At 62.7% G+C, this 57,126-nt stretch carries 50 protein-coding genes and 1 pseudogene (2 of these 51 running past the window's edge); 23 read left to right on the forward strand and 28 right to left on the reverse strand.

The genetic code is table 11. The annotated features are described in order from the left end of the window. The 3 genes from mscK to trxC form a co-directional block, all read left to right on the forward strand. Positions 1–3,042, forward strand: partial view of a mechanosensitive channel MscK gene (gene mscK / locus ACF8EF_RS21210; RefSeq protein ID WP_392460889.1) — the 3' portion only. It extends 267 nt beyond the left edge of the window; the window shows 3,042 of its 3,309 coding nt (coding positions 268–3,309); its start codon lies off the left edge, out of view; the stop codon is at positions 3,040–3,042. Between the two features lie 182 nt (positions 3,043–3,224). Then, positions 3,225–4,685 carry a protein adenylyltransferase SelO gene (selO, locus tag ACF8EF_RS21215; RefSeq protein ID WP_176684796.1) on the forward strand — a complete coding sequence of 487 codons (1,461 nt, stop codon included), beginning with the start codon at positions 3,225–3,227 and terminating at the stop codon, positions 4,683–4,685. 48 nt (positions 4,686–4,733) lie between these two features. Continuing rightward, entirely contained in the window at positions 4,734–5,168 is a 435-nt protein-coding gene (trxC, locus tag ACF8EF_RS21220; RefSeq protein WP_176684795.1) for a thioredoxin TrxC, read from the forward strand. On the opposite strand, the gene ACF8EF_RS21225 is transcribed toward trxC, so the two are convergent. Both ACF8EF_RS21225 and ACF8EF_RS21230 read right to left on the reverse strand, forming a co-directional pair. Further along, positions 5,165–5,938 carry a ParA family protein gene (locus tag ACF8EF_RS21225; RefSeq protein WP_176684794.1) on the reverse strand — a complete coding sequence of 258 codons (774 nt, stop codon included), beginning with the start codon at positions 5,936–5,938 and terminating at the stop codon, positions 5,165–5,167. The two genes, trxC and ACF8EF_RS21225, sit on opposite strands and share 4 nt — an antisense overlap. Positions 5,939–6,014: 76 nt before the next feature. Next, positions 6,015–6,914 (reverse strand): LysR family transcriptional regulator, encoded by a 900-nt coding sequence (locus ACF8EF_RS21230; RefSeq protein ID WP_176684793.1) that lies wholly within the window; start codon positions 6,912–6,914, stop codon positions 6,015–6,017. 165 nt (positions 6,915–7,079) lie between these two features. Here ACF8EF_RS21230 and ACF8EF_RS21235 point away from each other — a divergent pair, with 165 nt between their 5' ends. After that, positions 7,080–8,267: an MFS transporter gene (locus ACF8EF_RS21235; protein WP_245355316.1), complete on the forward strand. Its 1,188-nt coding sequence runs from the start codon at positions 7,080–7,082 to the stop codon at positions 8,265–8,267. 67 nt (positions 8,268–8,334) lie between these two features. Here ACF8EF_RS21235 and ACF8EF_RS21240 read toward each other — a convergent pair whose 3' ends face one another. The 11 genes from ACF8EF_RS21240 to pilM form a co-directional block, all read right to left on the reverse strand. Beyond that, positions 8,335–8,682 carry a YgiW/YdeI family stress tolerance OB fold protein gene (locus ACF8EF_RS21240; RefSeq protein WP_176684791.1) on the reverse strand — a complete coding sequence of 116 codons (348 nt, stop codon included), beginning with the start codon at positions 8,680–8,682 and terminating at the stop codon, positions 8,335–8,337. Between the two features lie 116 nt (positions 8,683–8,798). Further along, positions 8,799–9,863: a uroporphyrinogen decarboxylase gene (gene hemE, locus ACF8EF_RS21245; protein WP_014859121.1), complete on the reverse strand. Its 1,065-nt coding sequence runs from the start codon at positions 9,861–9,863 to the stop codon at positions 8,799–8,801. Positions 9,864–10,057: 194 nt separating this feature from the next. After that, positions 10,058–11,476 (reverse strand): FAD-dependent oxidoreductase, encoded by a 1,419-nt coding sequence (locus ACF8EF_RS21250; RefSeq protein ID WP_176684790.1) that lies wholly within the window; start codon positions 11,474–11,476, stop codon positions 10,058–10,060. A gap of 124 nt (positions 11,477–11,600) precedes the next feature. Beyond that, the gene (gene gltB / locus ACF8EF_RS21255) at positions 11,601–16,046 is read right to left on the reverse strand and encodes a glutamate synthase large subunit (protein WP_176684789.1); all 4,446 of its coding nucleotides are present in this window, start codon (positions 16,044–16,046) and stop codon (positions 11,601–11,603) included. 373 nt (positions 16,047–16,419) lie between these two features. After that, a complete protein-coding gene (locus ACF8EF_RS21260; RefSeq protein WP_392529342.1) occupies positions 16,420–17,994 on the reverse strand; it encodes an SPOR domain-containing protein in 1,575 nt (524 codons plus the stop codon). A gap of 15 nt (positions 17,995–18,009) precedes the next feature. Then, entirely contained in the window at positions 18,010–19,107 is a 1,098-nt protein-coding gene (aroB, locus tag ACF8EF_RS21265; protein WP_003249149.1) for a 3-dehydroquinate synthase, read from the reverse strand. Between the two features lie 96 nt (positions 19,108–19,203). Beyond that, a complete protein-coding gene (gene aroK, locus ACF8EF_RS21270) occupies positions 19,204–19,722 on the reverse strand; it encodes a shikimate kinase AroK (protein WP_176684787.1) in 519 nt (172 codons plus the stop codon). A gap of 4 nt (positions 19,723–19,726) precedes the next feature. Further along, on the reverse strand, positions 19,727–20,989 hold the full coding sequence (locus ACF8EF_RS21275) for a type IV pilus secretin PilQ (protein ID WP_176684786.1): 1,263 nt from the start codon (positions 20,987–20,989) through the stop codon (positions 19,727–19,729). Beyond that, entirely contained in the window at positions 20,913–21,914 is a 1,002-nt protein-coding gene (locus tag ACF8EF_RS21280) for a pilus assembly protein PilP (protein WP_176684828.1), read from the reverse strand. Before ACF8EF_RS21280 ends, ACF8EF_RS21275 begins: the two co-directional genes overlap by 77 nt. A gap of 11 nt (positions 21,915–21,925) precedes the next feature. After that, positions 21,926–22,462, reverse strand: a complete 537-nt coding sequence (locus ACF8EF_RS21285; RefSeq protein ID WP_176684785.1) for a PilN domain-containing protein — start codon at positions 22,460–22,462, stop codon at positions 21,926–21,928. Beyond that, complete coding sequence (gene pilM / locus ACF8EF_RS21290; RefSeq protein ID WP_209969431.1) at positions 22,459–23,340, reverse strand: type IV pilus biogenesis protein PilM; 882 nt, start codon at positions 23,338–23,340, stop codon at positions 22,459–22,461. Before pilM ends, ACF8EF_RS21285 begins: the two co-directional genes overlap by 4 nt. 206 nt (positions 23,341–23,546) lie before the next feature. Between pilM and ACF8EF_RS21295 the strand changes: the two genes are divergently transcribed. Next, positions 23,547–25,997, forward strand: a complete 2,451-nt coding sequence (locus tag ACF8EF_RS21295) for a penicillin-binding protein 1A (protein WP_370844389.1) — start codon at positions 23,547–23,549, stop codon at positions 25,995–25,997. A gap of 178 nt (positions 25,998–26,175) precedes the next feature. Here ACF8EF_RS21295 and ACF8EF_RS21300 read toward each other — a convergent pair whose 3' ends face one another. From ACF8EF_RS21300 to rpmE, 3 genes are all read right to left on the reverse strand, one after another. Further along, a complete protein-coding gene (locus tag ACF8EF_RS21300) occupies positions 26,176–27,444 on the reverse strand; it encodes a malic enzyme-like NAD(P)-binding protein (RefSeq protein WP_003249133.1) in 1,269 nt (422 codons plus the stop codon). Between the two features lie 178 nt (positions 27,445–27,622). Beyond that, the gene (locus tag ACF8EF_RS21305) at positions 27,623–28,444 is read right to left on the reverse strand and encodes a thermonuclease family protein (protein ID WP_176684781.1); all 822 of its coding nucleotides are present in this window, start codon (positions 28,442–28,444) and stop codon (positions 27,623–27,625) included. Between the two features lie 2 nt (positions 28,445–28,446). Further along, positions 28,447–28,662, reverse strand: coding sequence for a 50S ribosomal protein L31 (gene rpmE, locus ACF8EF_RS21310; protein ID WP_003249127.1), 216 nt, complete (start codon positions 28,660–28,662; stop codon positions 28,447–28,449). A 167-nt stretch (positions 28,663–28,829) separates the two neighbouring features. Here rpmE and ACF8EF_RS21315 point away from each other — a divergent pair, with 167 nt between their 5' ends. The 3 genes from ACF8EF_RS21315 to ACF8EF_RS21325 all read left to right on the forward strand — a co-directional run bounded on the left by ACF8EF_RS21315 (position 28,830) and on the right by ACF8EF_RS21325 (position 33,673). Continuing rightward, complete coding sequence (locus tag ACF8EF_RS21315; RefSeq protein ID WP_176684780.1) at positions 28,830–31,049, forward strand: primosomal protein N'; 2,220 nt, start codon at positions 28,830–28,832, stop codon at positions 31,047–31,049. 187 nt (positions 31,050–31,236) lie between these two features. Next, entirely contained in the window at positions 31,237–32,973 is a 1,737-nt protein-coding gene (gene argS / locus ACF8EF_RS21320; protein WP_176684779.1) for an arginine--tRNA ligase, read from the forward strand. 1 nt (position 32,974) lies between these two features. Further along, entirely contained in the window at positions 32,975–33,673 is a 699-nt protein-coding gene (locus ACF8EF_RS21325; protein WP_053870424.1) for an SPOR domain-containing protein, read from the forward strand. A gap of 92 nt (positions 33,674–33,765) precedes the next feature. Here ACF8EF_RS21325 and ACF8EF_RS21330 read toward each other — a convergent pair whose 3' ends face one another. Next, positions 33,766–34,185 (reverse strand): TM2 domain-containing protein, encoded by a 420-nt coding sequence (locus tag ACF8EF_RS21330; RefSeq protein ID WP_010955634.1) that lies wholly within the window; start codon positions 34,183–34,185, stop codon positions 33,766–33,768. 165 nt (positions 34,186–34,350) lie between these two features. Here ACF8EF_RS21330 and ACF8EF_RS21335 point away from each other — a divergent pair, with 165 nt between their 5' ends. After that, entirely contained in the window at positions 34,351–34,977 is a 627-nt protein-coding gene (locus ACF8EF_RS21335; protein ID WP_176684778.1) for a C40 family peptidase, read from the forward strand. A 130-nt stretch (positions 34,978–35,107) separates the two neighbouring features. Here the strand turns inward: ACF8EF_RS21335 and ACF8EF_RS21340 are convergent, their stop codons facing one another. Then, positions 35,108–36,103 (reverse strand): type IV pilus twitching motility protein PilT, encoded by a 996-nt coding sequence (locus ACF8EF_RS21340; protein WP_176684777.1) that lies wholly within the window; start codon positions 36,101–36,103, stop codon positions 35,108–35,110. A gap of 65 nt (positions 36,104–36,168) precedes the next feature. Between ACF8EF_RS21340 and ACF8EF_RS21345 the strand changes: the two genes are divergently transcribed. The 9 genes from ACF8EF_RS21345 (at position 36,169) to ACF8EF_RS21385 (ending at position 42,738) form a co-directional block, all read left to right on the forward strand. Next, complete coding sequence (locus tag ACF8EF_RS21345) at positions 36,169–36,855, forward strand: YggS family pyridoxal phosphate-dependent enzyme (protein ID WP_176684776.1); 687 nt, start codon at positions 36,169–36,171, stop codon at positions 36,853–36,855. Between the two features lie 38 nt (positions 36,856–36,893). After that, a complete protein-coding gene (gene proC / locus ACF8EF_RS21350; protein WP_004575483.1) occupies positions 36,894–37,712 on the forward strand; it encodes a pyrroline-5-carboxylate reductase in 819 nt (272 codons plus the stop codon). 10 nt (positions 37,713–37,722) lie between these two features. After that, positions 37,723–38,313 (forward strand): YggT family protein, encoded by a 591-nt coding sequence (locus tag ACF8EF_RS21355; RefSeq protein ID WP_012053960.1) that lies wholly within the window; start codon positions 37,723–37,725, stop codon positions 38,311–38,313. A 99-nt stretch (positions 38,314–38,412) separates the two neighbouring features. Next, positions 38,413–39,552, forward strand: a complete 1,140-nt coding sequence (locus ACF8EF_RS21360) for a homoserine O-acetyltransferase (RefSeq protein WP_339533676.1) — start codon at positions 38,413–38,415, stop codon at positions 39,550–39,552. A gap of 7 nt (positions 39,553–39,559) precedes the next feature. Then, complete coding sequence (metW, locus tag ACF8EF_RS21365) at positions 39,560–40,180, forward strand: methionine biosynthesis protein MetW (RefSeq protein ID WP_392460892.1); 621 nt, start codon at positions 39,560–39,562, stop codon at positions 40,178–40,180. A gap of 22 nt (positions 40,181–40,202) precedes the next feature. Next, positions 40,203–40,637 (forward strand): DUF4426 domain-containing protein, encoded by a 435-nt coding sequence (locus ACF8EF_RS21370; protein WP_021783663.1) that lies wholly within the window; start codon positions 40,203–40,205, stop codon positions 40,635–40,637. Beyond that, entirely contained in the window at positions 40,634–41,230 is a 597-nt protein-coding gene (gene rdgB, locus ACF8EF_RS21375) for an RdgB/HAM1 family non-canonical purine NTP pyrophosphatase (protein WP_176684773.1), read from the forward strand. Before ACF8EF_RS21370 ends, rdgB begins: the two co-directional genes overlap by 4 nt. Then, positions 41,227–42,402, forward strand: coding sequence for a radical SAM family heme chaperone HemW (gene hemW, locus ACF8EF_RS21380; RefSeq protein WP_176684772.1), 1,176 nt, complete (start codon positions 41,227–41,229; stop codon positions 42,400–42,402). Before rdgB ends, hemW begins: the two co-directional genes overlap by 4 nt. A 9-nt stretch (positions 42,403–42,411) precedes the next feature. Further along, the gene (locus ACF8EF_RS21385) at positions 42,412–42,738 is read left to right on the forward strand and encodes a DUF3392 domain-containing protein (RefSeq protein WP_003249095.1); all 327 of its coding nucleotides are present in this window, start codon (positions 42,412–42,414) and stop codon (positions 42,736–42,738) included. A gap of 589 nt (positions 42,739–43,327) precedes the next feature. Here the strand turns inward: ACF8EF_RS21385 and trmB are convergent. The 4 genes from trmB to ACF8EF_RS21405 all read right to left on the reverse strand — a co-directional run bounded on the left by trmB (position 43,328) and on the right by ACF8EF_RS21405 (position 45,601). Further along, on the reverse strand, positions 43,328–44,050 hold the full coding sequence (gene trmB, locus ACF8EF_RS21390) for a tRNA (guanosine(46)-N7)-methyltransferase TrmB (RefSeq protein ID WP_004575478.1): 723 nt from the start codon (positions 44,048–44,050) through the stop codon (positions 43,328–43,330). Between the two features lie 9 nt (positions 44,051–44,059). Then, a complete protein-coding gene (locus ACF8EF_RS21395) occupies positions 44,060–44,872 on the reverse strand; it encodes a thiazole synthase (RefSeq protein ID WP_003249091.1) in 813 nt (270 codons plus the stop codon). A 54-nt stretch (positions 44,873–44,926) separates the two neighbouring features. Beyond that, complete coding sequence (thiS, locus tag ACF8EF_RS21400) at positions 44,927–45,127, reverse strand: sulfur carrier protein ThiS (protein ID WP_003249090.1); 201 nt, start codon at positions 45,125–45,127, stop codon at positions 44,927–44,929. A gap of 102 nt (positions 45,128–45,229) precedes the next feature. Beyond that, positions 45,230–45,601, reverse strand: a complete 372-nt coding sequence (locus ACF8EF_RS21405) for a DUF423 domain-containing protein (protein ID WP_176684771.1) — start codon at positions 45,599–45,601, stop codon at positions 45,230–45,232. A 29-nt stretch (positions 45,602–45,630) separates the two neighbouring features. Here ACF8EF_RS21405 and mtgA point away from each other — a divergent pair. Next, positions 45,631–46,376 (forward strand): annotated as a pseudogene (mtgA, locus tag ACF8EF_RS21410) (monofunctional biosynthetic peptidoglycan transglycosylase). A gap of 384 nt (positions 46,377–46,760) precedes the next feature. On the opposite strand, the gene rpoH reads toward mtgA, so the two are convergent. The 4 genes from rpoH to ftsY all read right to left on the reverse strand — a co-directional run bounded on the left by rpoH (position 46,761) and on the right by ftsY (position 50,916). Continuing rightward, the gene (gene rpoH, locus ACF8EF_RS21415; RefSeq protein ID WP_003249083.1) at positions 46,761–47,615 is read right to left on the reverse strand and encodes an RNA polymerase sigma factor RpoH; all 855 of its coding nucleotides are present in this window, start codon (positions 47,613–47,615) and stop codon (positions 46,761–46,763) included. Positions 47,616–47,726: 111 nt separating this feature from the next. Further along, positions 47,727–48,752, reverse strand: a complete 1,026-nt coding sequence (gene ftsX, locus ACF8EF_RS21420) for a permease-like cell division protein FtsX (protein WP_021783657.1) — start codon at positions 48,750–48,752, stop codon at positions 47,727–47,729. After that, on the reverse strand, positions 48,749–49,420 hold the full coding sequence (gene ftsE, locus ACF8EF_RS21425) for a cell division ATP-binding protein FtsE (protein ID WP_176684769.1): 672 nt from the start codon (positions 49,418–49,420) through the stop codon (positions 48,749–48,751). Before ftsE ends, ftsX begins: the two co-directional genes overlap by 4 nt. 2 nt (positions 49,421–49,422) lie before the next feature. Continuing rightward, positions 49,423–50,916 carry a signal recognition particle-docking protein FtsY gene (gene ftsY / locus ACF8EF_RS21430; protein ID WP_392462451.1) on the reverse strand — a complete coding sequence of 498 codons (1,494 nt, stop codon included), beginning with the start codon at positions 50,914–50,916 and terminating at the stop codon, positions 49,423–49,425. A 231-nt stretch (positions 50,917–51,147) separates the two neighbouring features. Here ftsY and ACF8EF_RS21435 point away from each other — a divergent pair, with 231 nt between their 5' ends. The 4 genes from ACF8EF_RS21435 to ACF8EF_RS21450 all read left to right on the forward strand — a co-directional run bounded on the left by ACF8EF_RS21435 (position 51,148) and on the right by ACF8EF_RS21450 (position 55,722). Continuing rightward, positions 51,148–52,503 (forward strand): pitrilysin family protein, encoded by a 1,356-nt coding sequence (locus tag ACF8EF_RS21435; protein WP_176684767.1) that lies wholly within the window; start codon positions 51,148–51,150, stop codon positions 52,501–52,503. Continuing rightward, positions 52,496–53,986: a pitrilysin family protein gene (locus ACF8EF_RS21440; RefSeq protein ID WP_176684766.1), complete on the forward strand. Its 1,491-nt coding sequence runs from the start codon at positions 52,496–52,498 to the stop codon at positions 53,984–53,986. The genes ACF8EF_RS21435 and ACF8EF_RS21440 overlap by 8 nt, the downstream gene beginning before the upstream one ends. Next, positions 53,986–54,588 carry a 16S rRNA (guanine(966)-N(2))-methyltransferase RsmD gene (rsmD, locus tag ACF8EF_RS21445; protein ID WP_176684765.1) on the forward strand — a complete coding sequence of 201 codons (603 nt, stop codon included), beginning with the start codon at positions 53,986–53,988 and terminating at the stop codon, positions 54,586–54,588. The genes ACF8EF_RS21440 and rsmD overlap by 1 nt, the downstream gene beginning before the upstream one ends. A 141-nt stretch (positions 54,589–54,729) precedes the next feature. Next, complete coding sequence (locus ACF8EF_RS21450; protein ID WP_021783650.1) at positions 54,730–55,722, forward strand: hydrolase; 993 nt, start codon at positions 54,730–54,732, stop codon at positions 55,720–55,722. 51 nt (positions 55,723–55,773) lie between these two features. On the opposite strand, the gene ACF8EF_RS21455 is transcribed toward ACF8EF_RS21450, so the two are convergent. Both ACF8EF_RS21455 and ACF8EF_RS21460 read right to left on the reverse strand, forming a co-directional pair. Continuing rightward, positions 55,774–56,628 (reverse strand): sulfurtransferase, encoded by an 855-nt coding sequence (locus tag ACF8EF_RS21455; RefSeq protein WP_392462453.1) that lies wholly within the window; start codon positions 56,626–56,628, stop codon positions 55,774–55,776. Between the two features lie 35 nt (positions 56,629–56,663). Further along, positions 56,664–57,126: the 3' portion of a TetR/AcrR family transcriptional regulator gene (locus ACF8EF_RS21460; protein WP_176684761.1), read on the reverse strand. The gene runs 203 nt beyond the window's last position; 463 of the gene's 666 nt are visible here — the last part of the coding sequence; the start codon falls outside the window, past its right edge; it ends in the stop codon at positions 56,664–56,666.

Genomic DNA, 57,126 nt, shown 5'->3' on the forward strand with positions numbered 1-57,126 from the left:
GACAGCCAGAAGGAGTTGGCCAGGCTCAAGGAAACCAAGGCACAACCGGTGGCCCAGCGCTACGCCAACCTCACCGTGCCACAGCTTGAACAGATGCTCAGCGAACGCAACACGCAGCAGGGCGAACTGCAAAAGGCGCTGTCTGAAGCCAACAGCCTGATCATCAACTCGCAAACCCGCCCCGAACGCGCCCAGGCCGAGATCAGCAGCAGCCAGACCCGCAGCCAGCAGATCAACAACATCCTCAAAACCGGCAAGGACGGCGGCAAATCCATCAATGCCGACCAACGCAACCAGCTCAACGCCGAGCTGGCCTCGCTCAACGCGTTGACCCTGCTGCGCCGCCAGGAGCTGGCCGGCAACAGCGTGCTGCAAGACCTCGGCAATGCGCGTCATGACCTGCTGGTCGAGCGTGCTGCGCGCCTGGAGCAGGAAATCCAGGACCTGCAGACGCTGATCAACGACAAACGCCTGGCCCAGTCCCAGGAAGCCGTCACCCAGCAGTCGATCGAGGCTCAGAAGGCCGGCGGCAGCAGCCTGCTGGCCACTGAGAGCGCGATCAACCTCAAGCTTTCCGACTACCTGCTCAAAAGCACCGATCGCCTCAACGAATTGACCCAGCAGAACCTGCGCACCAAGCAGCAGCTCGACAGCCTGACCCAGGCCGACCAGGCGCTTGACGAGCAGATCAACGTGCTCAAGGGAAGCCTGCTACTGTCGAAGATCCTTTATAAGCAGAAACAGACCTTGCCGCACCTGAAGGTCGACCGCGACCTGGCCGACCAGATCGCCGACACCCGCCTGTACCAGTTCGAAGTCAACCAGCAACGCGAGCAGATGAGCAGCCCGGTCACCTACGTCGACAAGCTGCTGGCGGCGCAACCGCAGGAAGATGTGACCCCGCAGCTGCGCAAGGCCCTGCTGGATGTAGCCATCACCCGCAGCGACCTGCTGGAGCGGCTGAGCCGCGAACTGTCGGCGCTGCTCAACGAATCGATCACCCTGCAACTCAACCAGAAGCAGCTGCTGGGCACTGCGCAGAGCCTACGCACCACCCTCGACGAGCAAATGTTCTGGATCCCCAGCAACAAGCCGCTGGACTGGGACTGGCTGCAATACGTGCCAGAGCGCCTGGCCGACCAAGTCGCCAAACTGCCGTGGGGTTCCGGCCTGAAAGAGCTGGCCGATGGCCTGAGCCAGCGCCCGCTGCTGTTCCTGCCACTGCTACTGGTGATCGGTGCGCTGCTGTGGCGGCGCAAATACCTTTACCAACGGTTAGGCAAAGTGCACCAGGATATCGGCCACTTCCGCCGAGACAGCCAATGGCACACGCCCCAGGCAATCCTTATCAACATTCTGCTGGCGATGCCGGTCAGCCTTGGCCTGGCGCTGTGCAGCTATGCCCTGCAGATCGACGCCCGTGGGCAGAACGCCAACCTGGGCGCCGCACTCTGGCAGCTGGCCCAGGCCTGGCTGGTGTTCTACACCGCCTATCGCATCCTCGCTCCCGGTGGCGTGGCGGAAGTCCACTTCCGCTGGCACAAACCACAGGTCGAGTTCCTGCGCGGCTGGGTTCGCCGCTTGGGCACCGTGGTGCTGGCACTGGTCGGCGTGGTGGCGGTGGCCGAGCACCAGCCTTCGGCACTGGCAGACGACGTGTTGGGCATCGGCGTGGTACTGACCTGCTATGCGCTGATGGCCTGGCTACTCAGTCGCCTGCTGCTCAGCAGCCCGGCACACCGTGACACCTCGCTGTTCCGCAGGGCCGTGGGCGTAGCATTCACCGCCCTGCCCATCGCCCTGTTCGTCGCCGTGTGCTTCGGCTACTACTACACGGCACTGAAGCTTACCGACCGACTCATCTACACCCTGTACCTGCTGCTGTTCTGGTTGGTGATCGAAGCCGCCTTCGTGCGCGGCCTGTCGGTGGCTGCACGACGCCTGGCCTACCAGCGTGCGTTGACCAAGCGTGCAGCGGCCAAGGAAGGCCTGGATGGCGAAGTCATCACCGAAGAGCCAACACTGGATATCGAACAGGTCAACCAGCAGTCGCTGCGCCTGATCCGCCTGGCCCTGCTCGGCGGCTTCATCGCCGGCCTGTACTGGGTATGGGCCGACCTGATCTCGGTGTTCGCCTACCTCAACAACTTCGTCCTCTACGAATACACCAGCGGCACCGGCGCCGCCGCCAGCATGGTACCGATCAGCCTCGGCGACCTGCTCGGCGCACTGGTGATCGTCGGCATCACCTTCGCCCTGGCCGGCAACTTGCCAGGCCTGCTGGAAGTACTGGTGCTGTCACGCCTGAACCTCGCCCAAGGCAGTGCCTACGCCACTACTACGTTGCTGTCGTACACCATCGTCGGCATCGGCATCGTCAGTACCCTGTCGACCCTGGGGGTGAGCTGGGACAAGCTGCAATGGCTGGTGGCCGCGCTGTCAGTAGGCCTGGGCTTCGGCATGCAGGAAATCTTCGCCAACTTCATCTCCGGCATCATGATCCTGTTCGAGCGCCCGGTACGGATTGGCGACACCATCACCATCGGCAACCTGTCGGGCACGGTAAGCAAGATCCGCATCCGTGCCACCACCATCACCGACTTCGACCGCAAGGACATCATCGTCCCCAACAAGACCTTCATCACTGGCCAACTGATCAACTGGTCGCTGACCGATACGGTCACCCGGGTGACACTGAAGCTGGGCATCGACTATGGCTCAGACCTCGACCTGGTGCGTGACCTGCTGCTCAAGGGCGCGCATGAGAACCCACGCGTGCTCAAAGATCCGGAACCGATCGTGTACTTCCTCAACTTCGGCGAAAGCTCGCTGGACCACGAACTGCGCATGCACGTTCGTGACCTGGGCGACCGCAACCCGACGCTGGACGAGATCAACCGGTACATCAACCGCGAGTTCAAAGCCCACAACATCAAGATCTCGGTGCGCCAGGTAGAGGTATTCTTGATGGACGCGAAGGGCAGCAAGCAGCAATTGATTCCGATGGAACAGCCGAAATCGGATGGCACTGCTTCGGCCTGAATGGGCTCGAATACTTTATTGTGTGCAAAATTGCTGCGAGGGTTTCACCCTCGTTCGCGGGTGAACCCGCTCCTACACAGCGATCGCACTGCTTTCAGCTCTGCATATTCTTTGTAGGAGTGGTTTCACCCGCGAAGGGCCGCCAAGCGGCCCCATTGGCACCGATTCCAAGGAGCAGTCCCGTGAAAGCCCTCGACCAACTCACCTTCGACAACCGCTTCGCCCGTCTGGGCGATGCGTTCTCCACCCAGGTGCTGCCCGAACCCATTGCAGACCCGCGCCTGGTGGTAGCGAGCGAGTCGGCCATGGCCTTGCTCGACCTCGACCCCGCCCAGGCCGAACTGCCGGTGTTCGCCGAGCTGTTCAGCGGCCACAAGCTGTGGGAAGAGGCCGACCCTCGGGCGATGGTTTATTCCGGCCACCAGTTCGGCTCGTACAACCCACGTCTAGGCGACGGCCGTGGCCTGCTGCTGGCCGAAGTGCTCAACGACGCTGGCGAACACTGGGACCTGCACCTCAAGGGCGCCGGCCAGACCCCCTACTCCCGTATGGGTGATGGGCGCGCTGTGCTGCGCTCGTCGATCCGCGAGTTCCTCGCTTCCGAAGCCTTGCACGCCCTGGGCATCGCCACCAGCCGGGCGCTGTGCGTGATCGGTTCCAGCACCCCGGTGTGGCGCGAAACCCGTGAAAGCGCGGCCATGCTGACGCGTCTGGCGCAGAGCCATGTGCGTTTCGGCCATTTCGAGTACTTCTACTACACCAAGCAGCCCGAGCAGCAGCGCGTGTTGATCGACCACGTGCTCGAACAACACTATCCCGAATGCAGTGACGCCGAGCAGCCCTACCTGGCCATGTTCCGCACCATCGTCGAGCGCAATGCCGAACTGATCGCCCGCTGGCAGGCGTATGGCTTCTGCCACGGCGTGATGAACACCGACAACATGTCGATCCTCGGCATCACCTTCGACTTCGGCCCGTACGCGTTTCTGGACGACTTCGATGCCAACTTCATCTGCAACCACTCCGACGACCGTGGCCGCTACAGCTACGCCAACCAGGTGCCCATCGCCCACTGGAACCTCAGCGCGCTGGCCCAGGCACTGACCACCGTGATCGAAGTTGAGCCGCTGAAGGAAGCGTTGGGCCTGTTCCTGCCGCTGTACCAGGCCCATTACCTGGACCTGATGCGCCGGCGCCTGGGGCTGACCACGGCCGAAGATGACGACATGGGGCTGGTCGAGCGCCTGCTGCAGTGCATGCAACGCGGTGGCGTGGACTACAACCTGTTCTTCCGCAAACTGGGTGAGCAGCCGGTGGCTGAGGCACTGCAGGTAGTGCGTGATGACTTTATCGACCTGGCCGGTTTCGATGCCTGGGGCGCAGACTACCTGGCCCGCTGTGGGCGTGAACCCGGTAATGCCGAAGGCCGTCGTGAGCGGATGCATGCGGTGAATCCGCTGTACGTGCTGCGCAACTACCTGGCGCAGAACGCCATCGAAGCGGCCGAGGCGGGGGACTACAGTGAAGTTCGACGGCTGCACCAAGTCCTGGCCAGACCTTTTGAGGAGCAGCCCGGGATGCAGGCCTACGCCGAGCGACCGCCAGAGTGGGGCAAACACCTGGAAATCAGCTGCTCTTCCTGATTAGCACCGCTCCCACAAGGAAACCGTGAACCCAACACCGGAGATGAAATGACCGACCCACTGGTAATCCCCTGCCCCCACTGCAACGGCCTCAACCGCCTGCCCGCCGAGCGCCTGGGCGATGCGCCGAAATGCGGTCGCTGCAAAAAGGATGTGCTGTTGAGCACCCCCTTCGAACTGACTGAAGCCAGCTACGCCAGCCAGATCAAAGGCGACCTGCCGCTGCTGGTCGACATCTGGGCCGACTGGTGCGGCCCGTGCAAGTCATTCGCCCCCACCTTCGAAGAGACCGCTCGGCAACTTGCTGGCCGCTGCCGCCTGGCCAAGCTCGACAGCGAAGCCAACCGTAACCTCGCAGGGCAACTGGGCATACGCTCGATCCCCAGCCTGCTGCTGTTCAAGAACGGCCGCGAAATTAGCCGCCAAGCCGGGGCGTTTCCACTCCAGTCATTGCTGGAGTGGCTGCGTAGCCACGGGGTTTAAGCGTTCTCTTCAAGCAGCGAATGCAACTCGACAAACTGCTGAGTCAGCTTGTGCCGCGGTTCCAGGTGAATCAGCGGCAGGCTGGCGTGATGCGATTCGCGCATTTTCACCGAACTGCCCAAGTACACCGGCAGCACCGGCAACCCTTCGGCCAGCAGTTCGTCGAGCATCTGCTGTGGCAGGCTGGCACGTGACTGGAACTGGTTGACCACGATGCCTTCGACCATCAGGTCTTCGTTGTGGTCTTCCTTGAGGTCTTCGATCTCGGCCAACAGGCCATACAAGGCCTGGCGAGAGAAGCTGTCGCAGTCAAAGGGGATCAGCACGCGATCAGCAGCGATCAGCGCAGAAACTGCGTAGAAGTTCAGTGCCGGCGGGGTATCGATATAGATCCGCTCGTAATCCTCGTCCAGTGCGTCGAGCAGCTTACGCAGCTTGTTGATCTTGTGCTTGGCCTCCAGCTTCGGCTGCAGGTCGGCCAGCTCGGCAGTGGCGGTGACCACATGCAGGTTGTCGAACGGGGTTTCGTAGATATCGACCTTGTTCTTCTTGCTGAACGGCCCGCTGGAAAGGCTTTGCTTGAAGAAATCGGCAATGCCCATGGGGATGTCCTCGCCGGTCAGGCCGGTGAGGTATTGGGTCGAGTTCGCCTGGGCATCCAGGTCGATCAACAAGGTCCGGTAACCTTCATTGGCACTGACCGCCGCCAGGTTGCAGGCAATGCTCGACTTGCCTACGCCACCTTTTTGATTGAACACCACGCGCCGCATGCTTGACCTCCGTGTATCAACGAATGCCCGAGTATGTGGCGGCATGGGGGCAATGACCAGTGCCATTTGACCGGCATCACGCCTGACCGACCACCTGTCCTGTCAACAACTCGGTAAATGCCTTGGCCATCACCGAATGACCGCGCTCGCGCTGCACCAGCCACACCGCCGTCATCGCCTCTTCATCGAGCAAGGTACGGTACACCACCCCTTCTATGCGCATGCGCTGGAACGAAGCCGGCAACACCGACACCCCCAGCCCCGCCGAGACCAGACCGATGATGGTCATCGCTTCACCTGCCTCTTGCGCAAAATGGGGGCTGAAACCCGCATGCCGCGCCAGGCTCAGCAATTGTGCATGCAAACCGCTGCCATAACTGCGCGGGAAGAACACGAAGGGCTCAGGGGCCAACGCCGCCATGTAGACGCCTTGCTCAGTGCCTTCGGCCAGCGGATGCGAGGCATTGATCACCGCCACCAACGGTTCTCGGAACAACTCGGTGGCCACCAACCCCTCCGGCAGCGGCATCGGCCGCATCAACCCCACCTCGATGGACTCGTCGAATACCCCTTCGGCAACGTCACGGCTGCTCATTTCCTTGAGGTTCAGGTGCACCGCCGGAAAGCGCTGACGGAAGGCATGAATGGCCTTGGGGATTTTCGAGGTGAACGGGGCCGAGGAGGTGAAACCGATTTTCATCTCCCCCAGCTCGCCCAACTGCGCACGCCGGGCTACATCCGCAGCCTTCTCAACCTGCGCCAATACCTGGCGCGCTTCCTCGAGGAACAATCGACCGGCCTCGCTCAGTTCGACACGACGGTTGGTACGCTCGAACAGCCGGGCCCCTAGCTCCTGCTCCAGAGCCTGGATCTGCTGGCTCAAGGGCGGCTGGGAAATACCCAACTGCTGGGCGGCGCGGCCAAAGTGCAGCTCTTCGGCCACAGCAATGAAGTAACGCAGATGACGCAGTTCCATGATCCGCTCCAAATAAGTCGCCAGACGTCTCAAATAGGTCGAACAATATATTGGATCTAATCGTTAGGCAGCTATATGCTTTTTTCATTGCGCCAGAGGTACCCTCCCGTGAAAACTGCAGTAGCCCCCCTCCTCCTTGAGCCAAAGCCTGCCATCCTGAGCGAAATGTGGATCGAAAAAGGCACACCCGCCTTCATGAAAACCGTGCTGGCCTTGTTCAGCGGCGGGTTCGCCACCTTCGCCTTGCTGTACTGCGTACAGCCGATGATGCCTCTGCTATCCAGTGAGTTTGCCATCAACGCGGCACAGAGCAGCCTGGTGCTGTCGGTGTCCACCGCCATGCTGGCGTTCGGCCTGCTGATCACCGGCCCCATTTCTGACCGCATCGGACGCAAGCCCGTGATGGTGTTCGCGCTGGTCTGCGCCGCCCTGTCCACCTTGGCCAGCGCCGTAATGCCCAGCTGGGAGCTGGTACTGGCCACCCGCGCCTTGGTCGGCCTGTCGCTGAGCGGCCTGGCAGCAGTGGCGATGACCTACCTGAGCGAAGAGATCCACCCGCAGCACATTGGCCTGGCCATGGGCCTGTACATCGGCGGCAACGCGATTGGCGGCATGAGCGGGCGGCTCATCACGGGCGTATTGATCGACTTCGTCAGCTGGCACACGGCGATGCTGACCATTGGCGGCCTGGCCCTGGTGGCTGCGCTGGTGTTCTGGAAGGTGCTGCCGGAGTCACGCAATTTTCGCGCACAGACGATGAACCCGCGCAGCCTGCTGGACGGTTTTGTCATGCACTTCAAGGACGCCGGCCTGCCCTGGCTGTTCCTTGAAGCCTTTCTGCTGATGGGCGCCTTCGTCACCTTGTTCAACTACATCGGCTACCGCCTGCTGGCCGAGCCCTACCACATGAACCAGGCACTGGTCGGCTTGCTGTCGGTGGTCTACCTGTCAGGCATCTACAGTTCGGCACAGGTCGGCGCCCTGGCGGACAAACTGGGCCGGCGCAAGGTGTTCTGGGCCAGCATCGTGGTAATGGCGAGTGGCTTGCTGATGACACTGGCCAGTCCACTGGTGATGGTGATCGTGGGCATGCTGGTGTTCACCTTCGGCTTCTTTGGTGCGCACTCGGTGGCCAGCAGCTGGATCGGCCGCCGGGCGCTGAAGGCCAAGGGACAGGCGTCGTCGCTATACCTGTTCTGCTACTACGCCGGCTCCAGCGTGGCCGGTACGGCGGGCGGAGTGTTCTGGCACCAGTGGGGCTGGAACGGGATCGGGCTGTTCATTGGCAGCTTGCTGGCGGCGGCATTGCTGGTGGCGTTGCACTTGAGCAAGCTACCACCCAAAACGGTGTGATGCATTCGTGGGCACGCCCGCGCCCACAACCTGCGGGAGCGGGCGTGCCCACGAAGAGGCCATCAGATCAGTTGATGATCTCGACAATATCCACATCCACTTCCCGGCTCATCAGGTGCTTTTCCACCTCACCGGTCAGCTTCACCTTGGTCTTGTCGTTGAACGGCGTCGGCGGCAGGTCCTCATCGTCGATCTCGACAGTGATGGTGCCGGTGTTGTCCTTGAACTCGTACTTGTCGTCGTTGTTGATCTTCTTGGTCACGAACCCCTGCAGTACAACCGGGGTGTCATCGGCAGCGTCATTGGCGGCGGCAACAGTGGTTACCGACTGGGCGCCAGGGCCGGTGTAGCCAGCGGCAAATGCGCCAGTGCTGAACAAGGGAGCGAAGATGAGGGCGAGATAACGGATTTTCATGATAATCGGGTCCTGTTTCGGTTTCGATGGGACCAGATTAGAGACGATCGCTGAATTCAAACTTAACGTACAAAAAACCCGGCATCGAAGCCGGGTTTACTGTGCAGTGCATCAAGTCACTGGTGGTACTGCGCAGACAGTTCGTGCACGGCGTTGATGAATGCACCCGCATGTTCCGGGTCAACTTCCGGTGTGATGCCGTGGCCGAGGTTGAATACATGGCCGGTGCCGTGGCCATAACTGGCCAGGATGCGCGCCACCTCCTTGCGGATGGCCTCGGGCTTGGCGTACAACACGGTCGGGTCCATGTTGCCTTGCAAGGCTACTTTGTCACCCACGCGGCGACGGGCATCGCCGATCTCGCAGGTCCAGTCCAGGCCCAGCGCGTCGGCACCTGCGTCGGCGATGCTTTCCAGCCACAAGCCGCCATTCTTGGTGAACAGGATCACCGGCACCTTGCGCCCCTCGTGCTCGCGGATCAGACCGCTGACGATCTTGCGCATGTAGGCCAGTGAGAACTCCTGGTAGGCCGCCGCCGACAGGTTGCCGCCCCAGGTGTCGAAGATCTGCACGGCCTGGGCGCCGGCCAGGATCTGGCCGTTAAGGTAGCTGGTGACCGACTGGGCCAGCTTGTCCAGCAGCAGGTGCAGGGCTTGCGGGTTGTCGTAGGCCATGGCCTTGGTCTTGCGGAAGTCTTTCGACGAGCCGCCTTCGACCATGTAAGTGGCCAGGGTCCACGGGCTGCCGGAGAAGCCGATCAGCGGCACACGACCATTGAGTTCACGGCGAATGGTGCTGACCGCGTCCATCACGTAGCCAAGGTCTTTCTGTGGGTCCGGGACTGGCAGCGCTTCGATGTCGGCGGGGGTGCTGATGACCTTCTTGAAACGCGGGCCTTCGCCGGTTTCGAAGTACAGACCCAGGCCCATGGCATCGGGAATGGTGAGGATGTCCGAGAACAGGATCGCCGCGTCCAGCGGGTAGCGGTCCAGCGGCTGCAGGGTGACCTCGCAGGCGAACTGCGGGTTCATGCACAGGCTCATGAAGTCACCGGCCTTGGCGCGGCTGGCGCGGTACTCCGGCAGGTAGCGGCCGGCCTGGCGCATCATCCACACCGGGGTGACGTCTACGGGTTGCTTGAGCAGAGCACGCAGGAAACGATCGTTCTTCAGGGCAGTCATGTCGGCATCCGGAAAAATAGTGCGGGCATTTTCTCAGACACCAGCGCAAAAGGCACGGCCATGGCCATGTGTTTTGTCTATTGGATGCCACAGATCAAGCGTTTTTGTATACAAAAGCTTCGCGGGCATGCCCGCTCCCACAGGTTCTGCGCTTAAACCTGCGGGAGCGGGCATGCCCGCGAATAGGTCGCCAATCAGACTTCTAGGTAGTCGAGGATACCCTCGGCGGCCGTACGCCCTTCGAAGATCGCAGTCACCACCAGGTCCGAACCACGCACCATGTCGCCACCGGCGAACACTTTCGGGTTGCTGGTCTGGTGCTTGAACTGGCCCTTCTCCGGGGCAACCACACGGCCCTGGCTGTCCAGTTGAATACCATGCTGCTCAAACCACGGCGCGGGGCTCGGGCGGAAGCCGAAGGCGATCACCACGGCATCTGCCGGCAGGATCTCTTCGGAGCCCGGGATGGGCTCAGGGCTGCGGCGGCCACGGGCATCAGGCTCGCCCAGGCGGGTCTCGACCACTTTGACGCCTTCGACCCTGTCCTCACCCACAATGGCAATGGGCTGGCGGTTGTAGAGGAACTTCACGCCCTCTTCCTTGGCGTTCTTCACCTCTTTGCGCGAACCCGGCATGTTGGCTTCGTCACGACGATAAGCACAGGTCACCGCCTTGGCGCCCTGACGGATCGAGGTACGGTTGCAGTCCATCGCGGTGTCACCACCGCCCAGCACCACCACTTTCTTGCCCTGCATGTCGACGAAGTCTTCCGGCGACTTCTCGAAGCCCAGGTTGCGGTTGACGTTGGCGATCAGGAAGTCCAGTGCGTCATGCACGCCCGGCAGGTCTTCACCCGGGAAGCCACCCTTCATGTAGGTGTAGGTACCCATGCCCATGAACACTGCATCGTACTCGGCGAGCAGCTGTTCCATGGTCACGTCCTTGCCCACCTCGGTGTTCAGGCGGAACTCGATACCCATGCCGGTGAAGACTTCGCGGCGGTTGCTGAGCACGGTCTTTTCCAGCTTGAACTCGGGGATGCCAAAGGTCAGCAGGCCGCCGATTTCCGGGTTCTTGTCGAACACCACCGGGGTTACCCCAGCGCGCACCAGCACGTCGGCGCAGCCCAGGCCCGCCGGGCCGGCGCCGATGATGGCGACGCGTTTGCCGGTTGGCTTGACCTTGGACATGTCCGGACGCCAGCCCATGGCGAAGGCGGTGTCGGTGATGTACTTCTCCACCGAGCCGATGGTCACCGCGCCGAAGCCGTCGTTCAGGGTACAGGCCCCTTCGCACAGGCGGTCTTGCGGGCAAACACGGCCGCATACTTCCGGCAGGGTGTTGGTCTGGTGCGACAGCTCCGCCGCGGCCAGGATGTTGCCTTCGGAGACCAGCTTCAACCAGTTGGGGATGAAGTTGTGTACCGGGCACTTCCACTCGCAATACGGATTACCGCAGCCCAGGCAGCGGTGCGCCTGCTCTACGGACTGCTGCGGCTTGAACGGTTCGTAGATTTCCACGAACTCCTTCTTGCGCTGGCGCAGCAGCTTTTTTTTCGGGTCCTTTCGGCCCACTTCGATGAACTGGAAGTCGTTGTTCAGACGTTCAGCCATTTTTCAAAACCTCTTTACAGCAGCTGCAAGCTACAAGCTGCAAGCCGCAAGACGATCACTTAAGCCGGGCAAACCTCGAACTGCCATTTACTTGCAGCTCGGGGCTTGCCACTTGCAGCTGTTTTTACTGCGGGTTGGCACGGGTGCTGGACAGCAGTTGCTTCAGGTTGGCTGCCTTCGGCTTGACCAGCCAGAAGCGCCGCACGTAGTCGTCCAGGTTCTCCGAGAGCTCACGCCCCCACTCGCTGCCGGTCTCATCCACATACTCGGCAAGGACACGCGCCAGGTGGCTACGGTAGGCCTCCATCGCTTCGCCACTGATACGCTGGATTTCCACCAGCTCGTGGTTGAGCTTGTCGACGAAGCTATTGTCCATGTCGAGCACGTAGGCAAAGCCGCCAGTCATGCCAGAACCGAAGTTGTAACCGGTCTTGCCCAGAATGCAGACAAAGCCACCGGTCATGTATTCACAGCAGTGATCGCCAGTGCCCTCGACAACAGCATGGGCGCCGGAGTTACGAACAGCGAAGCGCTCGCCCGCAGTACCTGCGGCAAACAACTTGCCGCCAGTGGCACCGTACAGGCAGGTGTTGCCGACGATGGCGCTGTGCTGGGTTTCGAACGGGCTGCCGGCTGGCGGCACGATGGTGACCTTGCCACCGGTCATGCCTTTGCCGACGTAATCGTTGGCGTCGCCTTCCAGGTGCAGGTTCAGTCCACCGGCGTTCCACACGCCAAAGCTCTGGCCCGCAGTACCCTTGAAGCGGAAGGTGATCGGCGCCGCGGCCATGCCCTGGTTGCCGTGCAGACGGGCGATTTCGCCCGACACACGCGCACCAATGGAGCGGTCGCAGTTGCAGATGTCGAGGCTGAACTCGCCGCCCGCCTGGTCGCGGATGGCCGGCATGGCCATATCAACCATCTTCTCGGCCAACTCGCCCAGGTCGAACGGCGGGTTCTTGTCGACCTCGCAGAACTGCGGTTTGTCCGCCGGAATGTGCGAGCTGCCCAGCAGCGGCGACAGGTCCAGGTACTGCTGGCGTTCGGTGTCACCTGGCAGCACATCGAGCAGGTCGGTACGGCCGATCAGTTCACCAAGGCTGCGCACGCCCAGCTTGGCCAACCACTCGCGGGTTTCTTCGGCGACGAAGGTGAAGAAGTTGATCACCATGTCGACGGTGCCGATGTAGTGGTCCTTGCGCAGCTTGTCGTTCTGGGTGGCCACGCCGGTGGCGCAGTTGTTCAGGTGGCAGATGCGCAGGTACTTGCAGCCCAGGGCAATCATTGGCGCGGTACCAAAGCCGAAGCTTTCGGCACCGAGGATGGCCGCCTTGATCACGTCCAGGCCGGTTTTCAGGCCGCCGTCGGTCTGCACACGCACCTTGCCGCGCAGGTCGTTGCCGCGCAGGGTCTGGTGGGTTTCCGCCAGGCCCAGCTCCCAAGGGGCGCCGGCATACTTGATCGAGGTCAGCGGCGAAGCACCGGTACCACCGTCGTAACCGGAGATGGTAATCAGGTCTGCATAGGCCTTGGCCACACCAGCGGCGATGGTGCCCACGCCCGCTTCGGCTACCAGCTTGACCGATACCAGCGCCTGCGGGTTGACCTGTTTGAGGTCGTAGATTAGCTGGGCCAGATCTTCGATCGAGTAGATGTCGTGGTGTGGAGGTGGCGAGATCAGGGTCACGCCAGGCACCGCATAACGCAGCTTGGCGATCAGGCCGTTGACCTTTCCGCCCGGCAACTGGCCGCCCTCACCGGGCTTGGCGCCCTGGGCAACCTTGATCTGCAGCACTTCGGCGTTGACCAGGTACTCCGGAGTCACACCAAAACGGCCGGTGGCCACCTGCTTGATCTTCGAACTCTTGATGGTGCCATAGCGCGACGGGTCTTCGCCGCCTTCACCAGAGTTGGAGCGGGCGCCCAGGCGGTTCATGGCCTCGGCCAGCGCTTCGTGAGCTTCCGGCGACAGTGCACCCAGCGAGATCCCCGCCGAGTCAAAGCGCTTGAGAATCGCCTCCAGCGGCTCGATCTGCTCCAGCGCCAGCGGCTGGTCGGCCACCTTCACTTTGAGCAAGTCACGGATCATCGACACCGGGCGCTGGTCCACCAGCGTGGTGTATTCCTTGAACTTGGCGTAGTCGCCCTGCTGCACGGCCGCTTGCAGGGTGTTGACCACGTCCGGGTTGTAGGCGTGGTATTCGCCACCGTGGACGAACTTCAGCAGGCCACCTTGCTGGATCGGCTTGCGCGCGCTCCAGGCTTCGGCCGCCAGCAGCTTCTGGTCGTTTTCCAGGTCTTCGAAGCGCGCACCCTTGATGCGGCTGGACACGCCCTTGAAGCTCAGGCCTACCACTTCCTCGGCCAGGCCGATGGCTTCGAACAGCTGTGCACCGCGGTACGAGGCGATGGTGGAGATCCCCATCTTCGACAGGATCTTCAGCAGGCCCTTGGAAATACCCTTGCGGTAGTACTTGAACACTTCGTCCAGGTCGCCCAGCACTTCGCCGGTACGGATCAGGTCAGCCAGTACTTCATACGCCAGGTACGGGTAAACGGCCGAGGCACCGAAGCCCAGCAGCACGGCGAAGTGATGCGGATCACGGGCGGTAGCGGTTTCCACCAGGATGTTGCTGTCGCAACGCAGACCCTGTTCGGTCAGGCGGTGATGCACGGCACCAACGGCCAGCGACGCGTGCACCGGCAGCTTGCCCGGGGCGATATAACGGTCGCTCAGCACCAGCTGGGTCTTGCCCCCACGCACAGCTTCTTCGGCCTGGTCGGCAATGTTGCGGATGGCCGCTTCCAGGCCGACGCTCTGCTCATAGTTGAGGTCGATCAGCTGGCGGTCGAAGCCTTCGCGCTCCAGGTTCATCAGCGAACGCCACTTGGCAGGCGAGATGACCGGCGAGCTTAGGATTACCCGCGAAGCGTGCTCCGGGGACTCCTGGAAGATGTTGCGCTCGGCACCCAGGCAGATTTCCAGCGACATCACGATCGCTTCGCGCAGCGGGTCGATCGGCGGGTTGGTCACCTGAGCGAACTGCTGGCGGAAGAAGTCGTACGGCGAACGCACGCGCTGCGACAGCACGGCCATCGGCGTGTCGTCACCCATCGAACCAACGGCTTCCTGGCCCTGCTCACCCAACGGGCGCAGCACCTGGTCACGCTCTTCGAAGGTAACCTGGAACATCTTCATGTATTGCTTGAGCTGGTCAGCGTCGTAGCTGGCCACGCCCTGGTCGTCGGTCAGTGTCGCCTGGATACGCGTAGCGTGCTGACGCAACCAGCGCTTGTATGGGTGCCGCGACTTCAGGCGGTTGTCGATGGCGTCGGTGTCGAGAATCTGGCCGGTTTCGGTGTCCACGGCAAGGATCTGGCCCGGGCCGACACGGCCCTTGGCCAGCACTTCCTCAGGCTGATAGCCCCATACGCCGATTTCCGAGGCGATGGTGATGTAGCCATTGGTGGTGGTCACCCAGCGCGCCGGGCGCAGACCGTTACGGTCGAGCAGGCACACCGCGTGGCGGCCTTCGGTCATGACGATACCGGCCGGACCATCCCACGGCTCCATGTGCATGGAGTTGTATTCGTAGAAGGCGCGCAGGTCGGCGTCCATGGTCTCGACGTTCTGCCATGCTGGCGGTACCAGCATGCGCACGCCGCGGAACAGGTCGATGCCACCGGTAACCATCAGCTCCAGCATGTTGTCCATGCTCGACGAGTCGGAACCGACGCGGTTGACCAGCGGGCCGAGCTCTTCGAGGTCGGGGATCTGGTCGTTGGCGAACTTGGTGCGACGAGCCACGGCCCAGTTACGGTTGCCGGTGATGGTGTTGATCTCGCCGTTGTGGGCGAGGAAGCGGAACGGCTGCGCCAGCGGCCATTTCGGCAGGGTGTTGGTGGAGAAGCGCTGGTGGAACACGCAGATCGCGGTTTGCAGGCGCTCGTCACCCAGGTCTGGGTAAAACGCCGCGAGATCACGCGGCATCATCAGGCCTTTGTAGATGATGGTCTTGTGCGAGAAGCTGCAGATGTAGTGGTCGGCGTCATGGGCGTTGGCCACCGACGAACGACGACGGGCGCTAAACAGCTTGATGGCGAATTCCTGATCGCTCAGGCCTTCACCGCCAATGAACACCTGCTCGATCTGCGGCAGGCGCTCCAGGGCCAGGCGGCCGAGTACGCTGGTGTCGATCGGCACCTTGCGCCAGCCGACCAGTTTCAGGCCGGCGGCGAGGATCTCGCGGTCCATGTTGGCGCGGGCAGCTTCGGCTTTGACCGGGTCCTGGTTGAAGAACACCATGCCGACGGCGTACTGCTTGGGCAGCTCGACAGCGAAGTGCTCCTGGGCCACGGCTCGCAGGAACTGATCGGGCTTCTGCATGAGCAGACCGCAACCGTCACCGGTCTTGCCGTCGGCATTGATGCCGCCGCGGTGGGTCATGCACGTCAACGCCTGCATGGCAGTTTGCAGAAGGTGGTGGCTCGGCACGCCCGTCATATGGGCGATCAGGCCAAAACCACAGTTGTCCTTGAATTCTTCGGGATGGTACAGACCTGTTTTCATAGACACATTCTCACCAGGTTCACCTCTCAACGGAGGTAAATCTCTTTTTTAACAACCACTTACCATCCACGCCGATCAAACGCCAGCTTTTTTGCGGTGGCCATGGAAAACCATTGTTGCACAGCGACAGCGATGCCCACAAATTTTCATGTCTCAGCATTGAAAATTTATGTCGCAATTTTGAATGTTTTTGCGCCATTCGCCGTGATAGCGGCTTGACTCGAGTCTGAAGCGTTTCAGCCATGACTGCAACTAAAGGCTTGTGGCCGGCAGTCCGGGACAGAAAAGCCTGCCGCGCTCAGGCGCAGCAGGCTAGTCGAAAGCTAGAATTCGCTTAGCTACTGGGCGGCGGGGTGATGCCGCCCGGAAGGTATCAGCGGGCCGCGGCCAGCTCTTGTTGGACACTGGCGACGGTACGTGGCCAAGGTTTACCAGCCTGGACCTTCGCTGGCAAGTTCTTGATTGCCGCAACCGCTGCGTCACGGTTGGCGAAACTGCCGTAAGTCACGACGTACAGGGGCTTGCCCTGCAGGGTTTTCTTGAAGTAGCGATAGTCGCCACCCTGGGCCTTGACGTAAGCCTGGGCCGACGCTTCGGAGCTGGTTCCGAGGATCTGCACCACATAGTTGCCAGGCTTCTGCCCGGCATACCAGCCACCATTACCAGCGCTAGCGGCGGCTGGTTTTTCGGCAGCTTTGGGGGCCGGCTTGGCCACGGCGACCTGGGTCGGCACTGGTGCTGGCTTTACAGGTGCAACCGGCTTGACGGGCTGGGTTGCGATAGGCTTCGGCGCAGGCGCAACCGGCTGGGCAGGCGCCGGGCCAGCCGGCACACCTTGTGGCGGGGCGATGGTGGTCACGGTAGGTGGCGGGTTGCCAGGCTGCAGCGCGGTGTCGCCAGCCGGGCTTCCCTCTTCACCCTCGCCCATGCCTGCGGCTTGGGCCAGCGGTTCGCGCATCACCGGCTGCGACTGGCCAACCAGAGGCAGCGGCATTGGCTGGGAAGAGCCAGAGAACTCGATGGCAGCGCCCTGCTTGCCATCGCCCAGCGGCAACTGGGCTTGGGCGGCCGGCGCTTCGGCAGGGGCCTTGTCGCCTTTCTTGGGCATCAATACCGCGGCCGCAACGGCAACCACGACCACAGCGGACAACGCGAGTACATGTTTTGTAGGCATCTTGAACCCCATGGTTGGTCGCTTGGCCGTCGAGCGGCTGGCGATCATGGTTTCGATCAAAGTGTCACGGGCGACCTGATTGATGTTGCCAGGCCAGCCGTCGGAGTTTTCATGGATATCGGCGATCTGTTCACGGCTGAACACCTCGATGCCCCGGCCTGCCCCTTCCAGGCGCTGCTCCAGATACTCGCGGGTTTCTTCTTCACTGTAGGGCGCAAGCTCGATGATGTGGAACCGCTCTTCCTCGACATTGAGCTCGTCCAGCCCGGCAATCAGCGATGGCTCACCGAACAGAAACACGTGCGGACGCCCTTCAGGTACCCCCGCCGCCAATTCCAGCAACGCTTGGAGTGCAGACTCGTCGAGTTGTTCCGCATCGTCCACCAGCAAATACACTTCCTGCCCGGTCAGTGCCAGTTGCACCACCTTCGACAGGATCGCCTGCACCTCGGGCTGGGCGACACCCAACTCCTGCGCGACCTGCGCGAGCATACTGGAGGCATCGCTGGCGCTGCGGGCTGACACCACCACACTTTGCACAGCCTGCTTGTTGGTACTGGCCACCAGGGCCTGGCGCAGCAGCGACTTGCCGCTGCCCAATGGGCCACTGACCACCAGCATCAACTGGCTATAGCGCGCCAGGTGGTGCAGTTGGCCAAGCACGGGCTTGCGCTGGGCCGGGAAGAACTTGAAGCCAGGTACGCGGGGCGCGAACGGATCATGGCTCAACTGGTAATGGTCGAGAAAGGCCTCATCGGCATGCAAACTTGTCATTGCGCTGTCACAACCTCAAAGCTGGGCCACGATCGCGCGGTAATCCGCCGACAGCGTGGCCTGGAGAATCTCTTTCGAATAGTCGTCGGTCACCACGGCCTCGCCCATCTGGCGCAGCAGCACCAGACGCAAACGGCCGTCGAGCACCTTCTTGTCGACCGCCATGTGCTCCATGAAATGCGCCGGGGTCATTTCCTGTGGTGGCACCACCGGCAAACCTGCGTCCTGCAACAGGCGGATCCCACGATCGCGCTCAGCCTGATCGATCCAGCCAAGGCGCATGGACATTTCCAGAGCCATCACTGTGCCCGCCGCCACGGCTTCGCCGTGCAGCCACACGCCATAGCCCATATGGGTTTCGATAGCATGCCCAAAGGTATGCCCCAGGTTCAGCGTGGCCCGTACGCCAGACTCGCGCTCGTCGGCCCCCACCACTGCAGCCTTGGCCGCGCAAGAACGGCGGATGGCCTCGGTCAGGGCTGCCGAATCGAGGGCACGCAGTGCCTGCATATTGTCTTCGAGCCAGGCGAGGAACGGCTTGTCGCAAATCAGCCCGTACTTGATCACTTCAGCCAGGCCTGCAGACAGCTCGCGCGCTGGCAGGGTCTTGAGGCTGGTGGTATCGATCAGCACCGCATTGGGCTGATAGAAAGCACCGACCATGTTCTTGCCCAGCGGATGATTGATGCCGGTCTTGCCACCCACGGAAGAGTCGACCTGAGACAACAGGGTAGTCGGCACCTGGATGAAGTCGACGCCGCGCTGGTAGCAGGCGGCAGCGAAACCAGCCATGTCACCAATCACGCCCCCACCCAGAGCGACCACAGTCGTACGACGATCATGGCGGGCTGTCAGCAGGCCATCGAAGATCAGTTGCAATGTTTCCCAGTTCTTGTGGGCTTCACCATCGGGCAACACCACTGGCAGTACCGAGTAGGCACCGAGGGCCTTGCTCAGGCGTTCGAGATACAGCGGCGCGACGGTCTCGTTGGAAACGATGGCAACCTGCCGACCCGCGATGTGCGGTGCCAGCAGCTCGGGCTGGTCCAGCAGGCCTTCGCCAATGTAGATCGGGTAGCTACGCTCGCCCAGGTCGACCTTTAGTGTCTGCATGTATCCCCACAATGTACTTGGGCGCGGCGCCATCCGGCGACCTGCGCGGTAACGTTGAGCCTCGCCTCGGCGCTGGAAGCCGAGAATAGTCCCGGGTTAACGGGGCGGCAACTGCTGCAAGCGCTCGAGAATATCGATCACCACCATGCGTGGTGGCCGCTCGTCGGTTTCAACCACCAGGTCGGCGATCTCGCGGTAGAGCGGGTCACGGGTTTCCAGCAAGGTGCGCAAGGTCGCCTCGGGATTGGCCGTGCGCAGCAGCGGGCGATTGCGGTCGCGCGCAGTGCGACCGACTTGCTGCTCGACCGAAGCATGCAGGTAGATCACCCGGCCACCCTGATGCAGCGCCCGGCGGTTAGCCTCTCGCATCACCGCGCCACCGCCGGTGGCCAGAACCACACCGTCGAGCGCGCACAGCTCGGCGATCATCGCTTGCTCGCGATCACGGAAACCCGGCTCGCCTTCCTTGTCGAAAATCCACGGGATGTTTGCGCCGCATCGCAGTTCGATTTCCTTATCGGAATCCTTGAACAGCAGGCGCAGCTCTTTGGCCAACAGGCGTCCGATGGTGCTTTTACCAGCGCCCATGGGCCCCACAAGTATCAAATTTCGCACAGAATCAACGACTCACAGCAATCGCCTGGTCACTCATGATACGCGGAGTCAGGAAGACCAGCAGCTCGGATTTTTTCTCTTGTAATGCATCGCGTCGAAACAGCCGCCCAACATACGGCAGATCGCCGAAAAATGGCACCTTGTCGACTACATTGTTTTGCGAAGTCGAGTAGACGCCACCGATCACGATCGTTTCGCCGTCAGCCACACGAACCTTGGCATTGACCTCGTTCTTGCGGATCGGCGGTACGTTGTTCAAGGCATTGACGTAATCCGGCTCGTCCTTGGTCACCCTGACGGTCATGATCACCTTGTTGTCCGGAGTGATCTGTGGCGTTACTTCCAGCGACAGCGAGGCTTCGCGAAACGATACCGAGGTAGCGCCGCTTTGGCTCGTTTCCTGGTAAGGCACCTCGGTACCCTTGAGGATCCTCGCCGTTTCCTTGTCAGCCGTGACCACCTTGGGCTGCGAAATGATTTCGCCGTTGCCGCTTTTTTCCATGGCACTGAGTTCCAGGTCCAGCAACACGTCACCGCGCAACAAACCAAGACCGATACTGCTGCCGGCACGCTCCAGGCCGAGGTCGACGAACAGTTCCTTGCCAGGCCGCAGCTTCTCGCCGTACAGCGGCCCACCCCAGCGTACCCCCAGGCTTTTCTCGTAATCGACGTTAGCCTCGACGATACGCGCCTCGATCGCTACCTGGCGCACCGGCACATCCAACTGCGCCACCAACTGGCGCAACTCGGTCAGGCGCTCAGCGGGCAGATACACCACCAGCGTATTGGTGCGCTCATCGACACTCAGGCTACCCGTGGGGATGCCGTCACCCTCCAGACTTGTCTGCAGCAACTGCGCCAAATCGGCGGCCTTGGCGTGGTGAATGGGCAGCAGCTCCCGACGCAGTGGCTGCAGGTGCCCATCCAGCACCTGACTCACACGGGCGTCTGCTGATTGCGTGGCAAACTCGGCTGCAGGCGCCACCAACAGCACATTGCCCTCCTGACGCCGGGACAGGCCCTTGCTGCGCAGCACCAGATCAAGCGCCTGATCCCACGGCACATCCTGCAAACGCAAAGTGACACTGCCTTGTACTGCATCACTGGCGACCAGGTTGACGCCGGCGTAGTCAGCCAGCACCTGCAGCACTGCTCGCACCTCAACATCCTGGAAGTTCAGCGACAGGGGCTCACCCTGATAAGGCGTCGCCGAAGCCAACGGGATCGACAACAGGGTTGCCAGCAGGTATTTCATCCATGTTCTCATTCGGGTCCGAGGCCTCCTTGCCCAGGCGCTTGGCGAGGGTGATGAACGCTGTGCGCTCGTGCCATACCCCCGCCATGAACAGCCGCTCACGCACTTCGACCTGGCGTTGGTCTATATGCATCACTACCCCCTGATCGCGCCCTACCCGGTCACCCGGACGCACGCGATAAAGCTTGCCAGCCGCCATCAGCAGTGCCTCGCGCGCCGTCCCGCGCGCCAGGCTGCCGACCATTTCCAGCTGCGCCAACGGCACGCCGACCAGACCGGCGCTGGCCACTCGTGCCGCAGCGGGAGCAAACGGATCCACTTCAGGTGCAGCCATTGCGGCCCTTGCCGGCAGGTGCGCCAGCATTGCAGGTGCCTTCATGGGCGTAGCCGCGTGATAGGCATCAACCCGCAACTGCAGACGCAACAACCCAGGCTGGCGATCAACGGCTGCCAGACTCATGTCACTGCTGCGCAGAACCCGTGCCTGGCCTAACCAGTCGTCCAGCCACAACCGCAAGGCCGGATAACGCCCTACCACTTGCACCACCAGCGGTACCTTGCTGAACCCGGCCTGTTGTTCGCCCTCACCTACATCGAGGCGCTCGACAAGCAAGCCATGCGCATGCCCCGACACTGCCAGCCGCTCAAGCAGGTCGCTCATGCTCTCCCCGGCAGCCAGATACCAGTACGCCTCTTGCAACCGCTGCTCGACAAGCACCACTAAAGCCTTCAGCCGCTCCAGTTCTGCCAACTGCGATGCACTGGCTGCCTGCAGCTGGCTCAGCTCGACATGCCTGGCATCCTCACGCGCCTGCTGCTGTAACAGTGGGGGCAGGCGTATCGCGCAGCCGAGGCCGAACAGCACAACAGCTACCAGCACTGGCGCCAACCGTCGGAAGCGGCCTGAGCGCTCGACCACCGCCAGCCAAGCGAGCATCTGTGCTGCACTCACGACCAAAACGCCGCAACGCGAGCGGTCAGCAAAAACTCATCGCCGTCCGGCAGGCTCTTGATGCGCTTGAGTTCCAGATCGAGCAAAACGTTCGAGCGGTTCAAATCGCGCATGAACTGCGCAACCACAGCACCGGACGCAGCCACCCCAGTCATTTGCAAGCGGCCACTATCAAGGCTCAGGTCTAGTAGCTGCACACCTTCAGGCAGCGCCCCTTCAAGGTCGGCGAACACACCGGCCAATACATCCTGATGGGCACGCAGGCCTTCCAAAGCCACCGCACGGGCAAGTAACGCTTCATGCTGTGCACGTACCTCGACCAGCGGCTGCAACTGCTCACCCAGTACGCCAAGGGTCGCTTGGCGCTGGGTATTGGCCAACACCTGCTGCTGCCCGCGTTGGCGGGCCAGCTGATCGACCAGCATCACCGCGCACAAAGCCAACAGTGCGCCAGCAACCAGCTGGCCTCGAAAGCGCCGCAGCGCCGCCTGACGCTGCCGTTCGCGCCAGGGCAGAAGGTTCAGCCGCATCATGGGCGCAACCCTCCCATGGCCAAGGCGCAGGCCAGAAGCATCGACCCATCGACATGTTCAAGCCCTGCCAGCCCAGGCAGATACGTGCACGGCACATTCAGCCGGCTGCCAAGGCCTTGCAGCCAGCCCGGATTGATCGATGAGCTGCTGGCAACCCACAACCCCGCGGGCAGGCTCTGCCCGGCAAGCAAAGCCTGCAGGCGCTCTGGCCATTGCCCGCTCATGTCCGGGCCAGCCGTTTGCAGTTCAAAGCGCTGGTACGCCCTGCCCGGCTGCCAGTCATGAAGGGTCACGCTGCGGGCTTCGACACGCAGCAGTGCTGCTCCCTCAAGGCCGCCCCGTGGCAACATGCGGCACAAGGCAATGTTGTCGACCTCGACGGCTTCCAACTGCAAACCCGCCTCCTCGACGACGGCTTCGAGTGACGCCAGCGCACTCTGCCGACAGGCAGCAACCATCACCTCGGAACAATCTGGCTGGTCATGGGAAGCCCCCATGACCTGAAAGTCCAGGGCCAGGTCTTCCAGCGGGAACGGAAACAGCCGCTCTGCATCGGCTAGCAACTGCGCCTCCAACTGTGCCCCATCCTCCTCCACGGGCAGATGGCACAACTTGCAGATAACCTGACTCGCCGGCAGCGCCAGCGCCACCCGGCGTTGCCTGATGCCGCTGCGCCGATAAGCTCGCTGCAGCGCAGCCACCACCACTTCAGGCTTTGCGACCCAGTCATCGGCCAGCGGCGTCTGAAACAGCTCTTGTGCCGACCCCATCACACGGCAGCGCCGATTGCGCTGCTGCAGTTGCATTATCCGAACGGCGTCGGGCGTGATTTCCACCCCCACGAGTGAACCGGCATCCTTGCCGAAGCGTCCAAGCATGGCGACTCCTTTGCTGTCTGTTGCAGCTGCCAAGCGCAGCCACCTGTCGCAACCCCGCGGCAACACTGGGCCGGAGCTACTCATCGAGTCGACGGGTAGCCTGGCCGGTCACCCGGAGAGGCGAAAAATGCTTATAATGCCCAGCGTTTTTTGGTCCACCGGACCTGCGTGCAATCCACTCCCAACCTGGACACCGAAAAGCCTTGATACGTCTGCTGAAGTTCTTCTGGTGGTCTTCCGTCGCAGTCATCTGCGCGCTCGCACTCGGTGTGAGCGGTGCGTTTCTGTATCTTAGCCCCAGCCTGCCCTCGGTCGAGTCCCTCAGAAGCATCCAGTTGCAGATCCCCCTCAGGGTGTACAGCAGCGATGGCAAGCTGATTGCCGAATTCGGCGAAATGCGCCGCTCGCCGATCCGCTTCGCGGATATTCCCCCACAATTCATTCAGGCGCTGCTGTCAGCCGAGGACGACAATTTCCTCAACCATTACGGTGTCGACCCCGGCAGCCTGATGCGAGCCGCGACCCAACTGGTGAAAACCGGTCATATCCAGACCGGCGGTAGCACCATCACCATGCAGGTGGCGAAGAACTTCTTCCTCACCAGCGAGCGCAGCTTCTCACGCAAGACCAACGAAATCCTGCTGGCCCTGCAGATCGAGCGTGAGCTGACCAAGGACGAAATCCTTGAGCTGTACGTGAACAAGATCTACCTGGGCAACCGCGCCTACGGTATCGATGCAGCTGCACAGGTGTACTACGGCAAGTCCATCCGTGACGTGAGCCTGGCGCAGATGGCGATGATCGCGGGCCTGCCCAAGGCACCGTCACGCTTCAACCCGCTGGCCAACCCGGTGCGTGCCAAAGAGCGCCGCGACTGGATCCTCGGGCGCATGTACAAGCTGGGCAAGATCGACGAGGCCAGCTACCAGGCCGCCCTGGCCGAGCCGCTCAACGCCAGCTACCACGTGCCGACGCCTGAGGTGAATGCCCCGTACATCGCTGAAATGGCACGCGCGGAAATGGTCGGCCGCTACGGCAGCGACGCCTACACCGAAGGCTTCCGCGTCACGACCACCGTGCCTAGCGACATGCAGGAAATGGCCAACAAGGCCGTCCTCAAAGGGCTCTCCGATTACGACGAGCGCCACGGCTATCGTGGCCCTGAAGCACGTTTCCCGGGCCGCACCCCGGCAGCCTGGCTGAAGGAGCTGGGCAAGCAACGCACCCTTGGCGGCCTGGAGCCAGCCATTGTCACCCAGGTGGAACAAACCGGCCTCAAGGTGCTAACCCGTGACGGCCAAGAGGCGCAGGTTGCCTGGGACACCATGAAATGGGCGCGTCCGTTCATCAACAACAACGCCCAGGGCCGCGCACCGCAATCGCCGGCCGACGTGGCCCAGGTCGGTGACCTGGTGCGCCTGCAACGCCTCGAAGATGGCACGTTGAAGTTCAGCCAGGTACCCGCTGCGCAAAGCGCCCTGGTCACCCTCGACCCGAACAGCGGCGCCATCCGCGCCCTGGTTGGCGGTTTCTCGTTCGAGCAGAGCAACTACAACCGCGCCGTGCAGGCCAAGCGCCAACCGGGCTCAAGTTTCAAGCCATTCGTCTACAGCGCCGCGCTGGACAGCGGCTACACCGCTTCCAGCCTGGTCAACGATGCGCCGATCGTGTTCGTTGACGAGTCGGTGGATAAAGTGTGGCGACCGAAGAATGACAACAACACCTTCCTCGGCCCTATCCGCATGCGCGAGGCGCTGTACAAGTCGCGTAACCTGGTGTCGATCCGCCTGCTGCAAGCCATGGGCGTGGACCGCACCATCGACTACATCGCCAAGTTCGGCTTCAACAAACAGGACCTGCCGCGCAACCTGTCGCTGGCCCTGGGCACCGCTACCCTGACCCCGATGGAAATTGCCACCGGCTGGAGTACCTTTGCCAACGGTGGCTACAAGATCACCCCGTACCTGATCGACCGCATCGAAAGCCGCAGCGGCGAGACACTGTTCACCGCCAACCCGGCCCGCGTACCGCAAGGTGCCGAAGATCAGGCGGGCCTGGCCGCCCCCGAGCAGCCGATCAGCACTGCGGCTATGCCAGGCGAGGCACCTGCTGCCTTCAGCCAGATGGCCACGGCGCCGCAAGCGCCGGCAGTGGCCGAACAAATCATCGACGGGCGTACCACCTACATCCTCACCAGCATGCTGCAGGACGTGATCAAGCGCGGCACCGGCCGCCGGGCGCTGGCCCTGGGCCGCACCGACCTGGCGGGCAAGACGGGGACCACCAACGAATCCAAGGACGCCTGGTTCTCCGGTTACAACGCCGATTACGTGACTACCGTTTGGGTCGGCTTCGACCAGCCGGAAACCCTCGGCCGCCGCGAATATGGTGGGACTGCGGCACTGCCAATCTGGATGAGCTTCATGGGCGCGGCGCTCAAGGACAAGCCTGCGCATGCCCCGGCAGAGCCGGAAGGCATTCTCAGCTTGCGCGTCGACCCGGTCAGCGGTCGAGCCGCATCGCCGAGCACACCGAATGCCTACTTCGAGCTGTTCAAAGCCGAAGATTCACCGCCGTCGGTGGACGAACTGGGCAATGGCGTGGCACCGGGCAGCCCGCTTCCAGCCGATGAAGCGACGCCGATGGATCTGTTCTAAGGCAGGGCGCCTGACTCAGGTTTTGCGTGGGCGCGTGAATCGAGCGTCGCGCGGGCGGCGCTCGATCTGATAGGCGCCACAAGTGCCCTGACGAACACCCTGCAGCCCTGACACATTCCCAAGCCCCAATAAAAAGCCCCGGCTCATGCGAGCCGGGGCTTTTTAGTGTCGCAGGCAATCAGCCGTTGAACACTTCATCCACGCTGGTCAGCGGGTAATGCTTCGGATAAGGCAGGGTAGCCACGCCAGATTCGATGGCGGCCTTGGCCACAGCATCGGAAACGACGGTGATCAAGCGTGCATCCAGCGGCTTCGGAATGATGTACTCACGGCCGAACTCCAGGCCTTCAACGCCATAGGCCTCGCAAACTTCCTTCGGCACTGGCAGCTTGGCCAGGTCTTTCAGGGCGATTGCAGCAGCGATCTTCATTTCTTCGTTGATACGCTTGGCGCGAACGTCCAGAGCACCACGGAAGATGAACGGGAAGCCCAGCACGTTGTTGACCTGGTTCGGGTAGTCGGAACGACCGGTCGCCATGATCACGTCGTTGCGAGTGGCATGTGCCAGCTCTGGGGAGATTTCCGGGTCTGGGTTCGAGCAGGCGAACACGATCGGGTTGGCAGCCATCGACTTCAGGCCTTCCGGGCTCAGCAGGTTCGGGCCAGACAGGCCTACGAACACGTCGGCACCGTCAAGGGCGTCGGCCAGGGTGCGCTTGTCGGTCGCGTGGGCGAACTGCGCCTTGTACTGGTTCAGGTCGTCACGGCCAGCGTGGATCACGCCACTACGGTCGATCATGAAGATGTTCTCGACCTTCGCACCCATGCTTACCAGCAGTTTCATGCAGGAGATGGCAGCTGCGCCGGCGCCCAGGCAGACGATCTTGGCGTCTTCCAGTTTCTTGCCAGCGATTTCCAGGGCGTTGATCATGCCAGCGGCAGTCACGATGGCAGTACCGTGCTGGTCATCGTGGAACACCGGAATGTCACACTGTTCGATCAGGGTGCGTTCGATTTCAAAGCACTCAGGTGCCTTGATGTCTTCAAGGTTGATGCCACCGAAGGTGATCGAAATGCGGCGAACGGTGTCGATGAACGCTTGCGGGCTTTCCGACTCGACTTCGATGTCGAACACATCGATACCGGCGAAACGCTTGAACAGAACACCCTTGCCTTCCATGACCGGCTTGGAAGCCAGTGGGCCAAGGTCACCCAGACCGAGGATGGCAGTACCATCGGAAATCACCGCAACCAGGTTGCCTTTGCCGGTGTATTTGTAAGCCAGCTCTGGATCACGGCCAATTTCGCGCACCGGCTCTGCAACACCTGGGCTGTAGGCCAGGGCGAGATCACGGGCGGTGGCAGTGGGCTTGGAGAGTTCAACGCTCAGTTTCCCCGGACGAGGTTGAGCGTGATATTCGAGAGCGGCGGTTTTCAGGTCTGACATGGTGGGCATTCCGCTATTTACTGTTCTGACGGACCGCCGAGGATACGCAAAGAGCCGGGGAGCCACAAGACTGGCCGGTCACTTGTGTCAAGGCCTTTAGCCTACGACTTTACGCTACAACCCACGGGGGCATACGACCTACAGTGTGTACAATCCAGTAGCGAAATGTCTACATCTTTTAGCCTGAAGTACGCTCCAACATGCTCGGATCGGTCAATGGCAACACCCAGCGTCGCTGCTCGTGCTTGAGGCCACCCCTGCGGGAACGATCCAGCACCCAGCCGCGCGCTTCGACCTGGCGTCCCTTGAGGTTATCGAAGAAGCTGGCAGGGAAGTTGCGCTGCAGACGAGCGGGAACCTGCAGCACCATGGTACTGCCCAGAGTAAGCCAGACCCCGCCACGGTTTCGCTCGATGCCTTCGATACGACCACGTACAACAGCGAACCCTGACTGCCTGACGTCGCCTGCAGGCACCACGGGTGAACGCCGCCACAGGCCAGCGCCAGCCTGGCGCGCCACTTGTTCGGCAAGCTGCTGGCAGCCGCTGAAACGCACATTAGGGGCAATTGCCACGCGATAGCCCAAGCCCTCGCTAAGCAATTGTGCTTGCAGATTGTCGCCATTGCGGCTGTAGATGTGCGCCAGTGTGCGACCGTACTTGTCTTTGCCTTCAACACCAGGCACCAGCCCGACGCGATGGTCACTGGCCTTTACCAAGGCCTGCAATCGCCGCCTGGCAGCTTCGGCATAAGGCTCACTGCTACGTCCCTTGCGACCGATTTCCGGTGCATTGATGCCGATCAGCCGCACACTGCGGCCATCGACCAGACGCAAGGTGTCACCATCGACCACCTGTCGTACCGCTACCCATTGGGGTTTATCCGGCTGCGGGCAGAACGCCAGGACCGGGAAATGCCAGATAACGCCCACAAAAAAGGCGCCCACAAGGGGCGCCTTCTTCAGCAACAATGCGAAACCCGAAGGAATCGCCATGCGCATGATTACTTCTTGGCACCGAACATGCCGAAGCGATCGGCGAACTTCTGTACGCGACCACCGGTGTCCAGAACTTTCTGCTTACCGGTGTAGAACGGGTGGCACAGGTTGCAAACGTCGATCGACAGGACATTGCCCAGGGTCGAACGAGTTTCGAACTTGTTACCGCAGCTGCAGGTGACTGCAACTACTTCGTAGTTCGGGTGGATACCTTCTTTCATGGTCACTTCCTCGAGCTGCGTGCCGCCACCCAACACCAATTGTTGAATACCGCACGTAATTAGGCGGCGAATAATACCAGAGCACACCGTCAGCGCAAGATGTCGCTTGCACCGACCGTCGTCTGCTAGGCTCGCCAGTCCTTGTAACGCCCTCCGAGACTTTTCGCGTGTCCGACGTCATCCTGCGCCTTGCCCTGCCCTCTCCGCTGCGGCGCCTGTTCGACTACAAGGCACCGGCGAGCATGGCGCGCCTGACCTTGACCCCTGGCATGCGTATCCGCGTGCCCTTTGGCCGCCGCGAAATGATCGGTGTACTGATAGAAGTGTGCACGCAGAGCGAAGTGCCCGCCGACAAACTGAAGCCAGCCAGCGCCCTGCTCGACCCGGTGTCCCCCATCCCAGCGTCGCTGTTCAAGTTGTGCCTGTGGACCGCCCAGTACTACCAGCACAGCCTGGGCGATACCCTGAGCTGGGCGTTGCCCACGCTGCTGCGCCAGGGCGAAGCCGCCGAAATGCGCCAAGAGCGTTTCTGGCACATAGCCCCTGGCGCCCGCCTGGAAGACCCGCGCATTGCCCGCGCGCCGCGCCAGCGCGACGCCCTCAAGACCCTGGCCCAGCATCCGCACGGCGTGGCCCACAGCCTGCTGGCCAAACTCAACCTGAACAAGGACAGCCTCGACCTGCTGCTGGCCAAGGATCTGGTGCAGGTCGAGACGCGCCGCCACCTGCCGGCACTACGCCATGAGCACTGGCTGGCACAACCGGAACTGCCGCTCAACGAAGAACAACGCGATGCCTTCGACGCCGTATGCGAAGGCTTTGGCGGTTTCGGCGCGTTCTTGCTGGCCGGCGTCACCGGTAGTGGGAAGACCGAGGTCTACCTGCAACTGATCCGCGAAACCCTGGAAGCCGGCAAGCAGGCGCTGGTGCTGATCCCGGAGATCAACCTCGGCCCGCAAACCCTTGCGCGCTTCGAGCAACGCTTCAACGCGCGTATTGCCCTGCTGCACTCGGCGGTGAACGACCGCGAACGCCTGGATGCCTGGCTAGCGGCTCGGGACGGCGAGGCCGATATCATCATCGGCACCCGCTCGGCCTTGTTCACGCCGATGAAAAACCCCGGACTGATCATCATCGACGAAGAGCACGACGGCTCTTATAAACAGCAGGAAGGCCTGCGTTACCACGCCCGCGACCTGGCGCTGGTACGCGCTCACCAGGAGAACATTCCGATCCTGCTCGGCTCCGCCACCCCGTCGCTGGAAACCCTGCATAACGCCCTGACCGGCCGTTACCGCCTGCTGCGTATGAACCAGCGCGCCGGAGGGGCACGCCCGCCGCGCATGCTGCGCCTGGATGTGAAAAGCCTGCCGCTGGACAGCGGCATCAGCGGCCCGCTGCAGCAGGCTATCCGACAGACGCTGGAAGCCGGCCAACAAGTGCTGGTGTTCCTCAACCGCCGCGGCTTTGCTCCAACCTTGCTGTGCCACGATTGCGGCTGGCTGTCCGAATGCCCACGCTGCGATGCGCGCATGACCGTGCACCAGCGCTCCGGCGTGCTGCGCTGCCACCACTGTGGCTATGACGAACGCCTGCCGCACCAGTGCCCGCAATGCAACCACGTCGACCTGCGCCCGGTCGGCGCCGGCACCGAGCGCGCCGAAGAGCGCCTGAAGGTGCTGTTCCCGGATTACCCGATCCTGCGTGTGGACCGCGACAGCACGGCACGCAAGGACGCCATGCACAACCTGTTCAGCACCATCCAGCGCGGCCAGCCGAGCATCCTCGTCGGCACCCAGATGCTCGCCAAGGGCCACCACTTCCCGCGGGTGACGCTGGTGGCCATCCTTGATGCCGATGGCGGGCTGTTTTCCGGCGACTTCCGCGCCAGCGAGCGCATGGCACAACTTATCGTGCAGGTGGCCGGGCGGGCCGGGCGGGCCGAAGAACCCGGCAAGGTCATCATCCAGACCCACCTGGCAGACCACCCACTGCTGGTACAGCTTACCGAGCAAGGCTACTTTGCCTTCGCCGAACAGGCCCTGGACGAACGCCGAGCCGCCGGGCTGCCGCCCTACTCGCACCTGGCCTTGCTGCGTGCCGAAGCACACAAGCCGGGGCAGGCCGAAGGTTTCCTCGACGAAGCCTGTGCCGCCGCCGAGCGCCTGGTGGCCGAACAACGCCTGCCGGGCATCGAACTGCTGGGCCCGGTACCGGCACCCATGGAGCGTCGCGCCGGACGATTCCGCGCGCAACTGTTGATACAGGCCAATACCCGGGCGCCGTTGCATCGACTGATCAGCGCCTGGTTGCTAGTGTTGGAACAGATGCCAAGCGGGCGCCAGGTGCGCTGGTCGCTGGATGTCGACCCGGTAGACCTGTATTGAGCTGCAAGCTGCGAGTTACCAGCCGCAAGCATGCGCCGGGTGGGTGCGATGCCGCTTTTTCTTGCAGCTTGTGGTCTCCAGCTTGCCGCCCAAAGGTTGGCAACCTGCTCCCGGCAACGGATAATGCCCAGTTTTTCCACCTGCGCATCCAGGCGCTCACCGCGCTTGCGGTCGAAAAGAGATCCCCATGAAAGACACCATTCGCCAGCTGATCCAGCAAGCCCTCACCCAACTCGTCACCGACGGTGTGCTGCCTGAAGGGCTGTCGCCGGCGATCCAGGTGGAAAACGCCCGGGACAAGACCCACGGCGACTTCGCCAGCAACATCGCCATGATGCTGGCCAAACCGGCCGGCATGAAGCCGCGCGACCTCGCCGAAAAACTGATCAACGCCCTGCCGGCCAGCGCCGACATCAGCAAGGTTGAGATCGCAGGCCCCGGCTTCCTCAACTTCTTCCAGAACACCGACGCCCTGGCCAACCGCCTGGATGCCGCCCTGGCCGACGCCCACCTGGGTGCGCGCAAAGCCGGTCCGGCGCAAAAGGTGGTGATCGACATGTCGGCACCCAACCTGGCCAAGGAAATGCACGTCGGCCACCTGCGCTCGACCATCATCGGTGACAGCGTTGCACGCGTGCTGGAGTTCCTGGGCGACAACGTCATCCGCCAGAACCACGTCGGCGACTGGGGTACCCAGTTCGGCATGCTGATGGCCTACCTGCAGGAAAACCCGATCACCAGCGACGAGCTGTCGGACCTGGAAAACTTCTACCGCGCGGCGAAGAAACGCTTCGATGAATCGGAAGAGTTCGCCACTCGCGCCCGCGGCCTGGTGGTCAAGTTGCAAGCCGGTGACCCCGAGTGCCTGGCCCTGTGGACTCGCTTCAAGGATATCTCGCTGTCGCACTGCCAGAAGACCTACGAGTTGCTCAACGTCAAGCTGACCATGGCCGACGTGATGGGCGAAAGCGCCTACAACGACGACTTGGCCAACGTGGTGGCCGACCTCAAGGCCAAGGGCCTGCTGGTGGAAGACCAGGGCGCCCAATGCGTGTTCCTCGAAGAGTTCAAGAACAGCGAAGGCGACCCACTGCCGGTGATCGTGCAGAAGGCCGACGGCGGCTACCTGTACGCGACCACCGACCTGGCTGCCGTGCGTTACCGCAGCAACGTGTTGAAAGCTGACCGCGCACTGTACTTCGTCGACCAGCGCCAGGCCCTGCACTTCAACCAGGTGTTCGAAGTGGCCCGCCGCGCAGGCTTCGTCAGCCACCCGATGCAAATGGAGCACATGGGCTTCGGCACCATGAACGGCGCCGACGGCCGCCCGTTCAAGACCCGTGACGGCGGCACCGTGAAGCTGATCGACCTGCTCACCGAGGCCAAGGAGCGCGCCTACGCGCTGGTCAAGGAAAAGAACCCGAGCCTGGCCGACGACGAACTGCGCCACATCGGCGAGGTGGTGGGCATTGGCGCGGTGAAATACGCCGATCTGTCCAAGCACCGCACCAGCGACTACAGCTTCAACTTCGAGCTGATGCTCAACTTCGAAGGCAACACCGCGCCTTACCTGCTGTACGCTTACACCCGCGTAGCCGGCGTGTTCCGCAAGCTGGGCAAAGGCTTTGACGAAGTCGACGGCAAAATCGTGCTGCAGGCTGCCCACGAACAAGATTTGGCCGCGCGCCTGGCGCAGTTTGGCGAAATTCTCAACAACGTCGCCGAAAAAGGCACGCCGCATGTGCTGTGCAGCTACCTGTACGACCTGGCCGGCCTGTTCTCCAGCTTCTACGAGAACTGCCCGATCCTCGCTGCCGAAACCCCTTCGCAGCAGCAGAGCCGGCTGCGCCTGGCCGCCCTGACCGGCCGCACCCTCAAACAAGGTCTGGAACTGCTCGGCCTGGAAACCCTGGAGCGCATGTAAGTTGGCTGCCAAGAAAAAACCTGCTCCGAAACGCGGCGCCAGCCGCCAGACGGCACCGGCCAAACAGCCGATCCCCGGCTGGGTATGGCTGGCGGTCGGCCTGACCGTAGGCGCGTTCATCGTATTCCTGATGAAACTCGAACCCGGTGGCGACGACATCAAACGCACCAAACCCGAGCAGCAGAAGCCGGCGAAAACGGCCGAAGCCGGCAAGCCAGCGCAAGCAACCCCGCAACAGCCGGTGAAGCCGAAGTACGACTTCTACACCCTGCTGCCGGAGTCTGAGGTGATCGTGCCGCCGGAAGCCGTACCGGAGAAAACGCCACCAGTGCCGGCCCAGCCGGTAGCCCCGGTGACGCCTGCAGAAGCGGCGAAAATCGACACGGCGAGGGCACAGGCAGCGCTGCTCGGCCAGACCCCGCCACCGCCACCCCCCGTGATCAAGCCGGCGGCAACCACGCAGTACTTCCTTCAGGCCGGCTCGTTCCGCAAGCAGGCCGATGCCGACAAGGTACGGGCACAGATCATCCTGCTGGGCCAGTCTGTGAAGGTGGAGTCAGGCACGGTCAAGGAAGAAACCTGGTACCGCGTGCTGGTCGGGCCGTTCAGCAACCGCGAGCAGCTGACCGGGGCTCAGAAGCAGCTGGCTGGGGCCGGTTTCAGCAACCTGTTGCTGCAACAGCGGCAGACCCGCCAGTAACGAAGAAGGCCTTGCCGCAGCGATGCGACAAGGCCTTTTTTCATAGGGGCGGGCTAGCCCTTGAATGGGCTGTAAAACAGCCCCCGGCACCGTCAGCCCCGTCCCGCATTCCTTTCGGACACCTGGCTGTTCAACGTCCAGAAGTCATACAGCACCCCCACCAGAAACAACCCGCCGGTAAAGAAGTAGATGATCGCGGTGATCCACTTACCCTGATACAGCCGGTGCAGGCCAAACACCCCCAGGAAGGTCAGCAGAATCCAGGCGATGTTGTAGTCGATACGCCCCGATTGAAACCTCAGGTCGGCTTCACGGTCCATGGACGGAATCAGGAACAGGTCGATCAACCAACCAATGCCCAGCAAGCCCAAGGTGAAGAACCAGATGGTCCCGGTAATCGGCTTGCCGTAATAGAAACGATGGGAACCGGTGAAGCCGAAAATCCACAGCAGGTAGCCGATGGTTTTGCTGTGGGTGTCGTGAAAGGGCACCCCCTGTTGATAACTGTTCATTCATAGCCCCTGTGGGTTATCCAAAAATTTTCTAAGAAAAAATGTGACTTTTTCGTCGCAAGCCGACATACGGCACCTGGACAATCGACCAACGGATCAATAACTGATCAAAAAGCTGTTATAAAGTTGCGCGCCAACACACAACTATTCATAAGAGCTTCATCTATGCCGCCTTTGATCAAGACATGGCTGACCCTCTGCCTATTATTGCCCTTGGCCGCCCACGCCACCAATCGTGAGCAACGTCTTCCCAATGGTTTCACCGGCTACACGACCAACGCCTCGGTGAAACGCGCCCCCGTCAAACAGACCGCGCTACACGCCCGCCCAAGCAATGCCGCCAGCAGCCACGGTGCGCAGGTCACCGCCATGTCGCCGAAGCAAAGCAGCGATGTGCTCAGCCGTGCGGTAAATGTGCTCGGCACCCCTTATGTTTGGGGCGGCAGCAGCCCGAAAAAAGGCTTTGACTGCAGCGGGCTGGTCAAATACGCCTTCAACGACATCGCCGACGTCGATCTGCCGCGCACCTCCAATGCGATGGCCAAGGGCCACGGGGTGAAAGTGGCCAAGAAAGATCTGAAGCCTGGCGACCTGATTTTCTTCAACATCAAGAGCCGTCGGGTCAATCACGTCGCCATCTACCTGGGTAACGACCGTTTCATCCACGCTCCACGCCGTGGCAAGCGCGTGAGTATCGATACCTTGAGCAAGCCTTACTGGCAGAAGCACTACGTGGTGGCCAAGCGGGTGCTGCCGAAAGAGCATCAACAGCTGAACCTGGCCAAGCGTTAATCTGATCGGCGCTATCCGGTACCGGCCCCTTCGCGGGCACGCCCGCTCCCACAGGTACCGCGTCGCTCTCGCGGGCAGCGCCATACCTGTGGGAGCGGGCGCGCCCGCGAAAGGGCCTTTGCAGGTACTACTAGCTTTTGATCAACCCTCGCTCCCTCAGCCTCCGCAACGCCCCCTCCATCGTCCGCATCCCCTCTGCCGCGCCGCCCTGCATCACCGAAGACAACTGCGCCAACCGCCCCTCCCGAACCAGGTTACGCACCGCCGGCGTCGCCACCAGCACTTCCCGCACAGCCACCCGCCCACCGCCCACGCGCCTGACCAGCACCTGCGCGACCACCAGGCGCAGCGACTCGGCCAGCATCGCCCGCACCAACGGTTTTTCCTCGGCAGCAAAAACCTCCACCAACCTGTCGAGGCTGCTGGTCGCCGAACGCGCATGCACGGTTGCCAGCACCAGGTGCCCGGTTTCGGCCGCGCGCAGGGCCAGGCGAATGGTTTCCAGGTCGCGCAACTCGCCGATCATGATCACATCCGGATCCTGGCGCAGCGCACTGCGTAGCCCCTGAGCAAAGCCGCGGCTATGGCGCCCCATCTCACGCTGGTTGACCAGGCTGCGCTGGCTGCCATGGATGACCTCGACAGGGTCTTCCAAAGTAATGATGTGCAGTGCCCGCTCGCGGTTCAGTTGGTCGAGCAGCGTTGCCAGGGTGCTGGACTTGCCACTGCCGGTCGGCCCGCCCACGAGGATCAAGCCATCACTGCATTGCGCAACAGCTTGAAACACATCCGCAAGGTCCAGCTCGCTCACCGTGGCAATTCGCCCCGGAATCAGCCGAAAGGTCGCCGCCGGGCCATTCAACTGGCGAAACAGGTTCAGCCGAAAGCGCCCAAGCGTCGGCAACTCCAGCGCAAGGTCCAGTTCATCGCCTTGGGCCCACTGCTGGTGCTGGTGGTCATCCAGCAAGCTCGCCATGCCCTCGATCAAGGCACCCGCGCTCAAGGGTGGCAAGCCCATACGCTGCAACTCGCCATCCAGACGCAGCATCGGAATCTGGCCCGTCGCCAGGTGCAGGTCCGAAGCCCCCGCATCCACAGCTCGGGCCAACAGGTCGGTCACATCCATGAGACTCCCCAAAGGCCTTCAAGCAGGTAGAATGCCGCAGACCCTACAGCTGCCGGCATTGATCCATGTCCACCCTAGCAGACAACCTTTCCGCGATTTCCGCCCGTATCGCCAGTGCTGCCCAGGCAGTCGGGCGTAATCCGGCCAGCGTCCAGTTGCTGGCCGTGAGCAAGACCAAGCCCGCCAGCGCTATCCGTGAGATCCATGCCGCCGGTGTGCGCGACTTCGGGGAAAATTACCTACAGGAAGCACTGACAAAGCAGCAGGCGCTCAGCGACTTGCCCTTGATCTGGCACTTCATCGGCCCCATTCAGTCGAACAAGACCAAAGCCATTGCCGAGCACTTCGACTGGGTACATTCCGTGGACCGCATGAAAATTGCCCAACGCCTGTCGGAACAGCGCCCTGCCGGCCTGGCACCGCTGAACATCTGCCTGCAGGTAAACGTCAGCGGCGAAGACAGTAAATCCGGCTGCGCCCCGGCCGACCTGCCCGCGCTGGCCGCAGCCGTAGCCGCACTGCCCAACCTGCGCCTGCGCGGGCTGATGGCAATTCCCGAACCCACCGAAGACCGCGCCACCCAAGAGGCCGCGTTCGCCAGCCTGCGCAAGTTGCAGGAAGGCCTGGGGCTTGGCCTGGACACCCTGTCCATGGGCATGAGCCACGACCTGGAAGCGGCCATCGCCCAGGGTGCGACGTGGGTACGGATTGGCACGGCCCTGTTCGGTGCCCGCGACTACGGCAACACTTGATTCCATGTTTCACTCACTCTTTCCCACAAGGACCTGACATGAGCAAGACACGTATTGCCTTTATCGGCGCCGGCAACATGGCCGCCAGCCTGATCGGTGGTCTGCGTGCCCAGGGCCTGGACGCCTCGCAGATCCGCGCCAGCGACCCGGGCGCCGAGACCCGCAGTCGCATCCAGGCCGAGCACGGCATTGAAGCGTTCGAGGACAACGCCCAGGCCATCGATGGCGCCGACGTCATCGTGCTGGCGGTCAAGCCACAAGTCATGAAAACCGTCTGTCAGGCGTTGCAACCCAACCTGCAGGATGGCCAGCTGATCGTTTCCATCGCCGCCGGTATCACGTGCGCCAGCCTGCAAAGCTGGGTGGGCGCTCGCCCGGTAGTGCGCTGCATGCCCAACACCCCGGCATTGCTGCGCCAAGGCGTGAGCGGCCTGTACGCCACCGCTGAAGTGTCCGGCGAACAGCGTCAGCAGGCCGAACAACTGCTGTCGGCCGTGGGCACCGCCCTGTGGCTGGAGCAGGAACAGCAACTGGACGCCGTGACTGCTGTGTCCGGCAGTGGCCCGGCGTACTTCTTCCTGCTGATCGAGGCCATGACTGCGGCCGGCGAAAAACTCGGCCTGCCACGCGAAACCGCCTCCCAACTGACCTTGCAGACGGCCCTGGGCGCCGCGCGCATGGCGGTTGCAAGCGATGTCGATGCCGCCGAACTGCGCCGCCGCGTCACCTCGCCCGCCGGCACCACGGAAGCGGCGATCAAGTCGTTCCAGGCCAGCGGCTTCGAAGCCATCGTCGAGCAGGCGCTGCAGGCTGCAGCCACGCGCTCCGCCGAGCTGGCCGAACAACTGGGCAAATAAGGAGCTTTAGATGAATGCACTGTCAGGCGCCGCGATTTTCGTGGTGCAAACCCTGGTAAGCCTTTACCTGGTAATCGTCCTGCTGCGCTTCGTACTGCAGTTGGTCAAGGCCAACTTCTACAACCCGCTGTGCCAGTTCGCAGTTCGTGCCACCCAACCACTGCTCAAGCCGATCCGCCGGATCATCCCCAGCGTTGGCGGGCTGGACACCTCGTCGCTGCTGCTGGCGGTGGTTATCCAGGCCCTGCTGATGGGCTTCGTGCTGATGGTCACCTACGGTACCTTCGGTGACGTCCTGCACCTGCTGATGTGGGCGATCATCGGCATCACCTCGCTGTTCCTGAAGATTTTCTGGGTGGCAATGATCGTCATGGTGATCGTGTCCTGGGTTGCACCCAACAGCCACAACCCGGCGGCCGAACTGGCCTACCAGATCAGCGAGCCAGTGCTGGCGCCATTCCGCCGCCTGGTACCAAATCTGGGCGGCATGGACATCTCGCCGATCTTCGCCTTCCTGGCGATCCAGGTAATCCAGTCGTTTGTCATGCCCCCACTGGCTGCCTACGCCGGCATGCCTCAAGAGCTGTGGCGAATGATCTGAGGCTCGCCAGAGCCAGCTTGCCCCCAGTCGCAAGCCTTTGCTTGCCGCTGGGGGTAGCGCTCTTTAGACTTACGCCTCCGTCAAGCGTGAGCAGGGTCGATGTCAACTGTCTTTCCCGAAGATTCCGTCGGTCTGGTAGTACCGCAAACCGCCCGGTTCGATGAACCGCTGGCACTGGCCTGTGGCCGCTCACTGGCCAGTTACGAACTGGTCTACGAGACCTATGGCACCCTGAACGCCAGCGCGAGCAATGCCGTGCTGATCTGCCATGCCCTGTCCGGCCACCACCATGCCGCGGGCTACCATGCCGCCACCGACCGCAAGCCGGGCTGGTGGGACAGCTGCATCGGCCCCGGCAAGCCGATCGATACCAACCGCTTCTTCGTGGTCAGCCTGAACAACCTCGGCGGCTGCAACGGCAGCACCGGCCCCAGCAGCATCAACCCTGCCACCGGCAAACCGTATGGCGCCGATTTCCCCGTACTGACCGTAGAGGACTGGGTACACAGCCAGGTGCGCCTGGGCGAGCGCCTGGGCATCCAGCAATGGGCCGCTGTCGTCGGCGGCAGCCTTGGCGGCATGCAGGCGCTGCAATGGACCATCAGCTACCCCGAGCGTGTGCGCCATTGCGTCGACATTGCCTCGGCGCCCAAGCTGTCGGCGCAGAACATCGCCTTCAACGAGGTGGCGCGCCAGGCCATTCTCACCGACCCGGAGTTCCATGGCGGTTCGTTCCAGGACCAGGGCGTGATCCCCAAACGGGGCCTGATGCTGGCACGCATGGTCGGGCACATTACCTATCTGTCCGACGACTCGATGGGTGAAAAATTCGGCCGTGAGCTGAAAAGCGACAAGCTCAACTACGACTTCCACAGCGTCGAGTTTCAGGTCGAAAGCTACCTGCGCTATCAGGGCGAGGAGTTTTCCGGCCGTTTCGATGCCAATACCTACCTGCTGATGACCAAGGCACTGGACTATTTCGACCCGGCCGCCACGAACGGTGGTGACCTGGCAGCCACCCTGGCCCACGTCACGGCGGACTACTGCATCATGTCGTTCACCACCGACTGGCGCTTCTCTCCGGCCCGTTCACGTGAGATCGTCAACGCGCTGATGGCCGCGCGCAAGAACGTCTGTTACCTGGAGATCGATTCGCCCTACGGGCACGATGCCTTCCTGATCCCCACACCTCGCTACATGCAGGGTTTCTCGAACTACATGAACCGCATTGCCATCTGAGGACAGCATGAGAGCCGATCTGGAAATCATCCACGACTGGATTCCCGCCGGCAGCCGGGTACTCGACCTGGGCTGCGGTAGCGGCGAACTGCTGGCCTCGCTGCGTGACCGCAAGCAGGTCACCGGCTATGGCCTGGAAATCGACGCCGACAACATCGCCGCCTGCGTGGCCAAAGGCGTCAACGTCATCGAACAAGACCTGGACAAAGGCCTGGGCAACTTTGCCAGCGACAGCTTCGACGTGGTGATCATGACCCAAGCCCTGCAGGCCGTGGAATACCCTGACCGCATCCTCGACGAAATGCTGCGGGTGGGCCGTCAGTGCATCATCACCTTCCCCAACTTCGGTCACTGGCGTTGCCGCTGGTACCTGGCGACCAAAGGCCGCATGCCGGTATCGGACTTCATGCCTTATACCTGGTACAACACGCCGAACATCCATTTCTGCACCTTCGCCGACTTCGAAGAACTTGTGCACGAACGCCGGGCCAAGGTACTCGACCGCCTGGCGGTCGACCACTTGCACCGCAATGGGTGGGGCGGCCGGCTATGGCCTAATCTTCTAGGTGAGATCGGCATCTACCGCGTCAGCAGTTCGGGCCTGCAAGAGCAGCCGCTCGCGGTCTGACGCCCACCGGAGGAATCGCCCCATGCGCCGCCTAGCCCTGTTCCTGATCAGCCTGTGCCTGGCCCTGCCAGTACTGGCTGCCGATGCCGCACGCCCCGAGCGCAAGGAGGTATTTGGCGACGTGACGGTGCACTACAGCGCGTTCACGTCGAGCATGCTCACGCCCGAGGTGGCCGCGGCCACCGGCCTGGTTCGCAGCAAGAACCAGGGCGTGCTCAACATTACCGTACTCAAGGCCAGCAAACCGGCCACAGCGGTGGTCAGCGGCACGATCAAGGACCTGACCGGGCGCAGCAGCCCGCTGTCGTTCAAGCAGATTACCGAACAGGGCGCGGTGTACTACATCGCCCAGTTCAAGATCGACCAGCCAGAAACCGTCACCTTCGACCTGAACATCGAAACCGGCGGCATCAGCAACTCTCTCCGCTTCAACCAGGAAGTGTTCCCAGGCGAATGATGAATTTCCAGCAACTCGTATTGGCCAGCCACAACGCCGGCAAACTCAAGGAACTCCAGGCCATGCTCGGCCAATCCGTGCAACTGCGCTCGATTGGTGAGTTCAGCCAGGTCGAGCCGGAAGAAACCGGCCTGTCGTTCGTCGAGAACGCCATCCTCAAGGCGCGCAACGCCGCCCGCATTTCCGGCCTGCCGGCCCTGGCCGATGACTCCGGTCTGGCGGTGGATTTCCTCGGCGGCGCGCCGGGCATCTACTCGGCACGCTATGCCGATGGCCAGGGTGACGCGGCAAACAACGCCAAGCTGCTCGAAGCCTTGAAAGACGTGCCTGAAGCTGAGCGCGGTGCACAGTTCGTCTGCGTTCTGGCACTGGTACGTCACGCCGACGACCCGTTGCCGATCCTGTGCGAAGGCCTGTGGCAAGGGCGCATCCTGTTCGAGGCCAGCGGTGAGCAGGGCTTTGGCTACGACCCGCTGTTCTGGGTACCGGAGCGCAACTGCTCCAGCGCCGATCTGCCCCCCGCAGACAAGAACCAGCTCAGCCACCGCGCCCGTGCCATGGCCCTGCTGCGCCAACGTCTGGGCCTGGCATGATCGAAATGCTGTCGCCCCCCGGTGCGGCAGGCTTTAGCAGCCTGCCGCCGCTGGCGCTGTACATCCACATTCCGTGGTGCGTACGCAAATGCCCTTATTGCGACTTCAACTCCCACGCTGCCGGGCCTGAGCTACCGGAAGATGCCTATGTCACAGCCCTGCTCGACGACCTCGACCAGGAACTGGCTGCCGTACAAGGCCGCCCGATCAGCTCGATCTTCTTCGGTGGCGGTACGCCAAGCCTGTTCAGTGCCAACGCCCTCGGCCGGCTGCTGCGGGGCGTAGAGCAGCGTATTGCGTTCGCGCCAGACATCGAGATTACCCTGGAAGCCAACCCGGGCACCTTTGAGCAGGACAAGTTCAAGGCCTACCGGCAGACGGGCATCAACCGCCTGTCGATCGGTGTGCAGAGCTTCCAGCCAACCAAGCTGGAAGCTCTTGGGCGCATCCACAATGGCGACGAAGCGGTTCGGGCCGCTGGCATGGCGCGCGCGGCCGGTTTCGACAATTTCAACATGGACCTGATGCACGGCCTGCCCGACCAGTCGCTGGACGACGCGCTGGCTGACCTGCGCCAGGCCATCGACCTGGGGCCGACACACCTGTCGTGGTATCAGCTGACCGTGGAACCGAACACGGTGTTCTGGAACCAGCCGCCAGAGCTGCCGGAAGACGATATCCTCTGGGATATTCAGGAAGCCGGCCAAACGCTGATGGCCGCGCACGGCTACCGCCAGTACGAGGTATCGGCCTACGCCCAGGCAGGCCGCGCCGCCCGGCACAACCTCAACTACTGGCGCTTCGGCGACTTCATCGGCATTGGCGCCGGCGCCCACGGCAAGCTCACTTTCGCCGACGGGCGCATCCTGCGTACCTGGAAGACTCGCCTGCCCAAGGACTACCTGAACCTGGCCAAACCGTTCAAGGCCGGCGAGAAGCTGCTGCCAGTCGAGGAACTGCCGTTCGAGTTCCTGATGAACGCCCTGCGCCTGACCGATGGCGTGGAAGCCGACTTGTTCACCCAACGCACCGGCTTGCCACTGGCACAGCTGCATGAGGCACGCCGCGCCGCCGAACAAAAGGGCCTTTTGCAGGTCGAACCGGATCGACTGGTGGCCACCGCAAGGGGCCAACTGTTCCTCAATGACCTGCTGCAGTATTTCTTGACCTGAGGATGACCCATGGATCTGGTACTTGATCTGCTCGCGACGGTTTCCCGCTGGAGCCGCAGCAACCTGTCGGAGATTTCACTGGCCTTGGTAGGCTGCTTGCTGGTGCTGTTCGGCACCGATGTCAAAGCCTGGGCCGAGCAGCGCCTGGGCGGCCTCGCCGGCGCCCTGCGCGTGCCGTTCATGGCGCTGATGGTGATGATCGGCAGCGGTGCTGCGCTGATCTATGCCACGCCGTGGGTGGTGAAGGGGCTGAGCCAGTTCAACAACTATGCGCTGGCGCCGGTGTTGCTGGTGGTGCTGGTGTTGATTGGCGTGGTGGCGGATCGCCGCGGCTGAGCCAATGGCCCCTGGGTCAACTGTCTTGCTCAACATTTGAAAGACCTGCGCGGCCGCCTGTAGGAGCGGGTTTACCCGCGAAGAGGCCGGCCCTGCTGGCCAATTTCCACCCGCCATTCACTGTTGCTGCCGCCACCGTATTCGCGGGTAAACCCGCTCCTACACAGATGGGTGGTGGACACACATCGGTGGTTGGACACAGCCCACTGTAGGAGCGGGTTTACCCGCGAAAGGGCCGGCCCTGCTGGCCAATTTCCCCGCCGTTCACCGTTGCCGCCGCCACCGTATTCGCGGGTAAACCCGCTCCTACACAGACTGGTGGTGGACACATCTCGGGGTTGGACACAGACCGCTGTAGGAGCGGGTTCACCCGCGAATGGGCCGGCCCTGCTGGCCAATCTCCACCCGCCGCTCACCGTCGCAGCCGCCCGCGAACACCGGCAAAGCCGGTGCCATCCACCGCGTTGGTTTCTTCGCGGGCATGCCCTGAGATGTTGTGTATTACCGAAAAAAAACCGCCCTTCTCAAGGCGGTTATTTTCGCCTGCATTCCTGCAGGCATCAGCACATCGAAAAGCCGTATCAGCCGCTCAATCCACCTTCTCGAACTTCAAGTCCCACACCCCATGCCCCAACCGCTCACCGCGGCGTTCGAACTTGGTGATCGGGCGCTCTTCGGGGCGCGGCACATAGGTGCCGTCTGCCGCACGGTTGCGATAGCCCGGGGCAGCGCTCATTACCTCCAGCATGTACTCGGCATACGGCTCCCAATCGGTGGCCATGTGGAACACGCCACCGGGCTTGAGCTTGCGACGTACCAGCTCGGCGAACTCCAGCTGGACAATGCGGCGCTTGTGGTGACGCGCCTTGTGCCAAGGGTCTGGGAAGAACAGCATCAATCGATCGAGGCTATTATCCGCCACGCAGCGGTTCAGCACCTCGATGGCATCACAGTCATACACCCGCAGGTTTTTCAGCCCCTGAGTCAGCACGCCATTGAGCAGCGCGCCAACACCCGGGCGGTGCACTTCCACACCGATGAAGTCCTGCTCCGGTGCGGCAGCGGCCATTTCCAGCAGGGAATGGCCCATGCCGAAGCCGATCTCCAAGGTGCGCGGGGCCGAGCGGCCGAACACCTGGTCGTAGTCAACCGGGCTGTCAGCCAGTGGCAGGATGTACAGCGGGCCGCCTTGGTCAAGGCCGCGTTGCTGGCCTTCGGTCATGCGCCCGGCACGCATCACGAAGCTCTTGATGCGGCGGTGTGGGCGGGCTTCGCCGTCGGGGGTGATCGGCGTATCGTGCGATTCAGTCATCAGTTGCTCTTACTTGATCAGACCATCCAGCGGCGAAGAGGCGCTGGCATAGAGTTTCTTCGGCATACGACCGGCCAGATAGGCCATGCGACCCGCGACAATGGCGTGCTTCATGGCCTCGGCCATCAGCACTGGCTGCTGGGCATGGGCGATGGCCGAGTTCATCAGCACCGCCTCACAGCCCATTTCCATGGCGATGGTGGCGTCGGATGCGGTACCCACACCGGCATCGACCAGCACCGGCACCTTGGATTCTTCCAGGATGATCTGCAGGTTGTAAGGGTTGCAAATACCCAGGCCGGTGCCAATCAGGCCAGCCAGCGGCATGACTGCGATGCAGCCGACTTCGGCCAGCTGACGGGCGATGATCGGATCATCGCTGGTGTAGACCATGACGTCGAAACCTTCCTTGACCAGCACTTCGGCAGCCTTGAGGGTTTCGATCACGTTGGGGAACAGGGTTTTCTGGTCAGCCAGCACTTCCAGCTTCACCAGCGTGCGGGACTCGTGCGATTTGCGCCCATCGAGCAGTTCGCGCGCCAGACGGCAAGTGCGTACCGCTTCCACTGCATCAAAGCAGCCTGCAGTGTTCGGCAGGATGGTGTACTTGTCAGGCGACAGCACATCGAGCAGGTTCGGCTCGCCCGCGTTCTGGCCAAGGTTGGTGCGGCGCACAGCGACAGTGACGATTTCGGCACCCGAGGCCTCGGTGGCCAGGCGGGTTTCTTCCATGTCACGGTACTTGCCGGTACCGACCAGCAGGCGCGACTGGAAAGTACGCCCGGCCAGGGTGAAGGGCTTGTCGCTACGAACGTTGCTCATCGTTGTTCCTCGGGAAAAGGTTGCAGGGCTTGCTTGTGAACCGCCGGGCTGCTGTCAGCCGCCACCGATGGCGTGGACCACTTCGACCTGGTCACCGTCATTCAGCAGCGTACTGTCGTGCTGGCTGCGCGGCACGATATCCAGGTTCAGTTCCACTGCAACACGGCGCCCGGTCAGCTCAAGGCGCGCCAGCAGGGCTGCAACGCTTTCGCCGGCAGGCAGTTCGTAAGGTTCACCGTTCAATTTAATGCGCATGCGCACGGCCACCATTGTTCTTTGGGGCCAGCATTCTAGCGCCGAACCGCCCTGCAACCCAAGGGCGGTGCGCGCCATTAGTCGTGATTGTGGACCACTCGGTCAGCCCAGCCGCCAGGCTGCCAGGCCCAGGCACAACCAGCCGCCGAGGAAGCACAAGCCACCAATCGGGGTGATGATGCCAAGCTTGCCGAGGCCACTGAGGGTCAGTAGGTACAGGCTGCCGGAGAACAGCAGGATGCCCAACGCAAACAGGCCGCCGGCCCACCCCACCAGGCGCCCGGGCAGGTGCGCCGAGAGCACCGCAACGCCGAAAATCGCCAAGGCATGGACCAGTTGGTAAGTCACGCCAGTATGGAAGATCGCCAGGTAGTCAGCCGTCAGCCGGTTTTTCAGGCCATGAGCGGCGAAGGCGCCCAGGGCGACCCCGGTAAAGCCAAAAAAGGCGGCAAGCATCAGGAAGCTGCGAAGCATGGGACGACTCCTTGTATCGGGTCTGTATAATGGCCCCTTCCACCCTTAGGGCCAAGCCATCGACATGCTGTCAACGCTTATCCGTCGCCTCTCCCGTGCCCTGCTCTGGTTCGTTGCCGGCAGCATCGTACTGGTGCTGGTGTTCCGCTGGATCCCACCGCCCGGCACGGCGCTGATGGTCGAGCGCAAGGTACAGTCTTGGGTGAGTGGTGAACCGATCGACCTGCAGCGCGACTGGGAGCCATGGGAGAACATCTCCGATCAGCTCAAGGTTGCGGTCATTGCTGGCGAGGACCAGAAGTTCGCCAGCCACTGGGGTTTCGACATCCCGGCCATTCAGGCGGCCCTGGCGCACAACGAGCGCGGCGGTAATATTCGCGGCGCCAGCACCCTGACCCAACAAGTGGCCAAGAATCTCTTCCTGTGGTCAGGCCGCAGCTGGTTTCGCAAGGGACTGGAGGCCTGGTTCACTGCACTGATCGAGCTGTTCTGGTCGAAGGAAAGGATTCTCGAGGTCTATTTGAACAGCGCTGAGTGGGGCAAGGGCGTGTTTGGTGCCCAGGCGGCGGCGCGTTATCACTTTGGTGTCGACGCCAGCCGGCTCAGCCGTCAGCAGGCAGCGCAGCTGGCTGCGGTGCTGCCTAGCCCGATCAAGTGGAGCGCCAGCCGGCCGAGTGCGTATGTGGCCAGCCGGGCCAGCTGGATTCGCCGGCAGATGAGCCAGTTGGGCGGGCCCAGCTACTTGATGCAGCTGGGCTCATCCAGAAAGCTTTGAATGCAGGCCCGGCCCTTTCGCGGGTAAACCCGCTCCTACGGGCAACCGCACCCCCGGCCTCCTCGCGGGCAAACCCGCTCCTACGGGCAACCGCATCCCCGGCCTCCTCACGGGCAAACCCGCGCCTACGGGCAACCGCATCCCCGGCCTCCTCGCGGGCAAACCCGCGCCTACGGGCAACCGCATCCCCGGCCTCCTCGCGGGCAAACCCGCACCTACGGGCAACCGCATCCCCGGCCTCCTCGCGGGCAAACCCGCGCCTACGGGCAACCGCATCTCCTGTAGGAGCGGGTTTACCCGCGAAGAGGCCAGCAAAACCAGCACAAACAAAAAAGCCGCTCACCCCATTCGGGTCAGCGGCTTTTCTTTACAACCCAGACTCGATCAGGCAGCGATCAGGGCCTTGACCTTATTCATCGCATTCTTCTCCAGTTGGCGAATACGCTCCGCCGATACGCTGTACTTGTCTGCCAGTTCATGCAGCGTGGCCTTCTCTTCCGCCAGCCAACGCTGGTAGAGAATGTCGCGGCTACGCTCGTCCAGGCCTTGCAGCGCTTCGTGCAGGTTGCTGGTGGAGTTGTCACTCCAGTCGGCATCCTCCAGCTGCACCGCCGGATCGTAACGGTGGTCTTCCAGGTAATGCGCAGGCGACTGGAAGGCGCTGTCGTCGTCAGCTTCCGCTGCCGGGTCAAAGGCCATGTCCTGGCCACTGAGGCGGCTTTCCATCTCGCGCACTTCACGCGGCTCGACGCCAAGGCTTTCCGCCACGCGATGCACTTCGTCGTTGTTCAGCCACGCCAGACGCTTCTTCTGGCTACGCAGGTTGAAGAACAGCTTGCGCTGAGCCTTGGTGGTAGCCACCTTCACGATGCGCCAGTTGCGCAGAATGAACTCGTGGATCTCTGCCTTGATCCAGTGCACGGCGAACGATACCAGACGCACGCCCATTTCCGGGTTGAAGCGCTTGACGGCTTTCATCAGGCCGACGTTGCCTTCCTGGATCAGGTCAGCCTGTGCCAACCCGTAGCCGGCATAGCTACGGGCGATATGTACAACAAAACGCAGGTGGGCCATCACCATCTGACGAGCGGCCTCGACATCCTGCTCATAATAGAGACGCTCGCCCAGATCACGCTCCTGCTCGACCGTCAGCAGCGGGATGCTGTTGACCGTGTGCACGTAGGCTTCCAGGTTTGCACCGGGTACCAGGGCATAGGCAGGTTGCAACGATGTGGTCATTCAAGAACCTCCGACTTACAAAACTCGCACCTTGTGGGCGCTGCCAACATTGACCCGGAACGACGGTACAAGTTCCGTAGTGAAGAAAATGTCAATGCTGGCAGGTAAAAACTATCGCGGCGCCAGCTCGTTCAAGTGGCGGGCGACTGCAATCCATGCACCGATATACCCCAACAGCACGGCTCCGATCAAGAGCGACAGACCATCGGAAGCCGGGACGCCGCCCAGGGCGAAGTCACTGCCATACAGCCCGGAAAGCCCTACCACCGCCTCGTTCAGCCAGTTCAGGCCAAACGCCAGGATGCCCCACGCCAGCAGGCCTGCGCCCAGGCCATACAGGGCGCCCATGTACAGGAAAGGCCGGCGCACGTAGGCGTCGGTGCCGCCGACCAGCTTGATCACTTCGATCTCGATTCGGCGGTTTTCAATGTGTAGACGAATTGTGTTACCGATTACTAACAGCAGGGCAGAAATCAGCATCACGGCCAGTCCGAAGACGAAGCGGTCACCCAACTTGAGGATGGCTGCCAGGCGCTCGACCCAGACCAGGTCCAGTTGCGCCACGTCCACCCGCGGCAACTCCGACAGGCGCTGACGCAAGGCTTCCAGGGCCGGCTTGTCGACCTCGGTCGGGGTTACCACCACCACACCCGGCAGTGGGTTGTCTGGCAGTTCGCGCAGGGCCTCGCCCAGCCCGGACTGCTGCTGGAACTCCTCCAGCGCCTGCTCGCGGCTGACATACTGGGCGTCCGCCACCCCAGGCATGCCCTTGATCTCGTCGCGCAGCGCTTCGCCATCGCGGCTGCCGGCATCAAGCTTGAGGTACAGCGAAATCTGCGCAGCGCGCTGCCACGAACCGCCAAGCTGCTCGACGTTCTTCAGCAACAAGGACAGGCCCATCGGCATGCTCAACGCCACTGCCATCACCAGGCAGGTGAAGAAACTGCCGATCGGCTGCTTGCCCAGGCGGCGCAGGCTGTCGGCCAAGCTGGCACGGTGGCTTTCCAGCCAGGCATGCAGCAGGGTGCGGAAGTCCGGGCCATCATCGTCTTCACCGCGTTTTTTCTTCGCAGGTTGCGGATCGGCCGGTTTCGGTGCGACCCGCTCGGAAACCTTCGGCGTACGTGTAGTGTTCATTGCCCGGCCTCCCCATCGCCGATCAAGCGGCCGCGTTGCAAGGTCAGCATGCGGTGGCGCATGCGCGCGATCAGTGCCAGGTCGTGGCTGGCGATCAATACCGTCGTGCCCAGGCGGTTGATGTCCTCGAACACGCCCATGATCTCTGCAGCCAGGCGCGGGTCGAGGTTACCGGTGGGCTCGTCGGCCAGCAGCAGCGCCGGCTGGTGAACGATGGCGCGGGCGATACCCACCCGCTGCTGCTGCCCGGTGGACAGGTCGGCCGGGAACAGCTCGCCTTTGTCGGACAGCGATACACGCTCCAGGGCCGAGTCCACGCGCTTGGCGATCTCGAGCTTGGACAGGCCGAGAATCTGCAGCGGCAAGGCAATGTTGTTGAATACCGTGCGGTCGAACAACAGCTGGTGGTTCTGGAACACCACGCCGATCTGCCGGCGCAGGAACGGGATTTGCGCATTGCTGATCTGGCCCAGGTCCTGCCCTGCCAGCATCAGCTTGCCGCTGGTCGGGCGCTCCATGGCCAGCAACAGGCGCAGCAAGGTGCTCTTGCCAGCGCCCGAGTGGCCGGTGACGAACAGGAATTCGCCCCGGCGCGCCCGGAAACTCAGCTCATGCAAACCCACATGACCGTTGGGATAGCGCTTGGCAACCTGCTCGAATCGGATCATGGTCAATCTCGCTCGGCGAACAGAGCCTTGACGAACGGCTCGGCTTCGAAGGTACGCAGGTCGTCGATGCCTTCACCGACACCGATGAAACGGATCGGGATGTTGAACTGCTTGGCCAGGGCGAAGATCACCCCGCCCTTGGCAGTGCCGTCCAGCTTGGTCAGGGCCAGGCCGGTCAGCTCGACGCTCTGGTTGAAGTACTTGGCCTGACTGATGGCGTTCTGGCCGGTGCCGGCGTCAAGCACCAGCAGCACCTCGTGCGGTGCCTCAACGTCGAGCTTGCCGATGACCCGGCGGACCTTCTTCAGCTCTTCCATCAGGTTGTCCTTGGTGTGCAGGCGGCCGGCAGTGTCGGCGATCAGCACGTCGACGCCACGGGCCTTGGCGGCCTGCACGGCATCGAAGATCACCGAAGCTGAGTCGGCGCCGGTATGCTGGGCGATCACCGGAATCTGGTTACGCTCGCCCCACACCTGCAACTGCTCGACCGCTGCTGCACGGAAGGTATCACCGGCAGCCAGCATGACCTTCTTGCCTTCCAGTTGCAGCTTTTTCGCCAGTTTGCCGATAGTGGTGGTCTTGCCGGCACCGTTGACGCCAACCACGAGGATCACATAAGGCTTGTTCTGGGCCTGTACACTCAGCGGCTGCTCGACCGGGCGCAGCAGCGCAGCCAGTTCTTCCTGCAACGATTTGTACAGGGCATCGGCATCGGCCAACTGCTTGCGCGCAACCTTCTGGGTCAGGTTCTGGACGATGGCCGAGGTAGCCTCCACACCCACGTCGGCGGTCAGCAGGCGCGTCTCGATTTCGTCGAGCAGGTCGTCGTCGATGACCTTCTTGCCGAGGAACAGGCTGGCCATGCCCTCGCCGATGCTGGCACTGGTCTTGGACAGGCCTTGCTTGAGGCGCGCGAAGAAGCCGGGCTTGGCCTGTTCGACGGGTGCAGCAACAGAGGCCACGGGGGCTGGCACCGCGCGCTCCGGGATTGCCGGCGGTGCTTTTGGCTCCAGGTCCGGTACCAGGGCGACGGGCTCTTCGGCAACCGGCAACACCAGGTTGCTGACCGGCGCTGCGGCCTCGACAGGGGCGGACTCGACAGGGGCCGCCTGCAAGGGCATGGACGCGACCGGCTGCGGTGCAGGTGCCACCAGTGGCCGGGATGCGACCGGCTCGGGCTCAGGGGCCTGCAACGGCTGGGACGCTACCGGTTCAGGGGCGGGGGCCTCGACTACCGGGGGCCGGGCGGGTGCAGCGACCGGCTGCGGCACGGTCAGCTGTGGGGTCGCAGGGGCCTGGGCGGGTTCGGGGGCCTGTGGCGTTTCGGCGGTAGAACCCTCGACCGGAGCGGCTGCAGACTGCTCGACAGCGGGGGGGGCATTCGCGGGTACGTCCGCTCCCACAGGTGGCTGCGGCTTCTTGCGAAACCAGCTGAACAGGCCTTTCTTCTCACCAGCCTCGGCCGGCGCTTTTTTGTCGTCGTTGGAACCAAACATGGAAGACGGCTATCTCAGGGTAGCGATAGGCCAGCTATGGCCAATCGGGAATTCTCTCTACGCAGAACAGACTATCTTGAAGCCGGCTGGTTCATGCGCAACGTTTTGTCTTAGTGTCCTGTGGGCCAGAACGGCGACAGGCATGGTCGCCAGGCAACCGGATCAGTATCCTAGCACCTCCTGGCCTGCCGACGCTAAACCCAGCGGGCCGCCGAACAGGTTAAACACCGTATGAATGCTCTAGCCCGCCGCGCCGCTGGCCTGTTGCTCGGCACGCTCTGCCTGCCGCTCGCGGCCTTCGCCGCCGATGTGCAACCCACCCACGAATTCATCCTCGACAATGGCCTGAAGGTCGTGGTCCGCGAAGACCATCGCGCCCCGGTGGTGGTATCGCAGATCTGGTACAAGGTTGGCTCCAGCTACGAGACCCCGGGCCAGACCGGCTTGTCCCATGCGCTGGAACACATGATGTTCAAGGGCAGCGCAAAGGTCGGCCCCGGCGAGGCTTCGCGCATTCTGCGTGACCTCGGCGCCGATGAAAACGCCTTCACCAGCGACGATTACACCGCCTATTACCAAGTGCTGGCCCGTGACCGCCTGCCGGTAGCGCTGGAGCTGGAGGCCGATCGCCTTGCCAGCCTGCGTCTGCCTGCCGACGAGTTCAGCCGCGAAATCGAGGTCATCAAGGAAGAACGCCGCCTGCGCACCGACGACAAGCCCAATGCCAAGGCATTCGAGCTGTTCCGCGCCATGGCCTACCCGGCCAGCGGCTACCACACGCCGACCATTGGCTGGATGGCCGACCTGGAGCGTATGAAGGTCGAGGAACTTCGCCATTGGTACGAGTCCTGGTACGCCCCCAACAACGCCACCCTGGTGGTGGTCGGTGATGTCACCGCCGACGAGGTCAAGGGCCTGGCGCAGAAGTATTTCGGCAATATTCCCAAACGCGCCGTGCCGCCAGCCAAGCTGCCTCTGGAACTGGCCGAACCAGGTTGGCGCCAGTTGACCCTGCACGTACGCACCCAACTGCCAAGCCTGATCTACGGCTTCAACGTGCCCGGCTTGCCCACCGCCAAGGACCCACGTACGGTGCATGCCCTGCGCCTGATCTCGGCACTGCTCGACGGTGGCTACAGCGCCCGCATGCCGGCCCGCCTGGAGCGTGGCCAGGAACTGGTCGCCGGCGCTTCGTCCAGCTACAACGCCTTCACCCGCGGCGACAGCCTGTTCCTGATCTCGGCGACGCCGAATGTGCAGAAGCAGAAAACCCTCGCCGACGTCGAGAAAGGCATCTGGCAGCTGCTTGACGAACTCAAGAGCACGCCACCCAGCGCCGAAGAGCTGGAACGCGTACGCGCCCAGGTCATCGCCGGCCTCGTCTACGACCGCGACTCCATCAGCAGCCAGGCCACCACCATCGGCCAGCTGGAAACCGTCGGCCTGTCCTGGAAGCTGATCGACAGCGAACTGGACGAGCTCAAGCGCGTCACCCCGCAGGACATCCAGAACGCCGCGCGCACCTACTTCACCCGCGAACGCCTGAGCGTTGCCCATGTACTGCCCGAGGAGTCCGCTCATGAGTGATCGCCGCGCACCACGCCCAACCCTGCTGGCCACGGGCATTCGTGCCCTGGCGCTGGCAGCTGTGCTGGCCGCTCCGGCCATGGCCGACAACGCTGCCAAGGCCGACAGCAGCGCAGCCCGCCCGGCCAACACCTTGCAATCGCTGGCCGAACTGAATGGCAAGGCACCCAGCCGGCGTCAGTTGAACATCCAGCACTGGAACACCGCCGAGGGTGCCCGGGTGCTGTTCGTCGAGGCTCGCGAACTGCCCATGTTCGACCTGCGTGTCACCTTCGCCGCCGGCAGCAGCCAGGATGGCGGCACGCCAGGCCTGGCCGCCCTGACCAACGCCATGCTCAACGAGGGCGTGGCCGGCAAGGACGTCACCGCCATCGCCGAGGGCTTCGAAGGCCTGGGTGCAGACTTTGGCAACGGCTCCTACCGCGACATGGCCGTCGCATCGCTGCGCAGCCTCAGTGCCAAGGACAAGCGCGAACCGGCCCTCAAACTGTTTACAGAGGTGGCGGGCAAGCCGACATTCCCCGAGGATGCCCTCAAGCGCATCAAGAACCAGATGCTGGCTGGCTTCGAGTATGAGAAGCAAAACCCCGGCAAGATCGCCGGCAAGGCCCTTTTCGGCAAGCTCTATGGCGACCACCCCTACGCCCACCCAAGCGACGGCACCGCCGAGAGCATCACGGGCATCAGCCTTGCGCAGTTGCGCGCGTTCCACGCAAAGGCCTATACCGGCGGCAATGCGGTAATCGCCCTGGTCGGCGACCTCAGCCGTGCAGAGGCCGAAGCCATCGCCGCACAGGTGTCTGCCGGCCTGCCCAAGGGCCCTGCGCTGGCCGCACCGGCCCAACCCACAGACGCCAAGGCCGGCCTGACCCACATCGACTTCCCGTCCAAGCAGACCCACCTGATGCTGGCCGAACTGGGGATCGACCGCCAGGACCCGGACTGGCCAGCCCTGTCCATGGGCAACCAGATCCTTGGCGGTGGCGCCTTCGGTACCCGGCTGATGAGCGAGGTGCGAGAGAAGCGCGGCCTGACCTACGGCGTTTACTCGGCATTCAGCCCGATGCAGGTGCGCGGCCCGTTCATGATCAACCTGCAGACCCGTGCCGAGCTTAGCGAAGGCACGCTCAAGCTGGTGCAAGGCATTCTCGCCGACTACCTGAAGACGGGCCCGACCCAACAGGAGCTGGACGATGCCAAGCGCGAGCTGGCCGGCAGCTTCCCGCTGTCCAATGCCAGCAACGCCAGCATCGTCGGCCAACTGGGCGCGATCGGCTTCTACAACTTGCCGCTGACCTGGCTGGAGGACTTCATGCAACAGTCCCAGGCCCTTACCGTCGAACAGGTCAAGGCAGCCATGAACAAACACCTGTCAGCCGATAAACTGGTGATCGTCACCGTTGGCCCGAAAGTGCCACAAAAACCGCTGCCAGCACCCACTGACAAGCCCTCCGAGCAACCGCTCGGGGTACCGGAGCACTAATGCCAAGATCCACCCCTCCCGCCCGCCCGCAAGCGGGCCAAAGCAAGGGCCAGGGCCACCTGCGCATCATCGCCGGCGAGTGGCGCAGCCGCCGCCTGGCGGTGCCGGAAGGCGAAGGCCTGCGGCCAACGCCTGACCGCGTACGGGAAACCGTATTCAACTGGCTGGCCCCCTACATCGAGGGTGCCCGCGTGCTGGACGCCTTCACCGGCAGTGGCGCCCTGGTGCTCGAAGCCCTGTCCCGTGGGGCCGAGGACGCCGTGGCGCTGGATAGCAACCCTGCGGCCATCGCCAACCTGAAGAACAACCTCGAAATCCTGCGCTGTCCCCGCGGGCAAATTCTGCAGACCGACGCCCTGCGCTACCTGCAAGGCCCGGCCAAGCAGCAGTTCGATGTCGTGTTCCTCGACCCGCCGTTCCACCAGGACCTGTTGGCCAACACCTGCAACATGCTGGAGCAGAACCAGTGGCTGAGCGAGCAGGCATGGGTCTACACCGAAAGCGAAGCGGCACCCTCGACCTTGCAGTTGCCAGGCAACTGGCGCCTGCACCGCGAGAAGAAGACCGGCCAGGTGCACTACGCACTCTGGCAGCGGGGCTGATTACCCGCCGGGTGGGGTGTACGCAGTGACCACACCCCACCTGCGCCATGGTTGAAGCTGCACCTTCACTTCCACCAATAGCGCAGGTACTGGGGCGCTGTTTCGTGGCAAGCTAGAACGGCACATCATGAGTCGCCTAGCATGCCCAGCCACAACGCCACATTCCGTCCGGCCATCGGCCTGTCCAATCCCCACCTGCAGACCCTGTGGGGGCCACTCTGGCGCAAGCTGCCTGAGCTGCAGCGTGACCGTGAGCGACTGTGGCTGGCCGACGGCGACTTCATCGACCTGGACTGGCACGGCCCGCACCAACCCCATGCACCACTGGTACTGGTGCTGCATGGGCTGACCGGCTCGTCTCACTCGCCTTACGTGAAAGGCTTGCAGCAAGCGCTGCAAAGCCGCGGCTGGGCCAGCGTGGCAGTGAACTGGCGTGGTTGTTCAGGCGAACCCAACCTGTTGCCGCGCAGCTACCACTCCGGCGCCAGCGAAGACCTGGCGGAAATTGTCAGCCATCTTCGCGCCCAGCGCCCGCTGGCACCGCTGTACGCAGTGGGTTATTCGCTGGGTGGCAATGTACTGTTGAAGTACCTGGGTGAGAGCGGCGTCGCCAGCCAACTGGAGGCAGCAGTTGCAGTATCGGTACCCTTTCGCCTGGACCACTGTGCCGACCGCATCGGCCAGGGCTTCTCCAAGGTGTATCAGGCGCATTTCATGCGCGAAATGCTTGCATATGTTCAGCTCAAACAGCGGCACTTCCACGCCCGGGGCCAGCACGAGCAGCTGGCGACACTGGAACGTCTGGGCCAACTCACCAACTTGCGCACATTCTGGGACTTCGACGGAAAAGTCACTGCACCGCTCAATGGCTTTCGCGATGCACACGACTACTATCGCCGCTCATCCAGCCACTTCTTCCTTGGCCAGAACCGCACACCAACGCTGATCATCCATTCCAGCGATGACCCGTTCGTGTCCAGCCACAGCCTGCCGACGGCCCGTGAACTGTCACCACAGACCCGCTTCGAACTGCATGGCCGCGGTGGGCATGTGGGCTTTGTCGATGGCAGCCTGCGAAATCCGGGGTACTACCTGGAGCGACGGATTCCGCAGTGGCTGGTGGACGGTAGCTAGCCTCAAGCTGATAGAGGCTGCGCGCGCCTACAGGGATTCAACCCGACCTGCTTACTCGCCGGTGGCCACAGCATGCTGCGGGTTGTTGATCCATTCACTCCACGACCCGGCATACAACTTGCCCAGCGGGTACCCCGCCAGCGCCATGGCAAACAGGTTATGACAAGCCGTTACCCCAGAGCCGCAGTAAGACACCAACTGCGCCGGTGCCCGCCCGGCCAGCTTTTCAGCAAAGCGCTGCTTAAGCTGATCCGCCGGCAAAAAACGCCCATCAGCCCCCAGGTTGTCGGTAAATGCCGCGCACTGGGCACCGGGAATATGCCCCGCCACCGGGTCGATCGGCTCCACTTCACCACGAAAACGCGGCAAGGCACGCGCATCGATCAAGGTCAGGTCTGTGCTACCAAGGCGCTTGCCCAGATGGTCGGCATCAATCAGCAGCTTCGCGTCCGGCTCACCACTGAAAGTGCCCTCACGTTTGGGCGGCGGGTCCAGGCTCAACGGCAGGTGCGCCGCGTGCCAGGCCTTCAGGCCACCGTCGAGAATCGCCACACCGCTGCGCTTGCCCAGCCAGACCAGCAGCCACCAGGCCCGGGCGGCAAAGGCGCCGGGGCCATCGTCGTACAGCACCACTTCGCTATCGTTGTTCAGCCCCCACTCTCGCAGGCGCTCGACCAGCCGCTGCGGATCGGGCAACGGGTGGCGCCCGGTGCGCCCCTTGCTCACCGGCCCGCTGAGGTCGCGGTCCAGGTCGGCAAAATGCGCCCCGGCAATATGCCCCTGGGCATAGCTGCGCTGGCCATAGTCCACATCCTCGAGAGCAAAACGGCAGTCGAGGATCACCAACCCGGGCGAGTCCAGTCGCTCGGCCAACTGCTGCGGGGTGATCAATTGCGCAAGGGGCATGACAATCTCCTGATCAATGGCACGAGGGCCCTGAGCTAGTGCTCCAGGGCCTGGTTGAACGGTACATGGAATTCCTCGCACAGTGCGTCCACGGCAGTGCGAGCATTGTCGGTGACGAAGCCGAGTTCCAGCACAAGCACCTGATAGACGCCGCGCTTGAAGGCTTCTTCACCCAAGTGCGCGGAATGTTCACGCGTGGTGCTGAGAAAACGTACCCATGACGTCAGCACGATCCAGGCGTTGATGGTCAGCGATTCGATCTGTGCCGGCGCCATGGCCAGGATGCCCGCCTCGACGAAGCCGCGGTAGATCGCCTGGCCCTGGCGCAGGCAGCGCTCGGAAAATCGCCGGTAACGGGCGGCCAGTTCGGCATCGCTGTCCAGCAGATGCTCCAGGTCACGGTGCAGGAAGCGGTAGTTCCACATCGCCGCCAGCAAGGCCTTGAGGTAGAAGCGCTTGTCTTCCACGGTTGCCGCGCGGCCCTGTGGCGGGCGCAGA

Origin of the sequence: Pseudomonas sp. zjy_15, assembly GCF_043101865.1 — a bacterium.
Taxonomy (GTDB): Bacteria; Pseudomonadota; Gammaproteobacteria; order Pseudomonadales; family Pseudomonadaceae; genus Aquipseudomonas; species Aquipseudomonas putida_Y.

Excerpts from the sequence above, each read along its gene's own strand:
- trxC (WP_176684795.1), top strand. The coding sequence starts at position 4,734 with ATGACCGACCCACTGGTAATCCCCTGCCCCCACTGCAACGGCCTCAAC.
- ACF8EF_RS21225 (WP_176684794.1), bottom strand. The coding sequence starts at position 5,938 with ATGCGGCGCGTGGTGTTCAATCAAAAAGGTGGCGTAGGCAAGTCGAGC.
- ACF8EF_RS21230 (WP_176684793.1), bottom strand. The coding sequence starts at position 6,914 with ATGGAACTGCGTCATCTGCGTTACTTCATTGCTGTGGCCGAAGAGCTG.
- ACF8EF_RS21235 (WP_245355316.1), top strand. The coding sequence starts at position 7,080 with ATGTGGATCGAAAAAGGCACACCCGCCTTCATGAAAACCGTGCTGGCC.
- ACF8EF_RS21240 (WP_176684791.1), bottom strand. The coding sequence starts at position 8,682 with ATGAAAATCCGTTATCTCGCCCTCATCTTCGCTCCCTTGTTCAGCACT.
- hemE (WP_014859121.1), bottom strand. The coding sequence starts at position 9,863 with ATGACTGCCCTGAAGAACGATCGTTTCCTGCGTGCTCTGCTCAAGCAA.
- ACF8EF_RS21250 (WP_176684790.1), bottom strand. The coding sequence starts at position 11,476 with ATGGCTGAACGTCTGAACAACGACTTCCAGTTCATCGAAGTGGGCCGA.
- gltB (WP_176684789.1), bottom strand. The coding sequence starts at position 16,046 with ATGAAAACAGGTCTGTACCATCCCGAAGAATTCAAGGACAACTGTGGT.
- ACF8EF_RS21260 (WP_392529342.1), bottom strand. The coding sequence starts at position 17,994 with ATGACAAGTTTGCATGCCGATGAGGCCTTTCTCGACCATTACCAGTTG.
- aroB (WP_003249149.1), bottom strand. The coding sequence starts at position 19,107 with ATGCAGACACTAAAGGTCGACCTGGGCGAGCGTAGCTACCCGATCTAC.
- ACF8EF_RS21275 (WP_176684786.1), bottom strand. The coding sequence starts at position 20,989 with ATGAGAACATGGATGAAATACCTGCTGGCAACCCTGTTGTCGATCCCG.
- ACF8EF_RS21280 (WP_176684828.1), bottom strand. The coding sequence starts at position 21,914 with ATGCTCGCTTGGCTGGCGGTGGTCGAGCGCTCAGGCCGCTTCCGACGG.
- ACF8EF_RS21285 (WP_176684785.1), bottom strand. The coding sequence starts at position 22,462 with ATGATGCGGCTGAACCTTCTGCCCTGGCGCGAACGGCAGCGTCAGGCG.
- pilM (WP_209969431.1), bottom strand. The coding sequence starts at position 23,340 with ATGCTTGGACGCTTCGGCAAGGATGCCGGTTCACTCGTGGGGGTGGAA.
- ACF8EF_RS21300 (WP_003249133.1), bottom strand. The coding sequence starts at position 27,444 with ATGTCAGACCTGAAAACCGCCGCTCTCGAATATCACGCTCAACCTCGT.
- ACF8EF_RS21305 (WP_176684781.1), bottom strand. The coding sequence starts at position 28,444 with ATGCGCATGGCGATTCCTTCGGGTTTCGCATTGTTGCTGAAGAAGGCG.
- rpmE (WP_003249127.1), bottom strand. The coding sequence starts at position 28,662 with ATGAAAGAAGGTATCCACCCGAACTACGAAGTAGTTGCAGTCACCTGC.
- argS (WP_176684779.1), top strand. The coding sequence starts at position 31,237 with ATGAAAGACACCATTCGCCAGCTGATCCAGCAAGCCCTCACCCAACTC.
- ACF8EF_RS21330 (WP_010955634.1), bottom strand. The coding sequence starts at position 34,185 with ATGAACAGTTATCAACAGGGGGTGCCCTTTCACGACACCCACAGCAAA.
- ACF8EF_RS21335 (WP_176684778.1), top strand. The coding sequence starts at position 34,351 with ATGCCGCCTTTGATCAAGACATGGCTGACCCTCTGCCTATTATTGCCC.
- ACF8EF_RS21340 (WP_176684777.1), bottom strand. The coding sequence starts at position 36,103 with ATGGATGTGACCGACCTGTTGGCCCGAGCTGTGGATGCGGGGGCTTCG.
- ACF8EF_RS21345 (WP_176684776.1), top strand. The coding sequence starts at position 36,169 with ATGTCCACCCTAGCAGACAACCTTTCCGCGATTTCCGCCCGTATCGCC.
- proC (WP_004575483.1), top strand. The coding sequence starts at position 36,894 with ATGAGCAAGACACGTATTGCCTTTATCGGCGCCGGCAACATGGCCGCC.
- ACF8EF_RS21355 (WP_012053960.1), top strand. The coding sequence starts at position 37,723 with ATGAATGCACTGTCAGGCGCCGCGATTTTCGTGGTGCAAACCCTGGTA.
- ACF8EF_RS21360 (WP_339533676.1), top strand. The coding sequence starts at position 38,413 with ATGTCAACTGTCTTTCCCGAAGATTCCGTCGGTCTGGTAGTACCGCAA.
- metW (WP_392460892.1), top strand. The coding sequence starts at position 39,560 with ATGAGAGCCGATCTGGAAATCATCCACGACTGGATTCCCGCCGGCAGC.
- ACF8EF_RS21370 (WP_021783663.1), top strand. The coding sequence starts at position 40,203 with ATGCGCCGCCTAGCCCTGTTCCTGATCAGCCTGTGCCTGGCCCTGCCA.
- rdgB (WP_176684773.1), top strand. The coding sequence starts at position 40,634 with ATGATGAATTTCCAGCAACTCGTATTGGCCAGCCACAACGCCGGCAAA.
- hemW (WP_176684772.1), top strand. The coding sequence starts at position 41,227 with ATGATCGAAATGCTGTCGCCCCCCGGTGCGGCAGGCTTTAGCAGCCTG.
- ACF8EF_RS21385 (WP_003249095.1), top strand. The coding sequence starts at position 42,412 with ATGGATCTGGTACTTGATCTGCTCGCGACGGTTTCCCGCTGGAGCCGC.
- trmB (WP_004575478.1), bottom strand. The coding sequence starts at position 44,050 with ATGACTGAATCGCACGATACGCCGATCACCCCCGACGGCGAAGCCCGC.
- ACF8EF_RS21395 (WP_003249091.1), bottom strand. The coding sequence starts at position 44,872 with ATGAGCAACGTTCGTAGCGACAAGCCCTTCACCCTGGCCGGGCGTACT.
- thiS (WP_003249090.1), bottom strand. The coding sequence starts at position 45,127 with ATGCGCATTAAATTGAACGGTGAACCTTACGAACTGCCTGCCGGCGAA.
- ACF8EF_RS21405 (WP_176684771.1), bottom strand. The coding sequence starts at position 45,601 with ATGCTTCGCAGCTTCCTGATGCTTGCCGCCTTTTTTGGCTTTACCGGG.
- rpoH (WP_003249083.1), bottom strand. The coding sequence starts at position 47,615 with ATGACCACATCGTTGCAACCTGCCTATGCCCTGGTACCCGGTGCAAAC.
- ftsX (WP_021783657.1), bottom strand. The coding sequence starts at position 48,752 with ATGAACACTACACGTACGCCGAAGGTTTCCGAGCGGGTCGCACCGAAA.
- ftsE (WP_176684769.1), bottom strand. The coding sequence starts at position 49,420 with ATGATCCGATTCGAGCAGGTTGCCAAGCGCTATCCCAACGGTCATGTG.
- ftsY (WP_392462451.1), bottom strand. The coding sequence starts at position 50,916 with ATGTTTGGTTCCAACGACGACAAAAAAGCGCCGGCCGAGGCTGGTGAG.
- ACF8EF_RS21435 (WP_176684767.1), top strand. The coding sequence starts at position 51,148 with ATGAATGCTCTAGCCCGCCGCGCCGCTGGCCTGTTGCTCGGCACGCTC.
- ACF8EF_RS21440 (WP_176684766.1), top strand. The coding sequence starts at position 52,496 with ATGAGTGATCGCCGCGCACCACGCCCAACCCTGCTGGCCACGGGCATT.
- rsmD (WP_176684765.1), top strand. The coding sequence starts at position 53,986 with ATGCCAAGATCCACCCCTCCCGCCCGCCCGCAAGCGGGCCAAAGCAAG.
- ACF8EF_RS21450 (WP_021783650.1), top strand. The coding sequence starts at position 54,730 with ATGCCCAGCCACAACGCCACATTCCGTCCGGCCATCGGCCTGTCCAAT.
- ACF8EF_RS21455 (WP_392462453.1), bottom strand. The coding sequence starts at position 56,628 with ATGCCCCTTGCGCAATTGATCACCCCGCAGCAGTTGGCCGAGCGACTG.